The sequence below is a fragment of the Asanoa sp. WMMD1127 genome, assembly GCF_029626225.1.
Classification (GTDB): domain Bacteria; phylum Actinomycetota; class Actinomycetes; order Mycobacteriales; family Micromonosporaceae; genus Asanoa.
Window position 1 is genome coordinate 4486378 of the sequence record NZ_JARUBP010000001.1, and the last position, 57001, is coordinate 4543378.

54 protein-coding genes and 2 pseudogenes (2 of these 56 running past the window's edge) are annotated in these 57001 nt (G+C 73.1%); 39 read left to right on the forward strand and 17 right to left on the reverse strand.

The window, feature by feature from the left end; genetic code table 11:
* The 5 genes in view from ureG to O7635_RS21445 are tightly spaced (each overlapping or abutting the next) and all read right to left on the reverse strand, a layout consistent with a single transcriptional unit that may run on beyond the window.
* Positions 1–159, reverse strand: the start of a protein-coding gene (ureG, locus tag O7635_RS21425) for an urease accessory protein UreG (RefSeq protein ID WP_278082236.1). 564 nt of this gene lie to the left of the window's left edge; 159 of the gene's 723 nt are visible here — the first part of the coding sequence; the start codon lies at positions 157–159; the stop codon falls past the left edge of the window.
* Positions 149–1198, reverse strand: coding sequence for an urease accessory UreF family protein (locus O7635_RS21430; protein WP_278082237.1), 1050 nt, complete (start codon positions 1196–1198; stop codon positions 149–151). The genes ureG and O7635_RS21430 overlap by 11 nt, the downstream gene beginning before the upstream one ends.
* Positions 1198–2892: an urease subunit alpha gene (locus O7635_RS21435; protein ID WP_278082238.1), complete on the reverse strand. Its 1695-nt coding sequence runs from the start codon at positions 2890–2892 to the stop codon at positions 1198–1200. The genes O7635_RS21430 and O7635_RS21435 overlap by 1 nt, the downstream gene beginning before the upstream one ends.
* Positions 2889–3305 carry an urease subunit beta gene (locus O7635_RS21440; RefSeq protein WP_278082239.1) on the reverse strand — a complete coding sequence of 139 codons (417 nt, stop codon included), beginning with the start codon at positions 3303–3305 and terminating at the stop codon, positions 2889–2891. Before O7635_RS21440 ends, O7635_RS21435 begins: the two co-directional genes overlap by 4 nt.
* Positions 3302–3604 carry an urease subunit gamma gene (locus O7635_RS21445; protein ID WP_278082240.1) on the reverse strand — a complete coding sequence of 101 codons (303 nt, stop codon included), beginning with the start codon at positions 3602–3604 and terminating at the stop codon, positions 3302–3304. Before O7635_RS21445 ends, O7635_RS21440 begins: the two co-directional genes overlap by 4 nt.
* Before the next feature lie 114 nt (positions 3605–3718).
* On the opposite strand from O7635_RS21445, the gene O7635_RS21450 reads away from it, so the two are divergent.
* A complete protein-coding gene (locus O7635_RS21450) occupies positions 3719–4528 on the forward strand; it encodes a hypothetical protein (protein ID WP_278082241.1) in 810 nt (269 codons plus the stop codon).
* A gap of 372 nt (positions 4529–4900) precedes the next feature.
* Here O7635_RS21450 and O7635_RS21455 read toward each other — a convergent pair whose 3' ends face one another.
* The 6 genes from O7635_RS21455 to O7635_RS21480 all read right to left on the reverse strand — a co-directional run bounded on the left by O7635_RS21455 (position 4901) and on the right by O7635_RS21480 (position 14066).
* Positions 4901–5128 (reverse strand): hypothetical protein, encoded by a 228-nt coding sequence (locus O7635_RS21455; protein ID WP_278082242.1) that lies wholly within the window; start codon positions 5126–5128, stop codon positions 4901–4903.
* Between the two features lie 89 nt (positions 5129–5217).
* Positions 5218–5985, reverse strand: a complete 768-nt coding sequence (locus O7635_RS21460) for a YbaB/EbfC family nucleoid-associated protein (RefSeq protein ID WP_278082243.1) — start codon at positions 5983–5985, stop codon at positions 5218–5220.
* A gap of 64 nt (positions 5986–6049) precedes the next feature.
* Positions 6050–7237: a VWA domain-containing protein gene (locus O7635_RS21465; RefSeq protein WP_278082244.1), complete on the reverse strand. Its 1188-nt coding sequence runs from the start codon at positions 7235–7237 to the stop codon at positions 6050–6052.
* A gap of 397 nt (positions 7238–7634) precedes the next feature.
* Positions 7635–10022, reverse strand: a complete 2388-nt coding sequence (locus tag O7635_RS21470; RefSeq protein ID WP_278082245.1) for a DUF5682 family protein — start codon at positions 10020–10022, stop codon at positions 7635–7637.
* Entirely contained in the window at positions 10015–11076 is a 1062-nt protein-coding gene (locus O7635_RS21475) for an AAA family ATPase (protein WP_278082246.1), read from the reverse strand. The genes O7635_RS21470 and O7635_RS21475 overlap by 8 nt, the downstream gene beginning before the upstream one ends.
* Positions 11073–14066, reverse strand: coding sequence for a DUF5691 domain-containing protein (locus O7635_RS21480; RefSeq protein ID WP_278082247.1), 2994 nt, complete (start codon positions 14064–14066; stop codon positions 11073–11075). The genes O7635_RS21475 and O7635_RS21480 overlap by 4 nt, the downstream gene beginning before the upstream one ends.
* Before the next feature lie 163 nt (positions 14067–14229).
* Between O7635_RS21480 and aspS the strand changes: the two genes are divergently transcribed.
* Both aspS and O7635_RS21490 read left to right on the forward strand, forming a co-directional pair.
* Positions 14230–16035: an aspartate--tRNA ligase gene (gene aspS / locus O7635_RS21485; protein ID WP_278082248.1), complete on the forward strand. Its 1806-nt coding sequence runs from the start codon at positions 14230–14232 to the stop codon at positions 16033–16035.
* On the forward strand, positions 16032–16868 hold the full coding sequence (locus O7635_RS21490; protein ID WP_278082249.1) for a sugar nucleotide-binding protein: 837 nt from the start codon (positions 16032–16034) through the stop codon (positions 16866–16868). Before aspS ends, O7635_RS21490 begins: the two co-directional genes overlap by 4 nt.
* Positions 16869–16903: 35 nt before the next feature.
* Here O7635_RS21490 and O7635_RS21495 read toward each other — a convergent pair whose 3' ends face one another.
* Positions 16904–17599 carry a GNAT family N-acetyltransferase gene (locus O7635_RS21495; protein ID WP_278082250.1) on the reverse strand — a complete coding sequence of 232 codons (696 nt, stop codon included), beginning with the start codon at positions 17597–17599 and terminating at the stop codon, positions 16904–16906.
* A 109-nt stretch (positions 17600–17708) separates the two neighbouring features.
* Here O7635_RS21495 and O7635_RS21500 point away from each other — a divergent pair, with 109 nt between their 5' ends.
* The 3 genes from O7635_RS21500 to O7635_RS21510 all read left to right on the forward strand — a co-directional run bounded on the left by O7635_RS21500 (position 17709) and on the right by O7635_RS21510 (position 20938).
* Positions 17709–17924, forward strand: a complete 216-nt coding sequence (locus tag O7635_RS21500; RefSeq protein ID WP_278082251.1) for a hypothetical protein — start codon at positions 17709–17711, stop codon at positions 17922–17924.
* A gap of 102 nt (positions 17925–18026) precedes the next feature.
* Positions 18027–19622: a replication-associated recombination protein A gene (locus O7635_RS21505; protein WP_278082252.1), complete on the forward strand. Its 1596-nt coding sequence runs from the start codon at positions 18027–18029 to the stop codon at positions 19620–19622.
* 278 nt (positions 19623–19900) lie between these two features.
* Complete coding sequence (locus tag O7635_RS21510; protein ID WP_278082253.1) at positions 19901–20938, forward strand: hypothetical protein; 1038 nt, start codon at positions 19901–19903, stop codon at positions 20936–20938.
* 160 nt (positions 20939–21098) lie between these two features.
* Here the strand turns inward: O7635_RS21510 and O7635_RS21515 are convergent, their stop codons facing one another.
* Positions 21099–21599, reverse strand: coding sequence for a hypothetical protein (locus O7635_RS21515; protein ID WP_278082254.1), 501 nt, complete (start codon positions 21597–21599; stop codon positions 21099–21101).
* Between the two features lie 1420 nt (positions 21600–23019).
* Between O7635_RS21515 and O7635_RS21520 the strand changes: the two genes are divergently transcribed.
* The 9 genes from O7635_RS21520 (at position 23020) to O7635_RS21560 (ending at position 32533) form a co-directional block, all read left to right on the forward strand.
* Positions 23020–24045, forward strand: a complete 1026-nt coding sequence (locus O7635_RS21520) for a hypothetical protein (protein WP_278082255.1) — start codon at positions 23020–23022, stop codon at positions 24043–24045.
* Between the two features lie 69 nt (positions 24046–24114).
* The gene (locus O7635_RS21525; protein WP_278082256.1) at positions 24115–24579 is read left to right on the forward strand and encodes a DUF948 domain-containing protein; all 465 of its coding nucleotides are present in this window, start codon (positions 24115–24117) and stop codon (positions 24577–24579) included.
* Between the two features lie 28 nt (positions 24580–24607).
* Positions 24608–24928, forward strand: a complete 321-nt coding sequence (locus tag O7635_RS21530; RefSeq protein ID WP_278082257.1) for a hypothetical protein — start codon at positions 24608–24610, stop codon at positions 24926–24928.
* Positions 24929–24940: 12 nt separating this feature from the next.
* A complete protein-coding gene (alaS, locus tag O7635_RS21535; RefSeq protein WP_278082258.1) occupies positions 24941–27622 on the forward strand; it encodes an alanine--tRNA ligase in 2682 nt (893 codons plus the stop codon).
* Positions 27623–27626: 4 nt separating this feature from the next.
* The gene (ruvX, locus tag O7635_RS21540) at positions 27627–28085 is read left to right on the forward strand and encodes a Holliday junction resolvase RuvX (RefSeq protein ID WP_278085544.1); all 459 of its coding nucleotides are present in this window, start codon (positions 27627–27629) and stop codon (positions 28083–28085) included.
* A complete protein-coding gene (gene mltG, locus O7635_RS21545; protein WP_278082259.1) occupies positions 28082–29290 on the forward strand; it encodes an endolytic transglycosylase MltG in 1209 nt (402 codons plus the stop codon). Before ruvX ends, mltG begins: the two co-directional genes overlap by 4 nt.
* On the forward strand, positions 29287–30096 hold the full coding sequence (locus O7635_RS21550) for a shikimate dehydrogenase (RefSeq protein WP_278082260.1): 810 nt from the start codon (positions 29287–29289) through the stop codon (positions 30094–30096). Before mltG ends, O7635_RS21550 begins: the two co-directional genes overlap by 4 nt.
* Positions 30097–30848: 752 nt before the next feature.
* On the forward strand, positions 30849–32027 hold the full coding sequence (gene aroC, locus O7635_RS21555; protein ID WP_278082261.1) for a chorismate synthase: 1179 nt from the start codon (positions 30849–30851) through the stop codon (positions 32025–32027).
* Positions 32024–32533, forward strand: a complete 510-nt coding sequence (locus O7635_RS21560; protein WP_278082262.1) for a shikimate kinase — start codon at positions 32024–32026, stop codon at positions 32531–32533. Before aroC ends, O7635_RS21560 begins: the two co-directional genes overlap by 4 nt.
* Here the strand turns inward: O7635_RS21560 and O7635_RS21565 are convergent.
* Positions 32523–33200, reverse strand: a complete 678-nt coding sequence (locus O7635_RS21565; RefSeq protein ID WP_278082263.1) for an alpha/beta hydrolase — start codon at positions 33198–33200, stop codon at positions 32523–32525. The two genes, O7635_RS21560 and O7635_RS21565, sit on opposite strands and share 11 nt — an antisense overlap.
* Positions 33201–33256: 56 nt before the next feature.
* Between O7635_RS21565 and O7635_RS21570 the strand changes: the two genes are divergently transcribed.
* From O7635_RS21570 to aroB, 4 genes are all read left to right on the forward strand, one after another.
* Positions 33257–34213 (forward strand): YafY family protein, encoded by a 957-nt coding sequence (locus O7635_RS21570; RefSeq protein ID WP_278082264.1) that lies wholly within the window; start codon positions 33257–33259, stop codon positions 34211–34213.
* A gap of 147 nt (positions 34214–34360) precedes the next feature.
* Entirely contained in the window at positions 34361–35311 is a 951-nt protein-coding gene (locus O7635_RS21575) for an AAA family ATPase (RefSeq protein WP_278082265.1), read from the forward strand.
* 10 nt (positions 35312–35321) lie between these two features.
* Positions 35322–35804, forward strand: a complete 483-nt coding sequence (locus O7635_RS21580) for a DinB family protein (protein WP_278082266.1) — start codon at positions 35322–35324, stop codon at positions 35802–35804.
* A gap of 18 nt (positions 35805–35822) precedes the next feature.
* Complete coding sequence (aroB, locus tag O7635_RS21585) at positions 35823–36899, forward strand: 3-dehydroquinate synthase (RefSeq protein WP_278082267.1); 1077 nt, start codon at positions 35823–35825, stop codon at positions 36897–36899.
* 239 nt (positions 36900–37138) lie between these two features.
* On the opposite strand, the pseudogene O7635_RS21590 reads toward aroB, so the two are convergent.
* Positions 37139–37960: pseudogene (locus O7635_RS21590) on the reverse strand (glycosyltransferase 87 family protein); the annotation flags it as partial.
* Positions 37957–39399, reverse strand: a complete 1443-nt coding sequence (mptB, locus tag O7635_RS21595) for a polyprenol phosphomannose-dependent alpha 1,6 mannosyltransferase MptB (RefSeq protein WP_278082268.1) — start codon at positions 39397–39399, stop codon at positions 37957–37959. The pseudogene O7635_RS21590 and the gene mptB, both read right to left, overlap by 4 nt.
* 74 nt (positions 39400–39473) lie before the next feature.
* Here mptB and efp point away from each other — a divergent pair, with 74 nt between their 5' ends.
* Both efp and nusB read left to right on the forward strand, forming a co-directional pair.
* Positions 39474–40031 carry an elongation factor P gene (efp, locus tag O7635_RS21600; protein WP_278082269.1) on the forward strand — a complete coding sequence of 186 codons (558 nt, stop codon included), beginning with the start codon at positions 39474–39476 and terminating at the stop codon, positions 40029–40031.
* Between the two features lie 23 nt (positions 40032–40054).
* Positions 40055–40465 carry a transcription antitermination factor NusB gene (nusB, locus tag O7635_RS21605; RefSeq protein WP_278085545.1) on the forward strand — a complete coding sequence of 137 codons (411 nt, stop codon included), beginning with the start codon at positions 40055–40057 and terminating at the stop codon, positions 40463–40465.
* Positions 40466–40546: 81 nt separating this feature from the next.
* Here nusB and O7635_RS21610 read toward each other — a convergent pair whose 3' ends face one another.
* On the reverse strand, positions 40547–41035 hold the full coding sequence (locus O7635_RS21610; protein ID WP_203703049.1) for a transcriptional regulator: 489 nt from the start codon (positions 41033–41035) through the stop codon (positions 40547–40549).
* A gap of 282 nt (positions 41036–41317) precedes the next feature.
* Between O7635_RS21610 and pyrR the strand changes: the two genes are divergently transcribed.
* The 18 genes and pseudogenes from pyrR to O7635_RS21700 form a co-directional block, all read left to right on the forward strand.
* Positions 41318–41908, forward strand: a complete 591-nt coding sequence (pyrR, locus tag O7635_RS21615) for a bifunctional pyr operon transcriptional regulator/uracil phosphoribosyltransferase PyrR (RefSeq protein WP_278082270.1) — start codon at positions 41318–41320, stop codon at positions 41906–41908.
* Positions 41905–42825 (forward strand): aspartate carbamoyltransferase catalytic subunit, encoded by a 921-nt coding sequence (locus tag O7635_RS21620; protein ID WP_278082271.1) that lies wholly within the window; start codon positions 41905–41907, stop codon positions 42823–42825. Before pyrR ends, O7635_RS21620 begins: the two co-directional genes overlap by 4 nt.
* Positions 42822–44090 (forward strand): dihydroorotase, encoded by a 1269-nt coding sequence (locus tag O7635_RS21625; RefSeq protein WP_278082272.1) that lies wholly within the window; start codon positions 42822–42824, stop codon positions 44088–44090. The genes O7635_RS21620 and O7635_RS21625 overlap by 4 nt, the downstream gene beginning before the upstream one ends.
* Positions 44087–45205: a glutamine-hydrolyzing carbamoyl-phosphate synthase small subunit gene (gene carA / locus O7635_RS21630; protein ID WP_278082273.1), complete on the forward strand. Its 1119-nt coding sequence runs from the start codon at positions 44087–44089 to the stop codon at positions 45203–45205. The genes O7635_RS21625 and carA overlap by 4 nt, the downstream gene beginning before the upstream one ends.
* The gene (gene carB / locus O7635_RS21635; protein WP_278082274.1) at positions 45198–48521 is read left to right on the forward strand and encodes a carbamoyl-phosphate synthase large subunit; all 3324 of its coding nucleotides are present in this window, start codon (positions 45198–45200) and stop codon (positions 48519–48521) included. Before carA ends, carB begins: the two co-directional genes overlap by 8 nt.
* Positions 48518–49645 (forward strand): annotated as a pseudogene (gene pyrD, locus O7635_RS21640) (dihydroorotate dehydrogenase (quinone)); the annotation flags it as partial. The gene carB and the pseudogene pyrD, both read left to right, overlap by 4 nt.
* A gap of 29 nt (positions 49646–49674) precedes the next feature.
* A complete protein-coding gene (pyrF, locus tag O7635_RS21645; protein WP_278082276.1) occupies positions 49675–50520 on the forward strand; it encodes an orotidine-5'-phosphate decarboxylase in 846 nt (281 codons plus the stop codon).
* A gap of 168 nt (positions 50521–50688) precedes the next feature.
* A complete protein-coding gene (gene mihF, locus O7635_RS21650; RefSeq protein WP_278082277.1) occupies positions 50689–51006 on the forward strand; it encodes an integration host factor, actinobacterial type in 318 nt (105 codons plus the stop codon).
* A gap of 25 nt (positions 51007–51031) precedes the next feature.
* Positions 51032–51559: a guanylate kinase gene (locus O7635_RS21655; RefSeq protein ID WP_278082278.1), complete on the forward strand. Its 528-nt coding sequence runs from the start codon at positions 51032–51034 to the stop codon at positions 51557–51559.
* Positions 51560–51580: 21 nt separating this feature from the next.
* Positions 51581–51844 (forward strand): DNA-directed RNA polymerase subunit omega, encoded by a 264-nt coding sequence (rpoZ, locus tag O7635_RS21660; RefSeq protein WP_007075826.1) that lies wholly within the window; start codon positions 51581–51583, stop codon positions 51842–51844.
* Positions 51845–51848: 4 nt separating this feature from the next.
* Positions 51849–53063, forward strand: a complete 1215-nt coding sequence (coaBC, locus tag O7635_RS21665; protein ID WP_278082279.1) for a bifunctional phosphopantothenoylcysteine decarboxylase/phosphopantothenate--cysteine ligase CoaBC — start codon at positions 51849–51851, stop codon at positions 53061–53063.
* Positions 53064–53139: 76 nt separating this feature from the next.
* Positions 53140–54336 carry a methionine adenosyltransferase gene (gene metK / locus O7635_RS21670; RefSeq protein ID WP_278082280.1) on the forward strand — a complete coding sequence of 399 codons (1197 nt, stop codon included), beginning with the start codon at positions 53140–53142 and terminating at the stop codon, positions 54334–54336.
* Positions 54337–54420: 84 nt separating this feature from the next.
* Complete coding sequence (locus tag O7635_RS21675) at positions 54421–54645, forward strand: hypothetical protein (protein WP_278082281.1); 225 nt, start codon at positions 54421–54423, stop codon at positions 54643–54645.
* A gap of 13 nt (positions 54646–54658) precedes the next feature.
* A complete protein-coding gene (locus O7635_RS21680) occupies positions 54659–54892 on the forward strand; it encodes a hypothetical protein (RefSeq protein WP_278082282.1) in 234 nt (77 codons plus the stop codon).
* 4 nt (positions 54893–54896) lie between these two features.
* Positions 54897–55379: a hypothetical protein gene (locus O7635_RS21685; RefSeq protein WP_278082283.1), complete on the forward strand. Its 483-nt coding sequence runs from the start codon at positions 54897–54899 to the stop codon at positions 55377–55379.
* A gap of 70 nt (positions 55380–55449) precedes the next feature.
* The gene (locus tag O7635_RS21690; protein ID WP_278082284.1) at positions 55450–55650 is read left to right on the forward strand and encodes a hypothetical protein; all 201 of its coding nucleotides are present in this window, start codon (positions 55450–55452) and stop codon (positions 55648–55650) included.
* Entirely contained in the window at positions 55637–55831 is a 195-nt protein-coding gene (locus O7635_RS21695) for a hypothetical protein (protein ID WP_278082285.1), read from the forward strand. Before O7635_RS21690 ends, O7635_RS21695 begins: the two co-directional genes overlap by 14 nt.
* A gap of 96 nt (positions 55832–55927) precedes the next feature.
* Positions 55928–57001, forward strand: partial view of a primosomal protein N' gene (locus O7635_RS21700; protein WP_278085546.1) — the 5' portion only. Its footprint extends 855 nt past the window's final position; 1074 of the gene's 1929 nt are visible here — the first part of the coding sequence; it begins with the start codon at positions 55928–55930; the stop codon falls past the right edge of the window.

Genomic DNA, 57001 nt, shown 5'->3' on the forward strand with positions numbered 1-57001 from the left:
GGCGTCCTCGGTCGTGTAGATGTCGTTGGTGACCACGGCGAGCCGGAGCTCGGTCGCCAGGGTGCGGCACAGGGCGGCGACGAGCGCGGTCTTGCCGGACCCGACCGGCCCACCGATCCCGATCCGCACCGCGCGGCCGTGTTCGATCTCAGGACGCAAAGAGACGCACCTCCCAGGTGGCATGCCGCTCGGCGTCGACGTCGAGCAGGATCGCGGAACCGGCGGGCAGGTCGTCCACCGGGTCGTCTGTGCGGGTGGCCGCCTCGGCGGCGATCCGGTCGCACGTGGGGGCGAGGCGGGCGACCAGCGCGTGGACCGCGTAGGGGTCGAGGCCGAGCAGCCGCACCCCCGCGGAGGCGGCACCGGTCACTCCACCGTAGACGGCGACCACGGCCGCCTCCTGCGGGCCGAGCCCGGCCGCCGCGGCGGCGATGCCGATGGCCACGGGGTGATGCGGGCCGGCCGCGGGCGCCGTTCCCCCCGGGGCGGGTCTTCCCGCCATGGCGGGCGTTCTGGCCGTGGCCGTCGTTCCCGCCCTGGCGGGAGCTTCGGCCGCGGGCCAGATCCGGCTGGTGGCGCGAAGCAGGGCCCGCCCCTGTGCGCGAGACGCCGCCCGCAAGGCCGGCGACGCCGTCCGCGCGTCCAGACCGTCATCCAGCGCCGCCACCCGCTCACGCGCGCCGTCGTCCGGCGCCGCCACCCGCTCACGCGCGCCGTCGTCCGGCGCCGCCACCCGCTCACGCGCGCCGTCGTCCGGCGCCGCCACCCGCTCACGCGCGCCGTCGTCCGGCGCCGCCACCCGCTCACGCCCGTCGTCCTCCAGCACCGCCACCGGCGCACGCATGCCGTCCTCCAGCACCGCCACCGGCGCACGCGTGCCGTCGTCAAGCGCCGCCACCCGCTCACGAGTCCCGCTGTCCGGCGCCGCCACCCGCTCGCCGGCTCGGCGCAACGGGTCATCACCGCAGAGCTGGCTCGGGCGGCGGGCGGGCGTCGCGGTCAGGGCGTGGCAGGTGGCGGCCGCGAAGGTGGCCGCGACCACGCCGGCGGTCGCCGTCCGGCCGACCAGGAAGGACTCGAGCGTGGCGAGGTCGCGGATCCGTCCCGCGGCCACGGCCGCCTCGACGCCGCCGGAGTGGGCGTGGCCGCCGGCGGGGAGCCGGCCGTCGGCCAGGACAAGGAGTGTGGACAGCGACATCAGAACAGGAAGTAGCGCTGGGCCATCGGCAGCTCCAGCGCCGGCTGGGGCGGGACCACCTCGCCGTCGATGCGGACCGTGAACGTGTCGGGGTCGACCTCGATGCGGGGGAGCGCGTCGTTGAGCGGCAGGTCGGCCTTGGTCAGCGAGCGGGTGTCGGCGACGGGCACCATCCGCCGGCTCACCGGCAGCCGGTCGCTGAGCAGCGCGTCGATGGCGGCCGGGGCGACGAAGGCGACGCTGGTCTGGGCGGGCACGACGCCGTACGCGCCGAACATGGGTCTGGGCAGCACCGGCTGCGGCGTGGGGATCGACGCGTTCGCGTCACCCATTTGCGCCCACGCGATCATGCCGCCCTTGATGACGAGCTGCGGGCGTACGCCGAAGAAGGCCGGATCCCACAGCACCAGGTCGGCGAGCTTGCCGGGCTCGACCGAGCCGACCTCGTCGCTGATGCCGTGGGCGACCGCCGGGCAGATGGTGTATTTCGCGACGTAGCGTCGGGCCCGCAGGTTGTCGTCCGGCCCGCCGCGGCGCTCCTTCATCACGTGCGCGGTCTGCCAGGTGCGCAGCACGACCTCGCCGGCCCGGCCCATCGCCTGCGAGTCGGAGCCGATGATCGAGATGGCGCCGATGTCGTGCAGGACGTCTTCGGCCGCCATCGTGCTCGGCCGGATGCGGCTCTCCGCGAACGCCAGGTCCTCGGGCACCGCCGGGTTGAGGTGGTGGCAGACCATCAGCATGTCGAGGTGCTCGTCGAGCGTGTTCCGCGAGTAGGGCCGAGTCGGATTGGTCGAGCTCGGCAGCACGTTGGGCTGTCCGGCCACCGTGATGATGTCGGGCGCGTGGCCGCCGCCGGCCCCCTCGGTGTGGTAGGCGTGGATCGACCGCCCGCCGATCGCGCGCAGGGTGTCCTCGACGAACCCGGCCTCGTTCAACGTGTCGGTGTGGATGGCGACCTGCACGCCACTCGCGTCCGCGACGCGCAGGCAGGCGTCGATGGCGGCGGGCGTCGTACCCCAGTCCTCGTGCAGTTTGAACCCGCCCGCGCCGCCGCGCAGCTGCTCCCACATCGCTTCCTGGCTGGTGGTGTTGCCCTTGCCGAGCAGCAGCACGTTGACCGGCCAGGGGTCGACGGCCTCGAGCAAGCGTGCGAGGTACCAGGCGTTCGGCGTCACCGTCGTCGCCTTCGTGCCCTCGGCCGGGCCGGTCCCGCCGCCGATCACCGTCGTCACGCCGCTGGCCAGCGCGGTCGAGAGCACCTGCGGACAGATCAGGTGTACGTGGCTGTCGACCGCCCCGGCCGTCAGGATCCTCCCGTTGCCGGCGATCACCTCCGTGCCCGGGCCGATCACCAGGTCCGGATGCACCCCGTCCATCGTGTCCGGGTTGCCGGCCTTGCCGAGCGCGACGATCCGCCCGTCCCGAATCCCGACGTCGGCCTTGACGATGCCCCAGTGGTCGAGCACGACGGCGCCCGTGATGACGGTGTCGACGGTGCCGTTGCCGCGGCTGACCGCCGACTGGCCCATCGACTCGCGGATCACCTTGCCCCCGCCGAAGACGGCCTCGTCGCCGTGGGAGCAGCGGTCCTCCTCGACCTCGATGAGGAGGTTTGTGTCGGCGAGCCGGATCCGGTCGCCGGTGGTGGGGCCGTAGAGGGCGGCGTAGCGCGGGCGGTCGAGGTGGCTCATCCGCGGCCGTCGCCGTCGAGCGGGTCGGCGGCTCGGCCGCCGGGCGGGGCGGTCCCCGTGGGCGAGCCGGCTCCGGTGAGCCGGTCGCCGGGCCGGGTGGGTTCGCCGTCGAGGGGGCCGGCGCATTCGCCGCGTAGGCCCGGGACGATGCGCCTGCCGCCGAGGGGGACGAGGTCGACGTCGCGGTCGATGCCGGGTTCGAAGCGGATCGCGGTGCCGGCGGGGACGGCCAGCCGGTGGCCCCACGCGGCGCGGCGGTCGAAGTCGAGCGCCGGGTTGGCCTCGGCGAAGTGGTAGTGCGAGCCCACCTGCACCGGCCGGTCGCCGGTGTTGTTGACGGTCACCGTGCGCACCGGCCGGCCCGCGTTGATCTCGATCGGGCCGGCGCCGAAGACGATCTCGCCCGGGATCATGGGATCGGTTCGTGCACGGTGACGAGCTTCGTGCCGTCGGGGAAGGTCGCCTCGACCTGGACCTCGGCCAGCATCTCCGGCACGCCGGCCATGACGTCGTCGCGGCCGAGCACCTCGCGCCCCGCCGACATCAGCTCGGCGACCGTGCGCCCGTCGCGGGCGCCTTCGAGCAGGAAGGCGGTGATGACGGCCGTCGCCTCCGGATAGTTGAGCCGCAACCCGCGCTCGCGCCGCTTGCGGGCCACGTCGGCGGCGACGTGGACGAGCAGGCGTTCCTGCTCGTGCTGGCTGAGGAACAAGGCTCACCTCCGGGGTGCTCGTCACTGCGGGCCGCGATCCTTTCACCAGCACGTTACGCATCCATTACGCCCCTTGTTGGTAGGGCACGCGGCGATGGTCGTACGCTTCGAGAAATGGACCGCCACCACCCCATCTGCCGCACCTGCGGCGTTCAGCGCGCCCGCGACGCCGACCGCACCATCTGCCCGATCTGCGCCGACGAGCGGCAGTATGTCGGCTGGGGCGGCCAGCGGTGGGTGTCGATCACCGAGCTGCACGCCGACGGCCATCGTGGCGTCGTCCGCGAGGAGGTGCCGGGCCTGTGGGGCGTCGGCGTCGAGCCCGCCATCGGCATCGGCCAGCGCGCGCTGGTGGTCCCCGGCCCCGGCGGCAACGTGCTGTTCGACTGTGTGCCCTATGTGGACGACCAAACCGTCGAGGCGGTCGAGGCCGTCGGTGGCCTGGCCGCGATCGCCCTGTCCCATCCCCATTTCTACGGGTCCATGGTGGAGTGGAGCAGGGCGTTCGGCGACATCCCGATCTACGTGCACGCCGCCGACGCGGCCTGGGTGCCGCGCTCGGGCAACGTCGTGCTCTGGGAGGGTGACCGCGAGGAGATCCTGCCCGGCCGCACGCTGGTCAACTGCGGCATCCACTTCCCGGGCGGCACGGTCCTGCACTGGCCGGGCCTCGACGGCAAGGGCGCCCTCTGCACCGGCGACATCTTCACGGTCGTCATGGACCGGCGATGGGTGAGCTTCATGCACAGCTACCCCAACCTGATCCCGGAGCACCCGGACACCATCGTCCGCGCGGTGTCGCTTGTGGACTCGATGCCCTACGACACGGTGTACGGCGGTTGGTGGGGCCGCGTCGTCTCCGGCGGAGCGAAGGAGCGCGTCCGCCGCTCGGCCGACCGGTATCTCGCCCACATCGGCCGCTAGCCTGCCGCCGGCCGGATGCGCCGCCGCCGTAGGGTCGCGTCGATCGGCCGGTGGCGGCGCCGATCGGCCGGTGGCGGCGCCGATCGGCCGGTGGCGGCGTCGATCGGCTGGTGGTCGCGTCGATCGGCCGGTGGCGGCGTCGATCGGCTGGTGGTCGCGTCGATCGGCCGGTGGCGGCGTCGATCGGCTGGTGGTCGCGTCGATCGGCCGGTGGCGGCGTCGATCGGCCGGTGGCGGCGTCGATCGGCCGGTGGTCGCGTCGATCGGCTGGTGGTCGCGCCGCGCACGCCGTCGCCGCGCGCTCCGCCATGGCCGCGGCTCGGTGAGCCGCACTCCTGGGCCCGCTCCCGCGTGCGTTCGTCTGCGGTGCGGTCAGCGCGATCGGCGGCGGCGTTTCAGGTCGCGGAGCCGCCACACGACGAAGAAGCCCGCGCCGGCGGTTACGCCGAGCAGGGCGCCGACGACGAGGACCCACGGCTCGAAGATCTCGGCCGCCCCGAACGCGATGATGAAGACCAGGAACATCGCGGTCGCGATGGCGATCGAGGCGACCACCGCGGCGAGGGTGGGCAGTCGGGTGCGGACGCGGCGGGCGGCCATGCGGTCCGGCTCGGGCCCGCGCTCATCGGCTGAGCCGCAGCAAGTCTTGATCTCGTCTACGTCGGCGTGGAAGCCGTCCTGCGCCGGGGTCAGCTCCGCCGCTCGTCGTCGGGGTTCGGCGGCGGGTTCTCGTAGCTCTCGACCAGCGAGCGGATGTCGAGGCGCGGGCCGGTCAGCCGCTGCACCCGGTCGGCCATGAGCATGGCGGCCTGCGCGGTCGCGGTCATCACGGTCGTGTGCACGATCCCGGCCAGGGTTGCCGGCTCGTGCCGGAACTGGTCGGCGCCGATGTGCACGGCCAGCAGTTCCCCGCCGGCCCGGACCTGCGCTTTCACGCCGCCGTCGGCGGAGCGGGCGGTCGCCGTCAGCTCGGCCAGTGCGGCGCGCAGCTTCGCGTAGCCGGCCAGCTGCCGTCGCGACTCGTCGCTGAGGCGGCGCAGCACCTCGTCGGCCTGCTGCCCCTCGCCGTCGACCGGACCGTCGGCCCCCAGGTCGTCGTGTCTCGGCGGCGCCGGGCGCGGCACCTCGGGCAGCTCGCCGCCGAGCATGCCGGGCAGCTCGGTGCGGCCGCGGCCGACGCTGCGGACGGTCTCGGTGACCGCGCCGATCGCCTCCACCGTGGCCTGCCGGACCGTCTCGACCACCAGCACGCCGAGCCGCTCCGGGCTGTAGCGGTAGGCGGCCCGCCCGAAGCCCAGCCCGACGATCGCGTTGCCGGGACCCGCGGTGACCTCGACGGCGCCGTCCGGTGTGGAGACCGTGGCCGTCGCCGCGGTCACGGCGTGCCGGAGAGCGTCGACGGTCTCCTTGAGCTCCGCCGGTGGCATGGGCTGCGGTATCGCGTCGAAGGCGCTCATCAGACCCCCAATTCCGAGCGCGCCGGTCGGGCGGGCAAACCCTAGCATCGATCGCGACGCCTGTTCATGTTCCGTGTGCCCGCTGTGCCCCCTCCCGTTCCGCGAAAGCCCGCAGGTCGTGCCGCTGGATCGCGGCGGCCATCAGATCCGGGAAAACGTCGGGAGTGCACGCGAACGCCGGCACGCCGAGCGCCCCGAGCGCGGCCGCGTTGTCGTGGTCGTAGCTGGGCGCCCCGTCGTCGGAGAGCGCCAGCAGCGCCACGACCTGCACGCCGGCCCCCACCAGATCGGCGACCCGGCGCAACATCTCGTCACGTACGCCGCCTTCGTAAAGGTCGCTGACCAGCACGAAGATGGTGTCGCGGGGCCGCGTGACCAATCGCTGGCTGTAGGCGATCGCCCGGTTGATGTCGGTGCCCCCGCCGAGTTGGGTGCCGAACAGCACCTCGACCGGGTCGCTGAGGTGGTCGGTCAGGTCGACCACGGAGGTGTCGAAGACGACCAACGAGGTGCGCAGCGTACGCAGTGAGGCCAGCACCGACGCGAACACTCCCGAGTAGACGACCGACGAGGCCATCGACCCGGACTGGTCGACACAGAGGATCACGTCACGCTGCACGGCGTTCCCGCGGCGGCCGTAGCCGATCAGCCGCTCCGGCACGACGGTGCGATATTCGGCCTGGTAATGCCGCAGGTTCGCGTGAATCGTGCGGTTCCAGTCGATGTCGCCGTGCCGGGGACGCTCGATCCGGCTGGCCCGGTTGAGCGCGCCGGTGACGGCCGCGCGTGCCTTCTGCGCGATCCGTTTCTCCAGGTCGTCGACCACCTTGCGGACCACCTGGCGAGCCAGGTCGCGGGTCTTGTCGGGCATGACCGAGTTGAGCGACAGCAACGTGCCGACGAGGTGCACGTCCGGCTCGACGGCGGACAGCATCTCGGGTTCGAGCAGCAGCCGGGTGAGGTTGAGCCGCTCGATGGCGTCGGTCTGCATGACCCGGACAACGCTCTGCGGGAAGTACTCGCGGATGTCGCCCAGCCAGCGCGCCACCCGCGGGGCGGACGCGCCCAGCCCGCCGGTGCGGCGTTTGCCCTCGGCCTCGCCCTGGCCCTCGCCGTTGGGGCCGCGGTCGTAGAGGGCAGCCATCGCCGCATCCATCGCGGCGTCACGCCCGCCGGGTTGCCCGAGCGACTCGTCGGCGGGTTCGCCGAGCGCCAACCGCCACCGCCGGCGCCGTTCCTCCTCAGCGCTCATCGCCTCTCCCGTCCACCGTGTGCGCCGCGGCGTCGCCCCACGGACCGCGGCGCCGCAGCCGCCGTGCGCGCCGCGCTGACCGCGTCCTGTTCGCTGTGCCCGGCACAACGTGGCCCCGCGAGTCGCGGCACCGCAGCCACCGGGCGCGCCGCGCTCTCCGCCTCCTGTTCGCTGTGCCCGGCACAGCGACGCCCCGCGAGTCGCGGCGTCGCGGCCACCGGGCGCGCGGCGTTCATCGCCTTCTTGCCCGCGGCGCGTGGCGTCGCGGACACCGGATGCGCTGCGTTCATGGCCTTTCCCGTCCGCGGTGGGCGGCGAAGCGGCGCCCCGTGAGCGGGCGCCTCGCGGCATCCGCGCGCGCGACGGTCGCGGCTCCGGTCGTGGCGCACCAGCGTCGTCATTCGATCCTCCTGCCCAAGAGAGTGCTCAGCGTGGGTAGGGCGAGTGCTGCCGTGTCGTGGTCGAGGACCGCGGTGGTGGTGCGGGCGTTGGCGCCGCCGCCGGCTACGCGTTCGCCGATGCCGCGGCGTTCGCCGGTTGCGAAGGTGCCGAAGGTGCGGCGGAGCAGGGGGAGCACCTCGGCGAAGGCGTCCGCCGGGATGGCGGCCAGCCACTCGTCGACGAGGGCGAGCAGGTCGTCGTCGTGCATCAGGAGCAGGCCGCCGCCGGCCAGGAAGCCCTCGACCCAGGCGGCGCCGGTGGCGGCGGGCACGCCGGCGGTCAGCGCGCGGCTCAGGCGCAGGCCCGCGTCCTTCGTGGACAGTCGGCCGGCGTCGTGGAGGAGCCGGGTGAGCCGGCCCGCGAGCAGGCCGTGCAGGTCGTCGCGGGTGGTCATGGCGGTGAGGGTGTCGAGCCACCGGGTGCGTTCGGCTTCGTCGCCGAGCAGGGACACCGCCGAGTGCACCGCGTCGATCCGGTCGCGTAGCTCGGCCGCCGCCTCGTCCGACAGGCTCGATGCGGCCGGCGGCAGCGCGGCGTAGATGCGGGCCAGCAGGCCACGGACGACCGCGGCCACGGACGCGACGTCGGAGCGGCGTACGTCGCCGTAGCGGACCGTGCGGGCCAGCGCGGGGATCGCGGCCATCAGGTGGGTCACGTCGGCGTCTTCGGCGGCGCGGGCGTCGAGGGCGCGGAGCACCGCGGGCCGCGCCCCGGGCAGGTCGGCGAGCAGGCAGGTCTCCAGCAACGCCGTGACCTCGGCCAGGGTGGTCGCCTTCGCGGCCGCGGTGGTGACCTGGGCGGTCGCCGCGCCGACCACGGTCGTGCCGTAGCCGCTCGCCTCCACCAGCCGGATCGAGAACTCGGGCTGCCAGCGCAGGGCCCACTCCTCGCGGAACGTACCGGTGCTGCCGCGCCGCTCTTCCGGCTCGCCCCACGGCACGTCGAGGCAGCGAAGCTGGTGCAGCAGGTGGCTGCGGGCGAGGTCGGTGTCCTTGCGCAGGTCGAGGTCGAGCGCCCGATCGAGGGCCGACGGCTTCAGGCGCGCGGCGCGCTGGCGGGCTTCGAGGTCGCGGGCGAGCGGCACGGTGGGTACGCCCTCCGGCACCTCGCCCAGCCGTTCGCCGACGACCAGCCGGCGGCCGATCAGCTGGAGCCGCAGGTCGTCGCCCTCGCAGAGCACGGCGCCGGCGGCGTCGGTGACCTCGGCCAGCCCGGCGAGCGGCCGGCCGCGCATCGTGGCCAGCGCCTCCGCGAGCCGCGTCGCCTCGATCACGTGGGCCGGCGACGTGTCGACACCCTCCTCGCGGAGCACCCCGGCGGCGCCGACGAGCCAGCGGGGCACCACCTCGTCGCTGGTCGTGAACAGGTGGTGGTACCACCCCGGCGAGTCGACCCCCGCTCCGTAGCCCTGCCACGACGCCAGCCGCCCATAGGTCCACGGCACCCAGGTGAACCGCACCTTCCCGCGCCGCCGGCCCCCCTTGAGCAACGCCGCGTCGTGGGCGGCGGTGACCTTGGCGCTCAACGCCGGCACGTGCCACGCGCCGCAGACCACCGCGATCTGGTCGTGCTCCTTGCGCACCTGGCGCAGCACGGTCCGCATGTGCGCCTCGCGCACGAGGTCGTACGGGTCCTCCAGCGCACCGGACCGGACCGCGGTCATGGCCTCTTCGATCGCCTCGAACGCCGGCGCCTGCCGGTGCTCGACGACGTCCTCCCACCAGCGCTCCGGGTCGTCATAGCCCGCGGCCGCCGCCAACTCACCGATGGGATCCACCGGCCGCAGCTCCGGCGCCGGCGGTCCCGGCATGGGCCCGTCGTCCTCTTCCGACTCGTCAGAGTCGCCCACCGCACCCTCTCCGGGACCGCCGCCCGCATCCGTGTCAGCCGCGTTCGCGATCGCCGCGCCCGCAACCGGCCCACCCGGCGTGTCCGATGTGGAGTCAGCTGGTTCGCCGTTCGACGGCGGCTCGTCAGTTGCCTGGTCGTCGGGATCGGGCTCGGGCCGGGCGGCTTTCGGGCGCGGGGTGGTGAGGCGGTGGGCGAAGGGCAGGTCGAAGAAGCGGACCGGGACGCCGTTGGTGACCGCCCATCGGATCGCCTGCCATTCCGGCGAGAAGACGGCGAACGGCCAGAAGGCCGCGCGGCGGGGGTTGTCGGCCGCGTAGCCGAGGAGGGCGACCGGTGGGCGCAGGCGGTCGTCGGCGACCCACTGGATCAGGTCGTCGGCCTCGGGCGGGCCCTCGACGAGCAGGATGTCGGGTCGTTGTTCTTCGAGGGCGCGTACGACCGCACGGGCCGAGCCTGGCCCGTGGTGGCGGATGCCGTAGTAGCGCTCAGGCATCGCGGGCGGCTCGGTAGAAGTCGGCCCAGCCGGGGCGTTCGCGGACGACGGTCTCCAGGTATTCGCGCCACACGACGCGGTCGGAGACCGGGTCCTTGACGACGGCGCCGACGATGCCCGAGGCGACGTCGCCGGCGCGCAGCACGCCGTCGCCGAAGTGGGCGGCCAGCGCGATGCCGTTGGTGACCACCGAGATGGCCTCGGCGGTCGACATCGTGCCGGTCGGCGACTTGAGCTTGGTGCGGCCGTCGTCGGTCTGCCCGTCGCGTAGCTCGCGGAACACCGTGACGACCCGGCGGATCTCGTCGAGCGCCGTCGTCGTCTCCGGCAGGTCGAGGGAACGCCCGAGTTGGGCCACCCGCCGGGTGACGATGTCGATCTCCTCGTCGACGGTGGCCGGGACCGGCAGGACGACGGTGTTGAACCGTCGCCGGAGCGCGCTCGACAGCTCGTTGACCCCGCGGTCGCGGTCGTTGGCGGTGGCGATCACGTTGAAGCCGCGTTGGGCCTGGACCTCGGTGTTGAGCTCCGGGATCGGCAGGGTCTTCTCGGACAGGATGGTGATCAGGGCGTCCTGGACGTCGGAGGGCACCCGGGTCAGCTCCTCGACCCGGGCGATCGTGCCGCCCTCCATCGCGCGCAGCACCGGGCTCGGCACCAGGGCGGCCTCGGACGGGCCTTCGGACAGGAGGCGCGCGTAGTTCCAGCCGTAGCGGATCGCCTCTTCGGGCGTGCCGGCGGTGCCTTGGACGAGCAATGTGGAGTCGCCCGAGATCGCTGCCGCCAGATGCTCGGAGACCCAGGTCTTGGCCGTGCCGGGCACGCCGAGCAGGAGCAGCGCCCGGTCGGTGGCGAGGGTGGCCACGGCCACCTCCATCAAGCGGCGCGAGCCGACGTATTTCGGTGTGATCTTGCCGCCGTCGCCCAGCAGGTAGGTGACCACCGCCTGCGGCGACAACCGCCAGCCCGGCGGGCGCGAGCGGTCGTCGTCGGCGGCCAGCGCGGCCAGCTCTTCGGCGTAGAACTGTTCCGCGTGCGGACGCAGGGCGGTCATGCGAACTCCTCGATCATGTCGTTGCGGAAGCCGAGCACGGCGGCGAGCTGGGCGAGGTAGCGGGCGGAACGGCGGCCTTCGGGCAGACCGTCCAGCGAGCGGACGAGCGCCTCGACCCGGCCGACGAACGAGGTGGGCATGGCCGGCATCGCCAGCCGGCACAGCTCGGACAGCTGCCAGGCGTTGTCGGGCGCCAGCACGGCCATGGCCCGCAGCGCGGCCGACGCGAGCTCGTCGGACCAGTCGTCGGCGCAGAAGTGCAGCAGCCGGATGCCGGCGGCGGTGTCGCGCCGCAGGGCCGCGGCGACCCGCCGCCCGCGGTCGGCGGCCGGGAGCACCTCGAGCAGCGGCCAGGTCAGCCGGTCGCCCAGGCCGTCGCCGTTGGGCGACGGGGGCGCCGTGTCGGCGAGGTCGAGCAGCGCGGCCGCCCAGCCGGCATCGCGCTGGGCCGCCGTGGCTCGGGCGAGCCCCCGCAACAGGACCGGCTGCCAGCCGTCGGCGACCGGCAGGGCCAGCACCTCGCGCGGGCCACGACCGGTCAATGTGGACCAGAACGACAGCGGCGTCGCCGAGACGACCTCTTCCAGCAGCCAGGCGCCGAGGCCGACGCCGCGCGGCGGTGACGGGTCGACGTCGTCGCGGAGCATCGGGCCGTCGATGGTGGTCGGCGCGGTGACGGTGAGCGAGCCGTCGGCGAAGTGGACGCTGGCCGCCGTGCGCGCCGCCATCCGCTCCCCGAGGGCGGAACCGGGCAGCTTGCGCAGCAGCTCCGCGGCCACCTGACGGATCTCGCGGCGCCGGTCGTCGAGCGCGTGCTCGATCAGCGCCTCGTCGCGGCGGTCCAGACCGGTCTCGAGCGCGCCGAGCAGCAGCACGCGGTCGTGCGGCGGTTCGGCGTCGAAGGTCTCGGCCAGCAGGTCGAGGCCCTTGGCCGGGTCGGTCGCGCGCAGCGCCACCAGGTAGGCCAGCCGTTCGCCGGGCGTGCCGGTCAACCAGTCCTGCGGGTCGGCGGTCTCCGCTTCGCCCCCCACGTCACGGAAGTAGCGCCACTCGCTCTGCCGCTGGGCGAGCCACGGCCCGCGCCGCCCGGCGACGACACCGAGCGCGGGCCGCAGCGCCGTGTCGCGCCGGCCGAGATCGAGCAGCAGCGGCAGCGTCTCCGGCGGCACGAGCAGCTGGCGCCTGCCGGCCTCCAGCAGCCACTGCCCGAGCACCGCCCGTTGCGCCGGACCGCCCCAGCCCGTCGCGCCGTCGGTGAGCAGGACGTCGAGCCGCTCGGCTGCGGCCGGCGGGACGATCGGTCGCGCCTCGTCGGGTGCGGGCGCGATCGTCGGGCGGCCCGCCAACGGTGTCTCGCCGGCCCGCCGGTAGGTCAGCGCCACCGCGGACGCCTCCAGCAGGGCGCGCGCCGAACCGCCCGAGCCGACCCAGGAACGATCGGCATCGTCGGGCACCAGATCCGTGGCGGGCGGCGCTACGCCGGCGGGCTCGTCGCCGCCGCCGAACGGCACCGGAGAGTGCAGGCCGCGGGGCACGGAGAGGGCCAGCCGATGGCCGCCGCCGACGTCGATGCGCTCCGCCGACCACGGGCGGCGGGCCGTGCCCACCAGCGCCGCCGACAGCAGGTCGGACGGCAGCTCGGGCGGCCCGCCCGGCGCGACCCGCGGCTCACCGGGCAGCGCGGGCACATGCCGCCCCTGCGGCCAGGCGGCGAGCGGCCGGAAGCCGCCGTGCCCGTATTCGCCGGCCACCACCACCGGCCGGGCTCCGGCGGCGGCGATCAGCCAGAACGGTCGCTCGTCGTCGGGATGCAGGGCCACCGCGTCACCGGCCGGATCGACCAGGCGGCCCTCGTCGGTCGGGACCACGTCGGCGAGCAGCATCGGGGTCGACTCGCGCCAGGGCTCGGCCGCCACCGCGCGGGCATGGTCGGCCACCGCGGCCCGCACGGGAACCGCTCCGACGGGCGCCAGGGCCGGCTCGGGCGGGCCGTAGCGCGCCTTGACCAACGCCCGCCGTGGAACGGCAGCGGGATAGAAGCAGAGGCCGGCGTCGACCACCGTGCCGGGCTCGAGGTCGGCGGGCAGCGTGCCGCCGGTCGGCGCGAACGCCAGGACCAGCGCGAACTGACCCGTCTGCCGGCCGCGTAGCCACGTGCGGCGGCTGGTCAGTCGGTCGTCGGCCGCGTCGAACCGGCCCAGCACCTCCCAGTGGTCGCGCACCTCGGGCTCGGCCAGCACGTCGTCGGTTGCGACCGGGTAGCCGACGCGGGTGCGGACGGTCGCCGCGAGGCCCGGCGGCAGCGACGGGAGCCGGCCGTGCGCGACGATCAACAGCCTGAGCAGCGCGAACTCGCCCAGCAGCCGGTCGGCCCAGTTGGCGCCGACGCCGACCACCCAACCGAGCCGGCGGACCGCCCCGGCGATGCCCGGGGCCTGCGCGTCGACCAGGCGGGCGGCCATGGTCTGGAACGGGCGGTAACCCGACTGCTCGGTGGCGGCCAGCCCCTGCTCGATCTGGTCGGCCAGCCAGCGGTCGAGCTCGGTCAGACCCGCCTCGACCCGCTCAGCCCGCTGCTGGACGCGGCGCGCCGCGGCGGCGGGGTCGGCCAGACCTTCGCCCGGCGCCCGCGGCGAGCGTGCCGGCCGCGTGGCCCGCGCCGCCCGGTCGGCCTGCCACTCGGTCGCCCAGTCGGGTGCCTCGGGATCGTCGGGAACACCGCCGTTGGCCCAGCGCAGCAGCAACCCGAGGGTGTGTTTGCAGGGGATCTTGCGGCTCGGGCAGGTGCACCGGTAGGCGGGGCCGGTCAGGTCGACGCTCACCTGGTAGGGCCGCGAACCGGACCCCCGGCACAAGCCCCACAACATGTCGTCGAACCGGCCCTGTCCCGCCCAGTGCGCGGCGGTGATCAGGCCGCGAGCGCTCTTGGCCGCGCCCTGGTCGGGCGCGAGCGAGAGCACCTTGTCGGGAGACCAGCGTTCGACGGACACGCGCAAACCTTAGAACTCATGTACGACGAAAATATGCGGCCTGTGGATAACTCGAGACACCAAACCTTATCCACAGGCCGGGGGTGCGGGCTTCCGCGGCGAACCAGCCCTGCGAGAATCGAGCACGCAACGCCGTACCCCATCGTCGAGGAGAGCGACCGCCGTGATCCGTACCCATGATGCCGGAAGCCTGCGTGCCACGGACGCCGGCAGCGCGGTGACCCTGGCCGGTTGGGTGGCCCGCCGCCGTGATCATGGTGGCGTCATCTTCGTCGACCTCCGCGACGGCTCGGGCCTGGTGCAGGTGGTGTTCCGTGAGGAAGACGCCCACCACCTCCGCAACGAATACTGCGTCAAGGTCGAGGGCCAGGTCGCGCCGCGGCCCGCCGGCAACGAGAACCCGGAGCTGCCGACCGGCGAGATCGAGGTCAACGCGACCGCGCTCGAGGTGTTGTCCGAGGCCGCGCCGCTGCCGCTGCCGGTCGACGACAACATCGACGCGGGTGACGACATCCGCCTGCGCCACCGCTACCTCGACCTGCGCCGCAGCGGGCCGTCCAACGCGCTCAAGCTGCGCAGCAAGGCCAACCAGATCGCCCGTCGGGTGCTGCACGCGCGCGACTTCAACGAGATCGAGACGCCGACCCTGACCCGGTCGACGCCCGAGGGCGCCCGCGACTTCCTGGTTCCGGTGCGGTTGCAACCCGGCAGTTGGTACGCGCTGCCGCAGTCGCCGCAGCTGTTCAAGCAACTGCTGATGGTGGCGGGCATGGAGCGCTACTACCAGATCGCTCGCTGCTACCGCGACGAGGACTTCCGCGCCGACCGGCAGCCCGAGTTCACGCAGCTCGACATCGAGATGTCGTTCATCACCCAGGACGACGTGATCGACCTCGGCGAGGAGATCGTCTCCGCGCTGTGGGAGGAGCTGGCCGGTCACCGCATCGAGCGGCCGATCCCGCGGATCACCTGGCACGACGCGATGGCGCGCTACGGCTCCGACAAGCCCGACCTGCGCTACGGGGTCGAGCTGACCGAGCTGACCGACTACCTGCGGGGCACCGAGTTCCGGGTGTTCGCGGGCGCGATCGCGGCCGGTGGCTACGTCGGCGCGGTCGTGATGCCCGGCGGCGCCGCCCAGAGCCGCAAGGAGCTCGACGGCTGGCAGGATTGGGCCAAGGCGCGCGGCGCCCGCGGCCTGGCCTACGTGGTGCTCGACGCCGAGACGGGCGAGGCCCGCGGCCCGGTCGCCAAGAACCTGAGCGAGGCCCACCTCGACGGGCTCGCCGACGCGGTCGGCGCCAAGCCCGGCGATGCCATCTTCTTCGCGGCGGCCAACGAGCGGCGCGAGGCGCAGGAGCTGCTCGGCGCCGCGCGTGTCGAGATCGCGCGGCGGGCCGGCCTGGCTGACCCCGACGCGTGGGCGTTCTGCTGGGTCACCGACGCGCCGATGTTCGAGAAGGACGACGAGGGCGGCTGGACGGCCGTCCACCACCCGTTCACCTCGCCCAACGCCGAGTGGATGGACAGCTTCGAGGAGGCGCCGGACCGGGCGCTGGCCTACGCCTACGACATCGTCTGCAACGGCAACGAGATCGGCGGCGGCTCCGTCCGTATCCACCGGGCCGACGTGCAGCGCCGCGTGTTCACGCTGCTCGGCATCAGCGACGAGGAGGCGGCCGACAAGTTCGGCTTCCTGCTGGAGGCGTTCAAATACGGCCCGCCCCCGCACGGCGGCATCGCGCTGGGCTGGGACCGGGTCTGCATGCTGCTCGCCGGCGCCGACTCGATCCGCGAGGTCATCGCGTTCCCCAAGACGCGCGGTGGCTACGACCCGCTGACCGGTGCGCCGACGCCGATCACGGGGCAGCAGCGGCAGGAGGCCGGGATCGACGCCAAGCCGAAGCCGTCACCGGCGGCGCACGTCGGCACGGCCGGTGTGGCGGCGCCGGTGGAGCACACGCCTTGACGCTGCTCGTCTTCGGCGGCAGCGGCTACCTCGGCGGTGAAACGTGCCGGCAGGCGCTGGCGGCGGGACAGACGGTCGTGGCGACCTACCATCGCGCGCCCGGCGATGTGCCGGGCGCCCGATGGCACCGGGTCGACCTGCGTGACCGGGCCGCGGTCGAGCGGCTGGTCGACGAGGTGCGGCCGCGCACGGTGGTCAACGCGGCCTACGCGCACGCCGACTGGGCGGTCACCGCGACCGGCGCCGCGCACGTGGCGGCCGCGGCCGCCCGGGTCGGGGCGCGGCTCGTGCACGTGTCCAGCGACGCCGTCCACGGTGGACGGCCGGAGCCCTACGGGGAGGACGCGGATCCGACGCCCGTCTACGCCTACGGCGCGGCCAAGGCGGCTGCCGAGACCGCGGTGGCACTGGTCGCGCCCGCGGCGGCGGTCGTGCGCTGCTCGCTGATCATCGGTCCCGACGCTCGGTCGAAACAGGTGGCGCTCTGCCTGGAGGCGCTGGCGCCGGGGTCGAGCGTGCGGCTGTTCCGCGACGAGATCCGCACGCCGGTGGCGCACGACGACCTGGCGGCCGCGGTGCTGGAACTGGCGGAGGACGACTACGCGGGCGTGCTCAACATCGGCGGGCCGGAGCCGATGAACCGGGTCGAACTTGGCGAGATCGTCGCCCGGGCCCACGGTCTCGACCCCGGCGCCCTGCGCAGCGCGACGATCGCCGAGTCGGGACTGCTCCGCCCCGCGACCGTCATCCTCGACTCCACCCGCGCCCGCGAGGTCCTGAAGACAAGGATCCGCCCGGTCGCGGACGTGCTCGCGGCAGGCTCGCGGACCTGAGCGCCCCACCCCGCGTCCATCGTGGACGAGGTCGGCTACGGCAGTCCGATCGTGGTCCGGGGAATGGAGGCGGTGTAGCCGAGGGCCGCGTACATCCCGTTGGCGACGGTGTTGTCGCTCATGACGCCGAGCGCCGCGATGCCGAACTCGGCCAGCAGTTGCCGGGTCAACGCCGCCGTCAGTGCGGCGCCGAGGCCGAGCCCACGGGCCCTCGGGTGCACCGCGATCGCGGAAAGGAACCCGACGCCGCCCCGGCTGCGGTCGGCCGCGCAGGCGACCACGTCGGAACCGTCGCGGATCGCCCACCAGGCGCGTACCCGGGCGTCGCCGGGGCGGGTCGTCGTGCTCGGGAAGGCGACCTCCAGCAGCGCCGAGATGCCGGCGTCGTCGTCGACCGGCGTGGCGCGATCCTCGCCCGGCCGCGTCGGGGGAGGCGACGACGTCCACCGGAAGTCCCACTCGTCGCGCACCCGCGGCGCGACCGGCAGCGGCGCCCGGGACAGGCGGGGCAGGTGCCACCAACGGGCGTCGGTCACCCGGCGCGCGGCCGCGGCGGCCACCGCGCCGTCACCGAGCGCGCAGACGGTCGTACCCGCTCGGGTGATCCAGACCACAGTGGACCCGTCGCGTACGCCGGTGATGTCGGTGTCCTCGCCCGTGGTGAGGCGGGCGTAGGGGTGGGCGCCCGTCGCCGCCACCACGGCGTCCCGGCCGACGAGGGGTTCAGCCATGCCGGCAAGTTAACCGATCGATCGTGGAGATTGCCCGCTGACCCGATTGGGTATTGAGCCGGCCACCCCGCTCGAACCCCTCGGGCGGAACCCTTTCAGGAGGATAGAGATGCTCGCCATCGCTGCGGCCATCGTCTTCGGTTTCGCCCTGCTGCTCGACCTCTTCGACACGAACCTGGGCGCGCCGGACCTGTTCCACCCGATCACCATGCTGCTGGCCGGCCTGTTGCTGCTCTCGCTCTACCTGGCCGGCATCGGCAGCGGCCCGCGCAACGGCACCGGCGCCGGTCGCCGCTTCTACGGCCGCCGCCCGGGGCGCGGCTGACGCCCGTCCGGCTGACCACGAAAGGCCCGCTTCGGCGGGCCTTTCGCGCGGCCGTACCTTCGCATTTCCGGCACCTGTCACCCGGCCGGTAGTGTCTTCCTGATGGAGCCCGACGCCCTTTTCTCGGTCGCCGACGGTGGCGGGGTGCGCACCGCACCCCAGCACGCCGCCGGCACCGACGGCTTCGCGGCGCCGGGTGAGGACGCGCCGCTGCCGGTGCGGATGCGGCCCCGGACGATCGACGAGCTGGTCGGCCAGGACCACCTGCTGGCGCCCGGCGCGCCGCTGCGCCAGCTGGTGACCAGCGCGACGCCGCTTTCGGTGATCCTGTGGGGGCCGCCGGGCACCGGGAAGACCACGATCGCGCACCTTGTCGCCCAGGCGAGTGACCGCCGGTTCGTGGCGATGTCGGCCCTCAACGCCGGCGTCAAGGACGTCCGCGCCGTGATCGAGACCGCCCGGCGGCAGCGGCGGGCCGGTGGGCCGCCGACGGTGCTGTTCATCGACGAGGTGCACCGCTTCTCCAAGACCCAACAGGATTCGCTGCTCGCGGCCGTCGAGGACCGCACTGTGACGCTGCTGGCGGCGACCACCGAAAACCCGTACTTCTCGGTGATTTCGCCGCTTCTGTCCCGCTGTGTGCTGTTGACCCTGCAGCCGCTCGACGAGGCGGCCGTGCGTGGCCTGGTCCGGCGCGCGGTCACCGACGAGCGCGGGCTCGGCGGGCAGGTCACGCTCAGTTCAGAGGCAGAGGACCATCTGGTACGCCTCGCGTCAGGTGACGTCCGCAAGGCGCTGACCGCGCTCGAGGCGGCCGCGGGGTCGGCGCTGGCCCGCGGCGCGAGCGAGATCGACCTCGAGACCGCCGAGCAGGCCGTCGACGTCGCGGCGGTGCGCTACGACCGGGACGGCGACGAGCACTACGACGTGATCAGCGCCTTCATCAAGAGCATGCGGGGCTCCGATGTGGACGCGTCGTTGCACTACCTGGCCCGGATGCTGGTCGCCGGCGAGGACGCGCGGTTCATCGCCCGGCGCATTGTGATCTTCGCCAGCGAGGACATCGGCATGGCCGACCCGACGGCGCTCTCGGTGGCGACCGCGACGGCGCACGCCGTGGAATACGTGGGGCTGCCCGAGGTGCAGCTCAACCTCGCCCAGGCCGTGATCCACATGGCCACCGCCCCGAAGTCCAACAGCGCGACGACCGCGATCTCGGCGGCCCTGACGGACGTACGCGCCGGCAAGGGCGGTGGTGTGCCCCGGCACCTGCGGGACGCGCACTACCAGGGTGCCAAGGGGCTCGGGCACGGCAAGGGCTACCGATATCCGCACGACGACCCGCGTGGGGTGGTCACCCAGCAGTACCCGCCGGACGGGCTGGTCGGGGTCGACTACTACCAGCCGGGCGATCACGGCGACGAGCGCGCCATCGGGATGCGGCTGCCGACCATCCGGCGGATCGTCCGCGGCGAACGGAGCAGGCGGAGCGAGGCTGCCGCCGCCAATTCTGCTTCTGGCTCGCCGGCGGCCGCCGGCGGCGGTGCGGATGGTGCGGATTCGGTTGGGCGGGCGAAGGCGCGTTCTGGCCACACAGGGGTCGCGGACGAGCGGCCGGTGGGTGACGCTGTTGCGACCGGACGCGATGGGGCTGTCCGCGATGGGGTTGTCCGCGACGAGGAAGGCGAGGTTGGGTGAACCGGGATTGCGGGCATGGTTGTCGCGATCTCGAAGCATCCACACCGCCGATGTCCCATTGGCGAGGAATGTGGCCAGGAATCGCGCCGTCCCCCGGCGCGACGACCAGTGAGGTGAGTGCGTGAGCGACGATCGGCGCGATCCGCCGGCGCGGGGCCGGCGATGGGGCCGGGGTCGCGACGACGGCGACGAGGCCGACGCCACGAGCGGCGAGGACCTCGGCTGGCTTGCTGACCTGCGTACGGCCAAGGAAGAGCGGGCCGACATCGGTCCCGGAGGTGAGGCGGGCGCGCCGCCGCCCGTGGCGCCCGGCCCCCCTGGTGGGCGGCCTGTCGACGGGCCGCCCGGCGCTGACGGGCCTGGCCGGGGGGCTCCGCCGCCCGGGGGCGGCGGTCGTGGCCGACCCGGCGGTGACGGTGGCCGCGGACCGGCCGGTGGTCCGCCGTCGGTGGACGAGCAGCAGCGTTTCGGTGGTGCGCCCGCAGGTGGGCCTGGCGGGCCCGGGAACGGGGCGCGGGGCGCTGGTGCGCCGCCGCCGGTGGGTCGGCCGCCGCGTGGGTCCGCGGGTTCGCGGCCCGAGGACGGCACGGGGCAGTTCGGGCCTGGCGGTCGGCCGGCGGGCGCTGAAGCCGGGCCGCATGGCCCGGCGGGGCGGGCTGGTGGGCCGCGGGGGCAGGAGCCGCCTGGTGCGGTGGGTCCGGCTGGGCGGGCTGGTGGGCCGCGGGGGCAGGAGTCGCCTGGTGCGGTGGGTCCGGCTGGGCGGGCTGGTGGGCCGCGGGGGCAGGAGTCGCCTGGTGCGGTGGGTCCGGCTGGGCGGGCTGGTGGGCCGCGGGGGCAGGAGTCGCCTGGTGCGGTGGGTCCGGCTGGGCGGGCTGGTGGGCCGCGGGGGCAGGAGCCGCCTGGTGCGGTGGGTCCGGCTGGGCGGGCTGGTGGGCCGCGGGGGCAGGAGCCGCCTGGTGCGGTCGGCCCGGCCGGGCGACCGGGCGGGCGCGATGCCTCGCAGTTCGGCCCGGGCGGCCGGCCTGGGGCGCCTCCGGCGCCGGAGGCCGGGCCGTTTCCGCCCGGTGGTCGGCCTGGTGGGCCGGCGGGTCCGGACACCGGGCGGCTTCGTGCCGGTGGTCGCGCCGGTGGGGCCGCGGGTCCGGAAGCTGGGCAGTTCGGCGCTGGAGGCCGGCCCGGTGGGCCGGCCGGTGGTGACGGTGGGCAGTTCGGTCCGGCCGGTCGGCCGGGTCGGCCGCGCGGGCCCGAGGGTGGCGCCGCTGGGCGTCCGGGTCCCGCGCACGGTCCCGATGCGAGGCCCGCTGGTGGGCCGGTAGGGCCCGAGACCGGGCAGGTCGGTCGGACCGGCGGTCCGGCCGGCCAGGACACCGGGCAGTGGGGTGCGCGCGAGGCGACCGGCGGCATGCCGGCGGCGCCCGTGTCCGGTCCGCGTGGTCGCGGTGGTTCGGCGCGCAGCCGGTTCTCGGCGCCGCCGGATCAGGCGCCCAACGTGCCGATGTCCGGCAACGCGCCGCCGGTGCCGCCGCAGGTGGCGGGCGAGCCCGCCGCCGAGCGTGGTTGGCGCGGTGGGCGGCCGGGTGCGCCGACGGGGGAGACCCCGGGGCGCCGGGCCGCCGGCTCCGACGACGCCGGCACCGGAGCGGTGCAGCCCCCGGCCGGCGGCGGCCGGCGGCGGGCGCCCGAGCCGGACGAGCCGCGCGGCGGCCAACCGCCCGGCGGGCAGGCATCCGACTGGGCGGCTCGTCGTGAGCAGCCTGGGCGACCCTCGATGCCCGGGGCGCCGACCTCGGGCGGCGGGGCGGCCAGGAGCCGCTTCGCGGGCGGCGCGGGTGCGCCGCCACAGGGCGAACGCGGCGACACCACCGGCGGCTGGAACGCGGCCGGGGCCGCGCCGGCCGGTCGCGGTGGGCCGGGTGGACCGGCGACCGGTGGCATGCCGCCGGTGATCGCGCCTCCGGTCGTGCCCGGTCGCGACACCGGGCCGATTCGCACCGGGCGCCGGGCTGCGCCGGATACGCCGGCTGAGCCCGGCGGTCGTCCCGGCGGTGCGGTGCACGAAGAGGGGCCGGCCGGGCGTCCGGACGGACTCGGTGGCCGCGGACGGCCGGGCCGCGGCCCAGCGGCGCCGGGCGTTGCCGGGCAGCCGTTCGGTGGCCGTGCGGTTCCCCCGGGCGCGGACCGTGGTGGCCCGAGCGCCGACGCGCCGAACGTTCCCGTCGACCCGCCCCGTGGCGGCGCGCGCAGCCGCTTCCGGGGCGATGGTGGCGCCGAAGGGCGGCGCGCCGCGCCCGACGACGCACCCGGGTCCGGTGGCGGTTCGGCGGGTCGGCACGCTACCGGTGACATAACCGGTGCCGCCTCGGGCGGTCTGCCGGGTGACGCCGGCGGACGCCATGGCGCTGCCGCAGACGGCTCGCTTACCGGCGACGTGAGTGGCGGCGGACGGCGCCGCCGGGCCAGTGACACCGACACCGGCGCGCTCGGCGGTCCGCGCGGCCGCTTCGGCGACGACGGTGAACCCACGGGCGCGCGCGGACGGTTCGGGGATCAGAGCGGCGCCGGCGCGCGTGGCCGCTTCGGCGACGCCGACCGCGGCGCCGACGGGCCGCGCGGGCGGCGAGCCGCGCCGGACGCGCCGCCGGATGCCGCGCCAGGACCGGCCGGCCCGGTTCGCCCGGGCCGGGCCGAGCGCCCCCCGATGCCACCGACCGGGCCTGGCTCGGCCGGCGGAACCGGCGTGCCCGGTGGCCGGAGACCCGACCGGCCGGCCGGCGGACGCGCGACCGGCGCGGTCCGACCGCCGGTCGGCCCCGACGGAACGGGCGCCATTCGCCCGCCGCTCGGCCCCGACGGAACCGGCGCGGTGCGGCCGCCCCAACGACCTGACGGAACAGGTGCCGTGCGGGCGCCGCTCGGCCCCGAGGGAACGGGTGCGGTTCGGCCGCCGCAACGGCCTGACGGAACGGGCGCCGTGCGGGCGCCGCTCGGCCCGGACGGAACGGGTGCGGTTCGGCCGCCCCAACGGCCCGACGGGACCGGTGCGGTGCGGCCGCCGCTGCGACCCGACGGCACGGGTGCGGTACGGCCGCCGCTACGACCCGACGGCACCGGCGCTGTTCGCCCGCCCATCGGCCCTGACCAGCCCAACCGCCCGGGCGGCCCCGACGCGACCGGCGTGGCACGCCCACCGGCCGCCGGCCCCGGCATGGCCGCCGGACCCGGCGTAGCCCCACCGCCGGGCGCCCCAGCCCGAGGCGCGAGCCGCCCCGGCGCCGTCGGCGCCGCGCGCCCACCCGGCGGCCCACCGGCTCAACCCGGCCCAGGCAGCCCGGCCGGCCCGCCGCCCGGCCCCCCGCTCGGCCCGGCCGGCCCGCCGTCCGGCCCGGCCGGACCCGGCATGCCCACGGGACCGAACGGCGCCCGGGCCCGCGCCGGCGTACCCGTCCCGACCGACGCACCGGGCCAGGACGGCCCGCCCCGCCCGCCGGCCGCCGCGGCCGCCGCGGTCCCACCGGTCCGGGCGGCCGCCGCCGCGCCGGCGCCGGCCCCACCCGGCGCCCGCCCACAAACCGGCCCGGCCACCGGCGCGGCCCGGCCACCGACGGGCCCGGCCACCGGCGCCGCCCGCCCACCGACCGGCCCGGCCACCGGTGCCGCCCGCCCACCGGGCGCACCTCCGGACCAGCCCGATCCGGCCGTCCGCCGCTCGGCGTCCGTCCCTGGCATCCCGTCGGAGACCAGCCAGCCGATCCCGCAACGCCCGAACGCGGCGGCCCGCAGAATGAGCGTGTCGCCCGCCCAGCTGCGCGAGCAGATCCGCGACCCGCGCAACGTCCGGCTCGGCGTACTCGTGCTCGGGATCCTGCTCGTGCTCGTGGCTCTTCCGGTCTATTCGTGGGCCCAGGCGGAGTCGCGCGACCCGGTGTTCGCCTCGCTCGACAGCCTCGGCGTGCCGGATTGGGCGAACACGAAGCCGCAGGACCAGATCGACGGCAACCGGTGGTGCCTGGAGGAGTGCCGGTTCCGGGAGCGGACCACCCACTCGACGCAAGGGCCAGAGGAGACGGCGAAGGCCTACCAGGACGCGCTCGTCGCCAACGGCTGGCAGAGCTGGAAGCCGGCCAAGTGTCCGGAGACCAAGGTCGACGGCAGCTACACGTGCTGGACGCGGGACGAGCTGACCATGGACCTGTGGGTACGGGCGCCCGCCTGCGGCAACGTCCCCATCGGTGTCGAGCCGGAGGGTGGCGCCTCGCAGGGACCGCCGGTCGGCCTGAACCCCGAGGACTGCAAGGGTTCCGACGTGTCCATCAAGGTCCGCAACGCGATCGCCGACGAGCGCACCGGGCCGCTGCCCGACGTCAACCCGGGAGAAGTGGGCGAGACGCCGTACGGGCTCGTGCCCACGGCCGCACCGTCGTGAGGCCGTGTGGCGTTACGGACGGTAGGGTCTGCACGTTGGCGCACCGGGTACGTCGTGGAGGAGGTTCGGGTGGACGGTGGAGAAGTCGCGTGGCTCGTCGTGGCCGGCGCGTTCCTGATGCTGGTGCTGGTGCTCGCGGTGCCGATCCTGCGGCTCCGTAAGACGATCGACGCGGCCACCAACGCGATCAACGATCTCAACGACCGCACCGGCCCGATCCTGGCCAACGCGAACACGACAATCGAGGGTGTCAACGTGGCGCTGAGCCAGGTGCACACCTCGCTCGACGGCGTCAACGTGCAGCTCGCCAAGATCGACACGATGACCGGGCACGCCCAGAACGTGACGGCCAACGTCGCCAACCTCGCCACGGTGGTCTCGGCCGCCGCGGCCAACCCGCTGGTCAAGGTCGCCGCCTTCGGTTACGGCGTGCGCCGGGCCACCTCCGCCCGCCGCCACGCGGAGGAGGAGCGCGAGGTCCGCACCACCCTCAAGCAGCAGCGCCGCGCCGCCAAGCGGGCCACCCAGCGCTGACCGGCTGTCCGCGAGGAAGGATGGAAGCATGAAGCGGTTGCTCTGGCTCGGCGTCGGCCTCGCGGTCGGTGCCCTGGTCGTGCGCAAGCTGACCCAGAAGGCCAACGAGTTCACCCCGAGCGGCATCGCCGGCTCCCTGAGCCACCAGGCCGGCGGCCTCGTCGAGTCGGTCCGCGCCTTCGTCGACGACGTGCGCGTCAACATGGCCGAGCGCGAGCAGCAGATCCACGAGGCGTTCGCGAACGGTGTCACCTTCGAGGACCAGTTCGAAGACCTGCGGGGTGACGACCTCGAGGTCGAGTTCGACGAGCCGATCAACGGTTCGCACCCACGGCAGCGCCATCACTGAGGAAGGCAACTGATGAAGACGGCGGAGATCAAGCGGCGGTTTCTCGCGCACTTCGAGGCCAACGGCCATGCCGTGGTCCCGAGCGCCCCGCTGCCCGCCATCGACGACCCGAACCTGCTGTTCATCAACGCCGGCATGGTGCAGTTCGTGCCCTACTTCCTGGGCCAGCGCACCCCGCCGTGGGAGCGGGCGACCAGCGTGCAGAAGTGCATCCGCACGCCCGACATCGACGAGGTCGGCAAGACCAGCCGGCACGGCACGTTCTTCCAGATGAACGGCAACTTCTCGTTCGGCGACTACTTCAAGGCCGGCGCGATCCCGCTGGCCTTCGACCTGGTCACCAAGCCGGTCAACGAGGGTGGGTTCGGGCTCGACCCGGAGCGCATCTGGGCGACGGTCTACCTCGACGACGACGAAGCGATCGAGATCTGGAAGCGGACCGGCATCCCGGCCGAGCGCCTGGTTCGCCGGGGCAAGAAGGACAACTACTGGTCGATGGGCATTCCGGGCCCGGCCGGCCCGTGCTCGGAGCTCTACTACGACCGCGGCCCGGCGTACGGCCCCGACGGCGGCCCCGAGGTCGACGAGGACCGGTTCCTGGAGTTCTGGAACCTCGTCTTCATGCAGTACGAGATCACCAACGTGAAGAGCAAAGAGGTCTTCGACACCGTCGGTGAGCTGCCCGCCAAGAACATCGACACCGGCATGGGCCTCGAGCGGATGGCCTCGTTGCTGCAGGGCGTCGACAACCTCTACGAGATCGACGAGGTCAAGCCGATCCTCGACCGCGCGGCCGAGCTGACCGGCAAGCGCTACGGCGCCGGCCACAGCCAGGTCGCCGCCGAGTCGCACCCCGACGACGTGCGCCTGCGGGTCATCGCCGACCACGTGCGCACCTCGCTGATGCTCATCGGCGACGGCGTGACCCCCTCCAACGAGGGCCGGGGCTACGTGCTGCGGCGGATCATGCGTCGCGCGATCCGGGCGATGCGGCTGCTCGGCTGGCAGGAGCGCTCGCTGCCCGAGCTGCTGCCGGTCGCCCGGGACTGCATGGCGCCGTCCTACCCCGAGTTGGCCGACGACTTCGGCCGGATCGCCGACTACGCGTACGCCGAGGAGGAGGCCTTCCTCTCCACCCTGCGCGCGGGCACGACGATCCTCGACACCGCGGTCACCGAGACCAAGCAGGCGGGCGGCACGACGCTCTCCGGCGACAAGGCGTTCCAGCTGCACGACACGTACGGCTTCCCGATCGACCTGACCCTGGAGATCGCGGCCGAGCAGGGGCTGCAGGTCGACGCCGAGGGCTTCCGCCGGCTGATGGCCGAGCAGCGCTCGCGGGCCAAGGCCGACGCCCAGGCCCGCAAGACCGGCCACGTCGACCTGTCGGCCTACCGGGCGGTGCTCGACGCGGGCGGGCCGGTCGAGTTCACCGGCTACGCCGAGGTGAGCCGCGAGTCGCGGGTCCGCGCGGTGCTCGACGGCGGCGGCACGGCGCTCGAGGTGGCCGGCGAGGGCGACACCATCGAGCTGGTCCTCGACGCGACGCCGTTCTACGCCGAGGGCGGTGGCCAGCAGCCCGACATGGGCCTGATCACCGTGGGCAGCGGGCAGGTCGAGGTCTTCGACGTGCAGTCGCCCGTGCCCGGCCTGGTCATCCACCGCGCCAAGGTCGTCCGCGGCGAGCTGCGGGTCGGTGAGGCCGGCTTCGCCGAGATCGACATCACGCGGCGCAAGGCGATCTCCCGCTCCCACACCGCGACGCACCTGGTGCACCAGACGATGCGCAACTTCCTCGGCGAGTCGGCGACCCAGGCGGGTTCGCTCAACGCGCCGGGCCGGCTGCGGTTCGACTTCAACACCCCGGCGGCCGTTCCGCCGAGCGTGCTCAACGACGTCGAGCAGCAGATCAACGAGGTGCTGCTGGGCGACCTCGAGGTGCACGCGTTCATCACGTCGCAGGCGGAGGCCCGGCGGCTCGGCGCGATGGCGCTGTTCGGCGAGAAGTACGGCGACGAGGTGCGGGTCGTCGAGGTCGGCGACTACGCCCGCGAGCTGTGCGGTGGCACCCACGTGGCCCGCTCCGGCCAGCTCGGCCTCGTGAAGATCCTTTCCGAGGCGTCGATCGGTTCCGGTGTACGCCGCGTCGAGGCGCTGGTCGGCATCGACGCGTTCCAGCACCTCGCCCGCGAGCACCTGCTCGTGGCCCGGCTCGCCGAGCTCTACCGGGTGCCGGGGGAGCAGGTCGCCGAGCGCGTCGCGCAGACGATCAGCCAGCTCCGCGACGCGGAGAAGGAGCTCGAGAAGCTCCGCGGCCAGCTGGTCCTGGGCGGGGCCGCGGCGCTGGCGGCCGGCGCCGTCGACATCCGCGGCGTCGCGTTCGTCGGCACCGAGGCGCCCGAGGGCGCGGCGGGCAACGACGTGCGTACCCTCGCGCAGGAAATCCGCGGCAAGATCGACGCCGCGCGGCCCGCCGTGGTCGCGGTGGCCGGCCGATCGGGCGGCAAGGCTTCGCTCGTGGTGGCGACCAACGCGGCCGCCAAGGGACGCGGGCTGTCGGCGGCCGATCTGGTCAAGGGCGCGCTCTCGGGTCGCGGCGGCGGCAACGCCGACCTCGCCCAGGGTGGCGGCGTACCGGCGGCCGAGGCGGCCAACCTTCTGGCCGCTGTGGAAAAGGCTATTGACGGAGCGTGACGGTCTGAGCGCTTTTCACCGGGGTGTACGTCTCGGTGTGGATGTAGGTAACGTGCGTGTCGGGGTCGCGATGTGCGACCCCGACGGCATTCTCGCCACGCCGTTGGTCACTTTGCGTCGTGACACGGATGCCGGGGAAGACGCTATACCTGCAGATATCGCCGAACTTGCGCGACTTGTCGAGGAGCACGCGATCATCGAAGTGGTGGTCGGTCTGCCAGTGACGCTGGGTGGCAAGGACGGACCTGCGGCGACCGGAGCGAGGGCCTATGCTCACCGGTTGGCGACGGTCATCGATCCGGTGCCCGTGCGGCTGGCAGACGAGCGGCTATCGACGGTCGTCGCAACCCGTAGGCTGGCCGAGCGCGGCGTCCGGGGACGGCGCCAACGCGCGGTGGTCGACCAGGCGGCCGCGGTGGAGATACTGCAGGGCTGGCTGGACGCGCAGCGGAGGCGAACGTGACGATCGACGACCTTGACCTCGCGTTCGAGGACCGGGCCGACAAGGGCCGACATCGACGCGGGTACCGCAAGGCGGCGGCGACCGGCAAGAAGAAGCGCAAAGGCGGCGGCGGGAAGACCGCCATAGCGTTCTTCATGGCATTGATCCTGCTGGGCGGCCTCGGCGCCGGCGCCTGGTACGGGTTCGACCGGATCCAGGGTTACTTCACCACCCCCGACTACGACGGCGCCGGCACCGGCGAAAAGGTCAACGTCGAGGTCAAGCAGCTGGAGACCGCGACCGACATCGCCAACACCCTCTTCCGGGCCGATGTCGTGAAGAGCGCGAAGGCATTCGTCGACGCCGCCGACGCGGACAGCCGCAGCAAGAACATCCAGCCCGGTGTCTACGGGCTCCAGAAGCAGATGAGTGGCAAGGCCGCGCTGGCCGTCCTGGTCGACCCGAAGAACAAGATCGTAAACGGCGTCACCGTGCCCGAGGGCCTGACGATGCTGGGCACGTTCAAGAAGCTCTCGGAACAGACCAAGATCCCGGTCAAGGACTTCCAGAACGCCGCCAAGAACGTCGACTCGTTCAAGATCCCGGACTACTGGTTCACGCGCAAGGACGGCAAGAAGGTCACCAAGTCACTCGAGGGCTTCCTCTTCCCGGACACCTACGAGATGCCGCCGAAGCCCAACGCCAAACAGGTCCTCGACATCATGGTCAATCGTTTCCTGACCGTGGTCGGCGAGATGAAGTTCACCGACAACGTGGAGAAGAACCGCGGCGGGATCGCGCCGTACGAGGCGTTGATCGTGGCGTCGCTGGCCCAGGCGGAGGCCGGCAACAAGGACGACCTGGGCAAGATCGCACGGGTCGCGTACAACCGGGTCTATGTCAAGGACATGCTGCTGCAGTTCGACGTGACCCTGAACTACGGGCTCGAGGTCGCCGGCAAGAAGACCAAGGCGTCCAAGGACATGGACCAGTCGGACTACGCCGACGAGACGAACAAGTACAACACCCACCTCTACAAGGGCCTGACCCCGACGCCGATCGACAACCCGGGCAAGCAGGCGCTGGAGGGCGCGATGAACCCGCCGGCCGGCAACTGGCTGTTCTTCGTCGCGATCGACAAGGAGGGCCACTCGGCCTTCGCGGAGACCGACGCGGAGCACGAGGCCAACAAGGTCAAGGCACGCGAGGCCGGGATCATCAATTGACCCGTGCGGCCGTCCTGGGCAAGCCGATCGCCCACTCGCTCTCCCCGGTGATCCACAACGCCGGCTACGCGGCGCTCGGCCTGACGGACTGGTCCTACACGGCGATCGAATGCGACGAGGCCGGCCTGCCCGGCTTCGTCGCCGGCCTGGGCCCGGAGTGGGCCGGCCTGTCGCTGACGATGCCGCTGAAGGAAGTCGCGCTGAAGGTCGCGACGGAGGTCGCGCCGCTGGCGGCCACGGTCGGCGCGGCCAACACCCTGGTCCGCCGTGATGCCGGTTGGTACGCCACCAACACCGACGTCGAAGGCATGGTCACCCTGCTGACCGAGGCGGGCGTGACGGGCGGCGCCCGCTTCACCGTCCTCGGCGCCGGCGGCACGGCCCGCGCGGCCGTGGCCGCCGCCGCCCACCTGGCCGCCGAGTCGGTCACGGTGGTCGCCCGCCGCCAGCTGGCGATCGAGGAACTGGCGGCCGCCGCCGCGGACCTCAACGTGCCGCTCCGCCCGGCCCTGTGGCCGGAGGCCCAACCGGCCCTGGCAGCGGACGTGGTCATCTCCACGGTTCCCAAAGGCGTAGCCGACCCGATCGCCATCAACGCCACCTGGCACCCGTCGACGATCGTCTTCGACGCCATCTACGACCCGTGGCCAACCCCCCTGGCCGACTCGGCCGCGAGCGCCGGCTGCCACATCCTCTCGGGCCTGGACCTCCTCCTGGCCCAAGCCCTGGGCCAGTTCCGCCTCTTCACGGGCGCCGAGCCACCCACCGCCGCGATGCGCGAAGCCTTGTTCCGCGCCCGCTCCTGAACACCCGACCAGCTCAACGGCGCCGGCGCAGCCGGCTTCCGTGACCACCGGCGCCACGCCCGAACGCACCTGAGCCCGCCAGAGGTCCATCCCCACCGGTCCCGGCATGCCGCGCCTTGCCGTGTGCCGCGCCTTGTCGTGCTGCCTCGTGCGGCGCTGCGGTGCGCGTTCGTGGGTCCTGGCCCGCTCGTTCCAGGCGTGTCGCTTGTCGGGCCGGGGTGTCTCCTGGGGCATACATGCCAAACCATGTGCGCACACGTTTTGGCATGTATGCCCAGGGAGACATGGCCCCCGCCGCCGCGACACGCCGAGGACGCGACGTGGCGAGAGGCGCGCCGGCGCAGCCTGGCGCAGCAGGCCTCGGCGCCGGTGGCGGCCGACTCGACGGCCATCATGCTGGCCATCGAACGCGTCGGCGGAGCGCACGGCAGAGGTGGCGGCATTCGTGCGAGCAGCGGTCGGGATGACGACGCGTGGGGTCTGTTCGACTCGATAGCCGTGGGCGCTCGGCTCACGCAAGCGGCGAGGTAGGGGAACGGGCGGGTCTCCGGCGCCGGCGGAGAAACGGTGTGGCGGGATGAGGCGCGGCAATCATGCGTGGGCCGCATCTGTGGGCGGCTGTGCCGACGATGCCTGGGCGTGTTTCGACGCGCTGGGGCCGGTCCGCGGCACCCGGGATTGAAGGTTGTCCGGGGAGTGGGATGGGGTGGCCGGATGGTGGGCGGCGGGTGGCGTCATGTCAAACTTGGGCCGTGTTGCGCTGGTTGACCGCAGGGGAATCGCATGGGCCCGCGTTGGTGGCTGTGCTCGAAGGGGTGCCGGCCGGCGTCGAGGTGACCAGCGCCGAAATCGGCCGGCAGCTCGCGCGGCGGCGGCTCGGCTACGGGCGGGGCGCTCGGATGTCGTTCGAGCAGGATGTCGTCGAGATCCTCGGTGGCGTGCGGCACGGGGTGACGCTCGGCAGCCCCGTCGCGGTGCGGGTGGGCAACTCCGAGTGGCCCAAGTGGGAGACCGTGATGGCGGCCGATCCCGTGGATCCCGACGTGCTCGCCAAGCAGGCCCGCAACGCGCCGCTGACCCGGCCGCGGCCGGGGCACGCTGATCTCGCGGGCATGCAGAAGTACGGGCACACCGACGCCCGGCCGATTCTGGAGCGGGCCAGTGCCCGGGAGACCGCCGCGCGGGTCGCGGTCGGCACCGTGGCGCGGGAGATGGTGCGGCAGGCGCTCGGGATCGAGATCGTGTCGCACGTCGTCGAGCTCGGGAGCGTCTCCGCCAAGCCCGGGCTGCACCCGCGGCCCGAGGACGCCGAGCGCGTCGACGCCGACCCGCTCCGCTGCCTCGACCCGGAGGCCAGCGCGCGGATGGTGGCCGAGGTCGACGCGGCCAAGCGCGACGCCGACACGTTGGGTGGCATCGTCGAGGTCCTGGCGTACGGCGTGCCGCCCGGCCTGGGCAGCCACGTCCAGTGGGACCGCAAGCTCGACGCACGGCTGGCCACCGCGCTCATGTCGATCCAGGCCATCAAGGGCGTGGAGATCGGCGACGCCTGGACGCAGGCCCGCTCCCGCGGCTCGCAGGCGCACGACGAGATCATCCCGACGGCCAACGGGGTCAAGCGGGTCACCGACCGGGCCGGCGGCCTGGAGGGCGGCATCACCACCGGCGAGCCGTTGCGGGTCAAGGCCGCGATGAAGCCGATCTCCTCCCTCAACCGGGCACTGTCCACCGTGGACGTGAGCACCGGCGAGCCGGCCACCGCGATCAACCAGCGGTCCGACGTGGCCGCCGTGCCGGCCGCCGCGATCGTCGCCGAGTCCATGGTGGCGCTCGTGCTGGCCGAGGCGGCCACGGAGAAGTTCGGTGGCGACTCGGTGGCCGAGATCCGCCGCAACCTGGCCGGCTACCTCGAGAACCTGGTGATCCGATGAGCCGCCGGCCGCGGGCGATCCTCGTCGGCGCGCCCGGCGCCGGTAAGACCAGCACCGGGCGGGCCCTGGCCAGCCGGCTCGGCGTCGAGTTCCGCGACACCGACACCGACATCGAGGCCGCCGCCGGCAAGCCGATCCCCGAGATCTTCCTCGACGACGGCGAGGAGCACTTCCGGGCCCTCGAACGCGCCGCCGTGGCCGGCGCGGTCAGCGACTTCGACGGTGTGCTCGCCCTCGGCGGCGGCGCCATCCTGGCCGAGGAGACCCGCGCCGCGCTGGCCCACCACCAGGTCGTGCACCTGGTGGTGAGCCTGGGCGAGGCGGTCAAGCGGGTCGGCCTCAACTCCGGCCGGCCGCTCCTCGAGATCAACCCGCGGGCCACCTTGAAATTCCTGCTGGACCAGCGCCTCCCGCTCTACGAGTCGGTCGCGACGATCACAGTCGAGACCGACGGGCGTACGCCGGACGAGGTGGCCGAGGAGATCCAGGCGTTGCTCAAGCCCTGAGCAGCGACGCCAGCCGCGACGGCTCCGACAGCATCGGCCAGTGGCCGGTCGGCAGCGCGCGGATCACCACGTCGTCACCCATGGCCGCGAAGAACGGGTGGCCGGCCGCCCGCATCTGCGCGATCTGCTCCAGGGAGAACGTGCTCGCGATCAGCGAGGCCGGCGGGTTCAATGCGCCCCCGCGGCGCAGGGGTTGCGCCACCGACGCGTACGGATGCGTGGTGGATCGCTTGCGCAGCAGTGAAAGCGCGTCGTCGTCGAGACCCGCCAGCAGCACCGGGTCGTCGGCCGGCTCCCACGGCCGCGGCGGCACCGGCCCCGTGGACTCCGGCGGCGGACCCATGTCGAGCTGGCGGGTGCCGTCCGGCAACGGCCCACTGTCCACATAGACCACACGCGACACCGGGATCCGCGCCGCCGCGGCCGTCACCGGCAGTCCGCCGTAGCTGTGTCCGACGAGGACCACGTTCGACGAGCCCTCGGCCGCCGCTACGATGTCCGCGACGTGCTGCTCCAGGTCGGCGTCACCCTCGTCGACCCGCTCGCCGACCCCGGCCAGCGTGACCGGGATCGCCCGGTCACCGGCCGCCCGCAGCCGCTGCGCCACGGCGTCCCACACCCAACCGCCGAGCCACATGCCCGGCACCAGAACGAACGTCTCAGTCATGCCGTGAGCGTAGGATGGCATCCGGACAGTTTCGGTCCGGATAAGGAGAGTGACGGGTGTCACATCCGGCCTCCCGCGTGCTGGGGATGCTCGAACTGCTGCAGTCGCACCACCACCTGACCGGCGCCGACCTCGGCGCCCGGCTCGGCGTCGACGAACGCACCGTCCGCCGCTACGCCGGCACGCTCGCCGACCTCGGCATCCCGGTCGCCGCCGCCCGCGGCCGCTACGGCGGCTACCGGCTGAGCCCCGGCTACAAGCTCCCGCCGCTGATGCTCACCGACGACGAGGCGGCCGCCGTCGTGCTCGGGCTGATCGCCGCCGAGCACCTCGGGCTCACCACCGAGGCGCCGGCGACCGGCCCGGCTCTGGCGAAGATCCGCCGGGTGCTGCCGAAGAACCTGTCCGAGCGGCTCGCGGGCGTCCAGGAGAGTCTCGGGTTCACCGTCGACCGCAGCGCGCCCGCCGCGCGGCCGGCGACCACGACGTTGCTGGCGCTCGGCGCCGCCGCCCGGGCCACCCGGCGGGTCAGCATCACCTACCGCTCCTGGAAGGGCGCGGTCACCCTGCGCGAGGTGGACCCCTACGGGCTGGTCTTCCACGCCGGCCGCTGGTACCTCACCGGCTTCGACCACCGGCGCGGCGAGATCCGCACCTTCCGGCTCGACCGGATCAACGCGGTCGACACCGGCGAAGCCACGTTCACCGTCCCGGACGGCTTCGACGCGGTCGCGCACGTCACCCGCTCGCTGGCCGGCGTCCCGTACACCTGGGAGGTGGACGTGCTCTTCGAGGCGGAGCTGGCCCAGGTGCGGCGGCGCGTGCCGGCCAGTGTCGCGGAGATCACCGAGACCGAGGACGGCGTGCTCATGAAGACCCGGGCCCAGAGCCTGCCCGGAATGGCGCAAATGTTGGCCGGACTGGGCTGGCCGTTCCGGATCGTGGGTCCGCCGGAGCTGCGCGATGCCGTGCGCGAGCACGCGGAGCGACTGGCCGAGCACGCCGCGCGCTGAGCCTCCACTGAGGACACCCTTGAGTGGCTTGGGATAGAGCAAACGGGCGATCGGCGGCGCAGAAAGCTGGTGTTAGGATCGACGAGAGATTGGCGTAAAGCGGGTGGGTCCGACAAATCGGGCCAGCTACTTCGAGGATCGAGGCGCATGGGCAACCAGCGGTCCATCACCGTCAACGGTGACCTGGGCAGTGGCAAGAGCACCGTGTCGGTAGGGCTGTCGGAGCGGCTGCACGTGCGCCGGATCAGCGTCGGCGACCTCTATCGCGAGATGGCCCGTGAGCGGGGAATGACCGCGCTCCAGCTCAACCTCCACGCCGAGCTCGACGACGTGATCGACGGCACCGTCGACCAGATGCAGCGCGAGATCGCCGAATCCGGTCAACGGGTCATCATGGACAGCCGGCTGGCCTGGTTCTTCTTCACCGACGGCTTCAAGGTCCACCTGATCACGGACCCGACCGTGGCGGCCCGCCGGGTGCTGGGGCGGCCGGCCAACGAGGTGGAGAACTACGCCACGCTCGAAGAGGCCAAGGACCAGCTGCGCAGCCGCAGCGAGAGCGAGCGCCAGCGGTTCCTCACCCGCTACCACGCCGACAAGCACGCCCTGCGCAACTACGACCTGGTCCTCGACACGACGCGGGCCCGGCCCGACGAGGTGATCGACCTGGCGGTGGCCGCGATCGAGGGCCGCATCGGCGCGCGGATCCTCGCCGAGAGCCCGCCGCTGCTGCTGCTCGACCCGGCCCGGATCTACCCGACGGGTGACATCACGGCGCTGCGCGGGATGTCCGACGCGTCGGCCGCCGCGCTCCCCGGTCCCGAGGCGCTCGAACCGATCTCGATCGGCTACGCCGACTCGCGCTTCTTCGTGGTCGACGGCCACCGCCGGCTCAGCGCGGCGCTCCGGGCCGGTTTCCGCCTGGTCCCGGGCACCTTGCTGGCACAGGACAACGACCCGGTCGTGGGTGGACTGTCGGCCCGCGAGTTCTTCGCGTCGACGGTGACGATTAGCAAGGTGTACGACTGGCAGGAAGAGCACGGCACCGAGCTCGAGATGCCGGCGCACGCCCTCGGTGACCCGGTCCGCACCCCCTAAGCTGCGTGGCATGACTGAGCGTGCCGATCTGCTGGCTTCCCTCCAGCGTCACCGTGGGTTTCTGCTGTTCACCGTGGGCGGGCTGACCGACGAGCAGGCCCGGCTGACGCCGACCGCCAGCGCGCTCTGCCTGGGTGGCCTGCTGCGCCACGTCGCCACCATCGAGCGGAGCTGGTCCGCGTTCGCGGCCGGCGGCGCCGAGGGCATGGCGTCGGTCGAGGTCGACTGGGTGACCGGCTTCCAGATGCCGCCGGGCGCGACGCTGGCCGACCTCGTCGCCGACTTCGAGGCGGCAGCGGCCGAGACCGACGCGCTCGTCGAGAAGCTCGACCTCGACACCGCCCACCCGCTGCCCACCGCGCCGTGGTTCGAGCCGGGCGCCTCCTGGACGGTCCGGCGCGTGTTCCTGCACCTGATCGCCGAGATCTCGCAGCACTCCGGCCACGCCGACATCCTCCGCGAGACGATCGACGGCCAGAAGACGATGGGCTGACGGCTATGCTCGGCGCCGATGGATGAGATCACGCGGATTCCGGTCGGTGGCGAGCAGGCCTACGACGTGGTCGTCGGGCGTGGGCTGACCGACCAGATCGCCGCGCTGCTGCCGGGCGCCGACCGGGTCGCGGTGCTCGCCTCGGCGCCGCTGGCCGGGCGCGCCGGCGCGGTCGAGGCCGCCCTGCGCGCCGAGGGCCGGGCGGTCACCCGGATCGAGATACCGGACGCCGAGAGCGGAAAGACCATCGAGACCGCGGCCGCCTGCTGGGATCGGTTGGGCGCGGCCGGGTTCACCCGGTCCGACGCGGTGGTCGCGGTCGGCGGGGGCGCCGCGACCGACCTCGGCGGCTACGTCGCCGCCGCCTGGCTGCGCGGCGTGCGCTGGGTGCCCGTGTCGACATCGCTGCTCGGCATGGTCGACGCGGCCGTCGGCGGCAAGACCGGCGTCAACACGGCCGCCGGCAAGAACCTGGTCGGCGCGTTCCACCCGCCCGCCGGGGTGCTCTGCGACCTGGACTCGCTCGACTCGCTGCCGCCGGCCGACCTGACCGCCGGGCTGGCCGAGGTGGTCAAGTGCGGCTTCATCGCCGAGCCGGCGATCCTCGACCTCATCGAGCGTGACCCGGCCGCGGCCACCGACCCGGCGGGTCCGGCGGTCCGGCGCCTGATCGAGTACGCCGTGCGGGTGAAGGCCGACGTCGTCGGCGGCGACCTCAAGGAGTCCGGCCGGCGCGAGATCCTCAACTACGGTCACACGCTGGCCCACGCGATCGAGAAGGTCGAGCACTACACCTGGCGGCACGGCGACGCGGTCTCGGTCGGCCTGGTCTACGCCGCGCAGCTCAGCCACCTGGCCGGCCGACTCGACCGGCCGACCGCCGACCGCCACCGCGCGATCCTGACCGCGTTGGGCCTGCCCACGACCTATTCGGCGGCGGCCTGGCCGGACCTGCTGGCCGCCATGCGCGTCGACAAGAAGGCCCGCGGCTCGCGGCTGCGGTTCATCGTGCTGGACGCGCTCGCCGAGACCGACGTCCTCGACGGCCCGTCCGACGACCTGCTCGCGGAGGCGTTCGCCACCGTCAGCGACTGACCGGCCGGCTCGCGGATCGGCAGGAATGCCAGCAGTCCGAGCGCGATCCAGACGTACAGGTTGCTGCCGATCACCGCCGCGAGCGACCGCCCGCCGTCGGCCCACAGCCAGACCGCGCTGGTGCACAGCAGCACGTACGCCGCGACCACCAGCCAGCGCGCCCGTCCGCGCCGCCAGGCCAGGTAGAGGGCCGGCAGCAGCCAGACCAGGTGGTGCACCCAGGTCACGGGGCTGATCAGGCAGGTCGCCACGCCGGTCAGCGCGAAACCCGTGCGGTGGTCACCGGCCTGCGCGGCGGCCCGGCATCTGACCATCCACAGTGCACAGATCGCCAGCACGGCCATCGCCCACCAGAAGCCCGGCAGGCCCACGCGGGCCACGAGTCCCCGCAACGACTGGTTGGAGACGTAGGCCAGATCGCCGACGCGGCCGGTGTTCCAGAGCGCCTCGGTCCAGAACGTACGCGACGCGGTGGGCGCCACCGCCGCTGCGAGCAGGATCGCCCCCGCGACCGTGGCCACCGCGACGAGGAGCGCGCGCCAGCGGCGGGCCAGCGCCAGGTAGAGCACGAACAGCCCCGGCGTCAGCTTGACCGCGGTCGCCAACCCGATGCCGACACCGGCCCGGTCGCCTCGGCGCAGGTCCCACCAGACCAGCGCCAGCAGCACCAGATTGACCTGACCGAAGCTGACCGTGTCGCGGACCGGCGCCAGGAACACGCAGAGCAACGCCACCAGCAGCCAGGCCCGCATGCCCGGACCGACCAGCCAGCGGATCACCAGCCCGCCGGCCAGCACGTTGACCGCGATGCTGACCGCGATCGCGATGTGCCACGACAGCGGCGCGAGCGGCGTCATCACGAGCGCCGCGAACGGGGGATAGGTGAACCCGTAGACCGTGCCGGGCCGCAGGTAGTCGTAGAGCTCCCCGCCGCCGAGCCAGTGCCGCACCGCGCCGTAGTAGACGCCGACGTCGAAGAAGCCCCGCCGGCCGGGCACCACGATCACCCACACCACGGCGAGCACGGCCAGCGCCCACAACACGCGGCGCGACGCCGTCATCGGGCCAGTCCGGTCGCCAGGTCGTCGTCCGGCTGGGTCGCGAACGCGGCCATCACCAGCAGCGCCACCGCCAGGAAGCCACCGATGACGGCGAAGCCGAGGGTGTGCGCGGTGGGCGCGAAGCCGTCGGGCAGCACCACCAGGGCGAGCACCGCGCAGGCGGCGGCCGCGACCCGGCCCGCCCGGCCGTGCGGCGCCGCGGCGGCCAGCGGGACCACGGCCCAGAGCAGGTACCAGGGTCGCACCGCGGGCCCGAACACCACCACGCCGCCGAGCACCAGGCCGACGCCCCGCACCGGGCCGACGGTCCGGCGGCGATGCCAGACGAACAGCGCCGCGGCGACGGCCGCGCACATGCCGGCCAGCCGCCACACGGTCACCGGCGCCGTGCCCAGCGAGGCGTCCAGCGCCGCCAGCCAGGCCTCCGTGCCCCGGCCGAGCGCGCTGGTCAGCGACCAGCTGTCGGCGGTCACCGGCGTGCGCAGGGCGCCCACCCAGCCGAACCCGGTGCCGGCGACCCAGGTCACGAACACCGCCGTGCCGAGCGCGACCAACCCGGTGCCGCCGAAGGCCCGGACCCGGCGCCACCGGCCGGTGGCCCGGGCGGCCCAGATCAGCGCCACCCCGGCCAGCCCGACCGCGACCGGCACCTTGACCAGGGCGGCCAGCGTGACGGCGACCGCGCCGAGCACCGGCCGGCCGGCGAACGCCGCGGCCAGCCCGGCCGCCAGGAGGCCGACCATCAGGGCGTCGTTGTGCGCCCCGCCGACCAGGTGCAGCAGCACCAGCGGATTGAGCGCCGCGAGCCAGAGCGCGGCCGCGGGCGGGACACCGCAGCGCCGCGCCAGCGGCGGCAGCGACACGGCCAGCAGCGCCACGCCGGCCAGGGCGGCCAACCGCAGCACCAGCACGCCGACCGTGACGTGCCCGCCCACGACGGCCGCCGCCGCCGTGGCCAGGAGCAGGAAGGCCGGCCCGTACGGCGTGGGGGTGTGCTGCCAGATCGCCGGCACCTCGGCGCTGAACGGCCCGCCGAGGTCGGCCGGCCCGGAGGTGTAGACGTCGAGGCCCGCGCCGACCATGGCGCCCTGGGCGAGATAGCTGTAGACGTCGCGGCTGAACACCGGCGGCGCGATCAGCAGCGGCGCCGCCCACATGAGCAGCGTGGCGAGCATCTCCTCGACGGTGAGCGGGCGCTGCCGCACCAACCGGCCCAGCCGCCACCAGGCGACCACCAGGAGCACGAGCCCGAAGTACGCGACCGTCACGCCGGCGTTGAACAGGTCGACCGGGAGATCCGGGCGGGCCAGCGGCCCCGCTGCCGGCCCGGCGCCCGCCCCCAACCCACCCAGAGCGACGCAGAGGGTGCCGGCGACTCCCCAGGCCCGGCACCGTCCGAGCTGGCCGGCACCCTGGCTGGCGAGGACCGGCGCGGACACCCGAGGAAGATGGCATCCGTTGATGGCCGGTAGACTCGCATGGTCTGTCCGCCGAGTGAAGATCAAGGCAGGAAATGGCCACCACCAACGACCTGAAGAACGGTCTGGTTCTCAACCTCGACGGCGAGCTGTGGTCCGTCGTGGAGTTCCAGCACGTCAAGCCCGGCAAGGGTGGTGCATTCGTGCGCACCACGCTCAAGAACGTGCTGTCCGGGAAGGTCGTCGACAAGACCTTCAACGCGGGCACCAAGGTCGAAACCGCGACCGTCGACAAGCGCACCATGCAATACCTCTACGCGGACGGCGAAGACTTCGTCTTCATGGATCTCGACACCTACGACCAGATCCACGTCGCCGGCGGCACCGTCGGTGAGGCGTCCAACTACCTGCTGCCCGAGGCCGAGGCGATCGTCGCGACCCACGAGGGCGTGCCGCTCTACGTCGAGCTTCCGACCAGCGTGGTGCTGGAGGTCACCTACACCGAGCCGGGCCTGCAGGGCGACCGCTCCACGGGCGGCAACAAGCCCGCCACCGTCGAGACCGGCGCGACCGTCCAGGTCCCGCTGTTCATCACCACCGGTGAGAAGATCAAGGTCGACACCCGCGACGGCCGTTACCTCGGCCGCGCCTGATGGCCGAGGGCCCCAAGACCTCGATGCCCGCGCGCCGCAAGGCGCGCAAGAGGGCCCTCGACGTGCTGTTCGAAGCCGACCTGCGCGACCGGCCACCGGGTGACGTCCTCACGGACTACGTGGCCCGGCTGGAACGGCCGCTCCCGGGCCATCTGGACTACGCGGAGGGCCTGGTCAAGGGCGTCGCGACGCATCTCGACCGGATCGACGAGCTGATCGCGAGCTACGCCGAGGGCTGGACGATCGACCGCATGCCGGTGGTCGACCGCAACCTGGCCCGGATCGCGGTCTACGAGCTGCTCTACGTCGACGAGATCGACGACGCCGTCGCGATCACCGAGGCGGTCGAGCTCGCCCGGCAGATGTCGACGGACGACAGTCCCCGGTTCCTCAACGGCCTCATCGGTCGCATCGCGGAGTACGCACCGCGATAAAAACGACAGAAGGGCCCCCACCAACCGCTTGTGGCGGCGGTGGGGGCCCTTCGCCGTGTGGCTCGGAGCCCTGGCCAGCGCTCAGCTGGCGAAGAAGGCCCGCGGGTCGGCGACGAGAACGCCGTGCTCGTTGAGGCGCTCGATCAGGCCCGACGGCGACGAGTCGTAGACGATCGCCAGCGCGCGCAGGTCGTCGGCGCGGATCGAGAGGACCCGGCCGTTGTAGTCACCGCGCTGCTGCTGTATCGCCCGCGCGTAGCGCGCCACGTAGGCCAGCTCCTCGGACGCCTCGTCGTACAGCCGCTCGAGGTCCAGGACGATCTTGTTGGTGGGCTCGTGCCGGACACCGCTGCCGTCGGGCAGCAGCTCCGAGACGGGGACCCGGTAGAAGTCGGCGAGCTCGGCGAGGCGGGACACCGTCACGGCCCGGTCACCGCGCTCGTAGGAGCCGACGACGACCGCCTTCCAACGGCCGTTCGACTTCTCCTCCACACCTTGCAGGGAAAGGCCCTGCTGTTGGCGGATGGAGCGCAGACGCGCGCCCAACGACTTGGCGTACTCAGAAGCCATTGACGACTCTCCCAGTGCTGGTACCCGGGGTTCTCCCCAGCGATCGCTACGGAGCGTGACGGTACGGGGAATGAGAGAACTGGTCAAGTGCTCATTACCCATCACTTGGGATGACTGTGTTGTGTTGTCCGAATTTTCCTGCACCATGCATCAACGACTGGCGAGAGTGTTACGCACGGCACGCTGCGCATACCCACGCTGTCCCCGCTGGTAACGTGATCGACGGTTCGCCGAAGACATCCTTTAACGACCCGTCCCGTGAGGCGGGGAAGGAGGTCCGCCGTGGCCTATGCTCAGGCCGCCTCAAACTCGACGACGTCCGGTTCGCCACCGTCGGTGAAGGTCATCCTCACAGAGACGGATCTGCAGCGGGTCGTCGACCGCATCGCGCATCAGATCCTGGAAAAGACCGACGGCGCCGACGGCACCGTCCTGCTCGGCATCCCGACCCGCGGTGTCCCGTTGGCCCACCGCCTGGCCGCCCGCATCGCCGCCTTCGAGGGCGTCGACGTGCCCGTCGGTGTGCTGGACGTCACTCTCTACCGCGACGACCTGCGACTCAAGGCGACCCGCGCGCTCGGCCCCACCGACCTGCCGTCGGGTGGCATCGACGGCCGGCGGGTCATCCTCGTCGACGACGTGCTGTTCTCCGGCCGCACCGTGCGGGCCGCCCTCGACGCCCTGTCGGACCTCGGCCGGCCCAGCTCCGTGCAGCTCGCCGTGATCGTCGACCGCGGCCACCGGGAGCTGCCGATCCGGGCCGACTACGTCGGCAAGAACATCCCGACCGCGCGCAACGAGATCGTGAAGGTCGCGCTCGCCGAGATCGACGGCACCGACGAGGTCAAGCTCATCGGCGAGGAGACCAAATGATCAAGCATCTGCTGTCCGCCGCCGACCTCGACGCCGAGCACGCCACGCTGGTCCTGGACACCGCGGCCGAGCTGGCCAACCTGTCGAGCCGCGAGGTGAAGAAGCTGCCGACGCTGCGCGGCCGCACGGTGGTCAACCTCTTCTACGAGGACTCCACCCGCACCCGGATCTCCTTCGAGGCCGCCGCGAAGCGACTCTCCGCCGACGTCATCAACTTCTCCGCCAAGGGTTCCAGCGTCTCCAAGGGCGAGAGCCTCAAGGACACCGCGCTGACCCTGCAGGCGATGGGCGCCGACGCGGTCGTCGTCCGCCACCCGGCCTCCGGCGCGCCGCACCGGCTGGCCCAGTGGGTCGACGGCTCGGTGGTCAACGCCGGCGACGGAACCCACGAGCACCCGACCCAGGCGCTGCTCGACGCGTACACGATGCGCTCGCGCCTGGGCCGGCTGGCTGGCCTGCACGTCGCGATCGTCGGCGACGTGCTGCACAGCCGGGTCGCCCGGTCCAACGTGCTGCTGCTGACCACGCTCGGCGCGAAGGTCACGGTGGTCGGGCCGCCGACGCTGATCCCGGTCGACGTCGGCCCGGCCCTCTCGCCCGAGCTGAGCGTCTCCTACGACCTCGACGCCGTGCTGCCGCAGGTCGACGTCGTGATGATGCTGCGCGTCCAGCGCGAGCGGATGAACGATTCCTACTTCCCGTCGACCCGGGAATACAGCCGCCGCTACGGCCTCGACGCCGCCCGCATGCGCCGGCTGCCCGAGCACGCGATCGTCATGCACCCCGGCCCGATGGTCCGCGGCATGGAGATTACTCCGGAGGTGGCCGACTCGGCCCGCTCCACCATCGTCGAACAGGTCGCCAACGGCGTCTCCGTCCGGATGGCCGTCCTCTACCTGCTCCTGGGGGGCAAATGAGCAGCAGCACGTACCTGGTCAAGGGCGTCAGCGTCCTCGGCGCGGAGCCGACCGACCTGCTGGTCCGCGACGGCGTCATCGCGGAAGGGGGCGCGGCGGACCAGGTCGTCGACGCTGCCGGGCTCGTCGCGCTGCCCGGCCTGGTCGACCTGCACACCCACCTGCGCGAGCCCGGCCGCGAGGACGCCGAGACCGTCGAGTCCGGCTCGCGCGCGGCGGCGCTCGGTGGTTACACCGCGGTCTGCGCGATGGCCAACACCTCGCCGGTCGCCGACACCGCGGGCGTGGTCGAGCAGGTCTGGCGGCTCGGCCGGGAGGCCGGCCTCGTCGACGTGCAGCCGATCGGCGCCGTGACCGTCGGGTTGGCCGGCCAGCACCTCGCGGAGCTCGGCGCGATGGCCACCTCTGCCGCCAAGGTGCGGATCTTCTCCGACGACGGCCACTGCGTCTCCGATCCGCGCCTGATGCGCCGCGCCCTGGAATACGTCAAGGCGTTCGACGGCGTGATCGCGCAGCACGCCGAGGAGCCCCGGCTGACCGAGGGCGCGCAGATGCACGAGGGCGAGGTCTCCGCCCGGCTCGGGCTGACCGGCTGGCCGGCCGTGGCCGAGGAGGCGATCATCGCCCGCGACGCGCTGCTCGCCGGCCACGTCGGCGCCCGGCTGCACGTCTGCCACGTCTCCACCGCCGGCTCGGTCGACGTGATCCGGCAGGCCAAGGCGGCCGGCGTGCGGGTGACCGCCGAGGTGACGCCGCACCACCTGCTGCTCACCGACGAGCGGGCCAGCTCGTACGACCCGGTGTTCAAGGTGAACCCGCCGCTGCGCACCCAGGCCGACGTGCTCGCGCTGCGGGCCGCGCTGGCCGAGGGCCTGATCGACATCGTGGCCACCGACCACGCGCCGCACGCGGTGGAGGACAAGGAATGCGAGTGGGCGTACGCGCGCCCCGGCATGCTCGGCCTCGAGACGGCACTGTCCATCGTGCTCGACGTGCTCGGCCCCGACTGGGAGCTGATCGCGCAGCGGATGTCGCGCACGCCGGCCCGGATCGCCGGACTGGCCGAGCACGGCCACACCCCGGCCCCGGGCGCGCCGGCCACCTTCACGCTGGTGGACCCGGCGGCCCGCTGGGAGGTCGACCCGTCGGTGTCGGCGTCCCGCTCGCGCAACACCCCGTACGCGGGGATGACCCTGCCCGGCCGGATCGTCGCGACCTTCCTGCGCGGCGAACCGACGGTGCTGGACGGAAAGGCAGTGAAATGAGGCGCCCCGCGCTGCTCGTCCTGGAGGACGGGCGGACGTTCCACGGTGAGTCCTACGGCAGCGTGGGCGAGACCTTCGGCGAGGCGGTGTTCACCACCGCCATGACCGGTTACCAGGAGACGCTGACCGACCCGTCGTACCACCGGCAGGTCGTGGTGCAGACCGCGCCGCACATCGGCAACACCGGCGTCAACGACGAGGACGACGAGTCGGCGAAGATCTGGGTCGCCGGGTACGTGGTCCGCGACCCGGCCCGGCTCGCCTCCAACTGGCGGCGCACCGGCGACCTGGAGGACCGGCTCGCCGCCGAGGGCGTGGTCGGCATCTCCGGCGTCGACACCCGGGCGCTGACCCGGCACCTGCGCGATCGGGGCGCGATGCGGGTCGGCGTGTCCAGCGTGATCGAGGACCCGGCCGCGCTGCTGCGCAAGGTGCGGGAGGCGCCCGAGATGGTCGGCGCGGACCTGTCGGCCGAGGTGACCACGGCCAAGCCGTACACCGTGCAGGCGCAGGGGACGCACCGGTTCACCGTCGCGGCGGTCGACCTCGGCATCAAGCGCAACGTCGCCCGGCGCCTGGCCGCCCGCGGGGTGACCACCCACGTGATGCCGGCGTCGTCGAGCATCGACGACCTGCTGGCCACCGGCGCCGACGCGATCTTCTTCTCGCCCGGCCCCGGCGACCCGGCCACCGCCGACGGCCCGGTCGAGCTCGCCCGCGAGGTGATGCGCCGCCAGATCCCGCTGTTCGGCATCTGCTTCGGCTCGCAGATCCTGGGGCGGGCGCTCGGGTTCGGCACCTACAAGCTGGGCTTCGGGCACCGGGGCAGCAACCAGCCGGTGCTCGACCGGACGACCGGCAAGGTCGAGGTGACCGCGCACAACCACGGTTTCGCGGTCGACGCGCCGCTGGACAGCACGGTCAGCACCGACTTCGGCGACGTCGCGGTGTCGCACGTCTGCCTCAACGACAACGTGGTCGAGGGCCTGCGCGCGCACGACGTGCCGGCCTTCACCGTCCAGTACCACCCGGAAGCGGCCGCCGGCCCGCACGACGCCGACTATCTCTTCGACCGGTTCCGGGAATTGATCGCGGGGGAGAAGGCCAGTGCCTAAGCGGAGCGACCTGTCGCACGTGCTCGTCATCGGCTCCGGGCCGATCGTCATCGGGCAGGCGTGCGAGTTCGACTACTCCGGCACCCAGGCGTGCCGAGTGCTGCGGGCCGAGGGCCTGCGGGTCAGCCTGGTCAACTCGAACCCGGCGACCATCATGACCGACCCGGAGTTCGCCGACGCCACCTACGTCGAGCCGATCACCACCGAGTTCCTCGAACTGGTCATCGCCAAGGAGCGGCCGGACGCGATCCTGCCGACGCTGGGCGGCCAGACCGCGCTCAACGCCGCGGTCGCCCTGCACGAGTCCGGGATCCTCGACAAGTACGGCGTCGAGCTGATCGGCGCCGACATCGAGGCGATCCAGCGGGGCGAGGACCGGCAGAAGTTCAAGGAGATCGTGGCCAAGGCCGGCGCCGAGACGCCGCGCTCGCGGGTCTGCGACTCGATGTCCGCGGTGCGTTCGGCGGTGGCCGAGCTCGGCCTGCCGGTCGTGGTCCGGCCGTCCTTCACGATGGGTGGCCTGGGCTCCGGCATGGCGCACACCGAGGAGGACCTCGAGCGGATCGCCGGCGCGGGCCTGACCGAGTCGCCGGTGCACGAGGTGCTGATCGAGGAGAGCGTCCTCGGTTGGAAGGAGTACGAGCTCGAGCTGATGCGCGACAAGCACGACAACGTCGTGGTCGTCTGCTCGATCGAGAACCTCGACCCGATGGGCGTGCACACCGGCGACAGCGTGACCGTCGCGCCGGCGATGACGCTCACCGACCGGGAATACCAGCAGCTGCGCGACGTCGGCATCGCGGTGCTGCGCGAGGTCGGTGTGGACACCGGCGGCTGCAACATCCAGTTCGCGGTCAACCCGCGCGACGGCCGGCTCGTGGTCATCGAGATGAACCCGCGGGTGTCCCGCTCGTCGGCGCTGGCGTCCAAGGCGACCGGCTTCCCGATCGCGAAGATCGCCGCCAAGCTGGCCATCGGCTACACGCTCGACGAGATCCCCAACGACATCACGCTGGAGACGCCGGCCGCGTTCGAGCCCGCGCTCGACTACGTGGTGGTGAAGATCCCGCGGTTCGCGTTCGAGAAGTTCCCCGGCGCCGACCCCGAGCTGACCACCACGATGAAGTCGGTCGGCGAGGCGATGAGCCTGGGCCGCAACTTCACCGAGGCGCTCAACAAGGCGATGCGCTCGATGGAGACCGGCGCCGCCGGCTTCTGGACAGCGCCCGATCCCGACGGGGCGACGCTGCAGTCCACTCTGGAGGCCCTGGGCACGCCGCACGACGGCCGGCTCTACACCGTCGAGCGGGCGCTGCGGCTGGGCGCCTCGGTGGCCGAGGTGTCGGCCGCGTCCGGCGGAATCGACCCCTGGTTCCTCGACCAGATCGCCGCGCTGGTCGACCTGCGCGCCGAGATCATCGCGGCCCCGGTGCTCGACCTGCCGCTGCTGCGCCGGGCCAAGCGGGCCGGCCTGTCCGACCGCCAGCTCGCCGCCCTGCGGCCCGAGTTCGCGGGTGAGGACGGGGTGCGCCGGCTGCGGCACCGGCTCGGGCTGCGGCCGGTCTACAAGACGGTCGACACCTGCGCGGCCGAGTTCGAGGCGAAGACGCCCTACCACTACTCGTCGTACGACGAGGAGACCGAAGTGGCGCCCTCGGACCGGCCCAAGGTGCTGATCCTGGGCTCGGGTCCGAACCGGATCGGCCAGGGCATCGAGTTCGACTACTCGTGTGTGCACGCGGTGATGGCCTTGCGGGGCGCGGGCTACGAGACGGTGATGGTCAACTGCAACCCCGAGACCGTGTCCACCGACTACGACACCGCGGACCGGCTCTACTTCGAACCGTTGACGTTCGAGGACGTGCTCGAGGTGGTCAACGCCGAGGATGCGTCCGGCCGGGCGGCCGGCGGGCCCGGCGTCGTCGGCGTGGTGGTCCAGCTCGGCGGGCAGACCCCGCTCGGGCTGGCCCAGCGGCTCAAGGACGCCGGCGTGCCCATCGTCGGCACGTCGCCCGAGTCGATCAACCTGGCCGAGGACCGCGGCGCGTTCGGCGCGGTGCTGGCTCGCGCGGGACTGCGGGCGCCCGCCCACGGCACCGCGACGTCCTACGACGAAGCCAAGGCGATCGCCGACGAGATCGGCTACCCGGTGCTGGTGCGGCCGTCCTATGTGCTCGGTGGCCGCGGCATGGAGATCGTCTACGACGATCCGACGCTGTCCGCCTACATCGCCCGGGCCACCCAGATCTCGCCGGCCCACCCGGTGCTGGTCGACCGCTTCCTCGACGACGCGATCGAGATCGACGTGGACGCGCTCTGCGACGCCACCGGCGAGGTCTACCTCGGCGGCGTGATGGAGCACATCGAGGAGGCCGGCATCCACTCCGGCGACTCGGCCTGCGCGCTGCCGCCGATCACGCTGGCCGCGTCCAACCTGGCCGAGGTGCGCCGCTACACGGCGGAGATCGCCCGCGGCGTCGGGGTGCGGGGCCTGCTCAACGTGCAGTACGCACTCAAGGACGACGTGCTCTACGTGCTCGAGGCCAACCCGCGGGCGTCGCGTACGGTGCCGTTCGTCTCGAAGGCGACCGCGGTCCCGCTGGCCAAGGCGGCCGCCCGGATCATGCTCGGGGCGACCATCGCGGAGCTGCGGGCCGAGGGTCTGCTGCCGGCCACCGGCGACGGCGGCGACCTGCCGGCCGACGGTCCGACCGCGGTCAAGGAGGCGGTGCTGCCGTTCAAGCGGTTCCGCACGCCGGCCGGGCGGGGCGTCGACTCGCTGCTGGGCCCGGAGATGAAGTCGACCGGCGAGGTGATGGGCATCGACCCCGCCTTCGGCAACGCGTACGCCAAGTCGCAGGCCGCCGCGTACGGGTCGTTGCCGACGTCGGGGCGGATCTTCGTCTCGGTCGCCAACCGCGACAAGCGCAGCATGATCTTCCCGATCAAGCGGCTGGCCGACCTCGGCTTCCAGATCGTGGCGACCGTCGGCACCGGCGAGGTGCTGCGCCGGCACGGGATCTCCTGCGAGCTCATCCGCAAGCACTGGGAAGAGGAAGGCTCCGGGCCGGACGCGGTCACGCTCATCCGCAACGGCGAGGTGGCGCTGATCGTCAACACGCCGCAGGGCTCGGGCGCCTCGGCGCGGTCGGACGGCTACGAGATCCGCAGCGCGGCGGTCACCGCCGACATCCCGTGCATCACCACGGTGCCGGGCGCGGCGGCCGCGGTGATGGGGATCGAGGCGCTGATCCGCGGCGAGATGACGGTGCGCCCGCTGCAGGACCTGCACGCCGCCCTGCGGGCCGCCGAATGATCTTCGAGCGGGTCGTCCGGCCGGGTCTGTTCCGGCTCGGCGCCGGCGACGCGGAGACCGCGCACGAGTGGACGCTGTCGCGGCTGGCGGGCCTCCCGCCGGCCGTGCGGCGGCTTCTCGCCGTCCGCTATGCGGTCCGCGATCCTCGCACCGTGTTCGGGGTCGAGTTCCCGAACCCGGTCGGGTTGGCCGCGGGCGTCGACAAGAACGGCGTCGCGCTGGCGGCCTGGCCGGCGTTGGGTTTCGGGTTCGTCGAGGTGGGCACGGTGACGGCGCACCCGCAGCCCGGCAACCCGAAGCCGCGCCTGTTCCGCCTCCGCGACAGCGAGGCCATCGTCAACCGCATGGGCTTCAACAACGCCGGCGCCGCGGCCCTGGCCGCCCGCCTGACCGAGGGCCGTTCCCGGGCGATGGCCGATGGCGGACCCGGCGACGCCCCGCCGGCGGCTGGCGGCGGTGCCCGCGCGGTGGCCGGCAGCGGACCCGGCGGTCCGCGGGCCGTGCGGGACGGCGGTGGCCCGCGCACCCTGACCGAGCCGCGCGATGCGCGGCCGTTCGGCGTGCCGATCGGCATCTCGTTGGGGAAGTCGAAGGTGACCCCGCTGGACGAGGCCGTCGACGACTACCTCGCGTCCTACCGGCTGCTGAAGGACCACGGCGACTACTTTGCGGTCAACGTTTCATCGCCCAACACCCCGGGGCTGCGGTCGCTGCAGGATCGCGACTCGATCGACGCGCTGCTGGGCGCGTTGGTGGGGGAGAAGCCGATCCTCGTGAAGATCGCCCCTGATCTGACCGAGGCCGCGATCGCCGAGCTGTTGGAGGTCTGTCTGGCCCGCGGCGCGGCCGGGGTCATCGCGACCAACACCACGCTCGCCCGGGACGGTCTCGCGCCCGCCGATGTAGCGCTCGGTGACGAGGCCGGCGGGCTGTCCGGGCGGCCGCTGACCGGGCGCGCCCGGGACGTCGTGCGGTTCGTCCACGACGAGACCGGCGGCCGGCTGCCCGTGATCGGGGTCGGCGGCGTCATGTCGGCCGACGACGCGGCGCGGATGTTCGACGCCGGCGCGAGCCTGGTGCAGGTCTACACGGGGTTCATCTACCACGGGCCGGCGCTGGTCCGGCGGATCGCGTCTGTGAAGAAAGGACAATCGTGACTAAAGCCTTCGGGGCGCGGCTGCGCGCCGCTCTGGACACTCGCGGTCCGCTGTGTGTCGGCATCGATCCTCATCCAAGTCTGCTGATCGCCTGGGGGCTGTCCGACGATGCCGAGGGGCTGGCCCGATTCGCGGGAACCGTGATCGACGCCCTCGGCGACCGGGTCGCGATCTTCAAACCGCAGTCCGCGTTTTTCGAGCGACACGGCTCCCGAGGGGTCGCCGTGCTTGAGTCGGCTATCCGACAGTTGCGGGATGCCGGGGCACTCGTCCTCCTCGATGTGAAGCGCGGCGACATCGGTTCGACGGTCGCCGCGTACGCCGCCGCCTATCTCGACCCGGCGAGCCCGCTGTGTGCCGACGCGATCACGGCGAGCCCGTACCTCGGCGTCGGATCGCTGCGCCCGATGTTCGACGCGGCGCGCGCGCACGACGGCGGAGTGTTCGTGCTGGCCCTGACCTCGAACCCCGAGGGCGCCGAGGTCCAGCGGGCCGTCGGTCCCGGCGGCCGGACCGTCGCGCAGACCGTGATCGACGAGATTTCCCAGCTCAACGAGGGTGTGGCGCCACTCGGCAGCTTCGGCCTGGTGGTCGGCGCGACGATCGGCGACACGGGCCACGACCTCTCCCGCGTCAACGGCCCGATCCTCGCCCCGGGGCTGGGCGCGCAGGGCGCCAACGCTTCCGACCTGCGTACCGTCTTCGGCAATGATCTTGATTGGGTCGTTCCGTCCTACTCGCGGGAGATCCTCTCGCGCGGGCCCTCGGTGTCCGATTTGCGCAGCTCGGCGGCCGAGGCGCTGGCCCAGTGCCGGGCCGTTCTCGCCCCCCGAACGAGGTGACACGGCGGATCAAGATTTCGTGATCAAGGCGCGCCGACGTTGCCGAAAACCCATCGGGCCGCTAGTTTTCCCGGCGCTGGGAACCACATGCCCCTTTGGTTCACGGCCACCCCACGTTTCACGACCGCGGCGGAAATTCCCGATCGCGGTAGGACCTGAGGAGAACTGGTGCCGCTCCCGTCACTGAGCCCCGAACAGCGCGCGGCAGCGCTGGAAAAGGCAGCGGAGATCCGCAAAGCCCGCGCCGAGCTGAAGGAGCAGCTCAAGCAGGGCAAGACCACCCTCGCTTCCGTGCTCGACCGGGCCGAGTCCGATGACGTCGTCGGCAAGCTGAAGGTTTCGGCCGTGCTGCAGGCGATGCCGGGCATCGGCAAGATCCGGGCGACCCAGATCATGGAGAAGCTCAAGATCGCTGACAGCCGCCGGCTGCGCGGTCTCGGCGACCAGCAGCGCAAGGCGCTCCTTGGAGAGTTCGCCGGCAGCTGACCCGTCGCACGGGTAGAACAAAGCTGTGACCATGCGTGACGAGGCGCGCCCGGCGGCTCGGCTCACGGTCCTGACCGGTCCTTCGGAGGCCGGGAGGGCAGCCGTGATCCGGCTGGTCCGGGCGCGTTCGCCGTGGGTGCGGATGCCCGTCATGGTCACCACGCGCCGGCGTCGCGACCACGAGGTCGACGGCGTGCACTACACGTTCGTCGACGAGGCCGCGTTCGACCGGCTGGTCGAGGAGCGGGGCCTGCTCGAGGCCGCGGCGATCCGGCACCACCGGTACGGCACCCCCCGCCGTCCCGTGGAGGCCTGGCTCGCCGCCGGTGAGCCGGTCCTGCTCTCGATCGATCCGCGCGGCGCCGAGCTCGTCACCCTGGCCATGCCGGACGCCCGCGTGGTGCTCCTGCTGACCCCGGACGACCGGGTGTCGGCCGGCGACGGCATCAGCGGGGCGATCATCAACCACGCTGCCGGGCGGGCAGCCGACGAGCTGGTAGGATTGCTCGGTTCGTCATTCCTGACCCCGGCCCGACCGCCGCGCGGCGGTTGAGAACTTTGAGGTTTGTTTTCCGTGGGATCCATCGCCAATCCTGAAGGCATCACCAACCCGCCGATCGACGAGCTGCTCGAGAAGACCACGTCGAAGTACGCGCTGGTCATCTTCGCGGCCAAGCGCGCCCGCCAGGTCAACGCCTACTACAGCCAGCTCGGCGAGGGCCTGCTGGAATACGTGGGCCCGCTGGTGGAGACCACGCCGCAGGAGAAGCCCCTCTCCATCGCGATGCGCGAGATCAACGCCGGCCTGCTGACGGCCGAGCCGACCGACCAGCCCTGAGGTCATGACCACCCGGGTCGTCCTCGGCGTCGGTGGTGGCATCGCCGCCTACAAGGCCGCCGAGCTGCTGCGCCTCTTCACGGAGTCGGGGCACCAGGTCCGGGTGATCCCCACCGCGTCCGCGCTGCGCTTCGTCGGCGCGCCGACCTGGGCCGCGCTGTCCCGGGAACCGGTCGCCGACGACGTGTGGGCCGACGCCCACGAGGTGCCGCACGTGCGCCTCGGCAAGGAAGCTGATCTTGTCGTCGTCGCGCCGGCCACCGCCGACCTGATCGCCAAGGCGGCCCACGGGCTCGCCGACGACCTGCTCACCAACACGCTGCTGACCGCGCGCTGCCCGGTCGTCCTGGCGCCGGCGATGCACACCGAGATGTGGGAGCACCCGGCCACCCAGGCCAACGTGGCGCTGCTGCGGTCCCGCGGCGTGCTGGTCATCGAGCCGGCCAGCGGTCGCCTCACCGGCGCCGACACGGGCAAGGGCCGACTGCCGGACCCCACCGAGATCTTCGCGTACGCCCGCCGGGTGTTGGCTCGTGGCGCCCAGCCGGCCGATCTGGCCGGTCGGCACGTCGTGGTCACCGCCGGTGGCACGCGCGAGCCGCTCGACCCCGTGCGCTTCCTCGGCAACCGCTCGTCCGGCAAACAGGGCTACGCGTTCGCCCGCACCGCCGCCGCTCGCGGCGCACGGGTCACGCTGGTCAGCGCCAACCCCACGCTGCCCGCCCCGGCCGGTGTCGACGTGGTCGTCGTCGGCACCACCGAGGAGCTGCGCAAGGCGACCGTCGAGGCCGCCGCCGACGCCGACGCCGTGGTGATGGCCGCGGCGCCCGCCGACTTCCGCCCGGCGACCTACGCGGTTGACAAGATCAAGAAGCAGCCGGGCGCGGCGCCCGCGCCGATCGCGCTCGCGCTCAACCCCGACATCGCCGCTGAGCTGGGCGAGCGCAAGCCCGCCGGCCAGGTGCTGGTGGTGTTCGCGGCCGAGACCGTGGCCACCGCCGAGGCGCTGGCCAACGCCCGACAAAAACTTGTGGTTAAGAAGGCCGACCTGATCGTGGTCAACCAGGTCGGCACCGATAAAGTCTTCGGATCAGACGCCAACGCCGCGACGGTGCTGGGCGCGGACGGTTCGGAGACGGTTTTCCCGCAGCAACCCAAGGAAGACCTGGCCGACGCCGTCTGGGATCTGGTAACAACACGCTTGACGAGTACGTCTTAACCAGGGCGGGCGTCGCCGGAGGCTGGCGCGACGCGGCGCGCTCTGGGGCCGGACCCGAGAATTTGTGAGGAGCACCGTGGCACGTCGCCTGTTCACGTCCGAGTCGGTTACGGAGGGCCACCCGGACAAGATCGCTGACCAGATCAGCGATGGCATCCTCGACGCGCTGCTGGCGCAGGACCCGCGCAGCCGGGTCGCGGTCGAGACCTTGATCACGACCGGCCAGGTCCACGTCGCCGGCGAGGTGACCACGCAGGCGTACGCCGACATTGCCACGATCGTCCGCGAGACCATCCTGGGCATCGGCTACGACTCGTCGAAGAAGGGCTTCGACGGCGCGTCGTGTGGCGTCAACATCGCCATCGGCTCGCAGTCGCCCGACATCGCGCAGGGCGTCGACACCGCCATCGAGCTGCGCGACGGCGAGAGCGCCGGCGACGCCCTCGACCGCCAGGGCGCCGGCGACCAGGGCATGATGTTCGGTTTCGCCTGCTCCGAGACGCCCGAGCTCATGCCGCTGCCGATCGCGCTGGCCCACCGCCTCGCCCGCCGCCTGTCCGCGGTGCGCAAGGACGGCACGGTGCCCTACCTGCGTCCGGACGGCAAGACCCAGGTGACGATCGAATACGACGGCCTGCGCCCGATCCGCCTCGACACCGTGGTCGTCTCGTCGCAGCACGCCGCCGACATCTCGCTCGAGTCGCTGCTCACCCCCGACGTCCGCGAGCACGTGATCGCGCCCGAGCTCGAGAACCTCGGCCTCGACACCGAGGGCTACCGCCTCCTGGTCAACCCGACCGGCCGCTTCGAGATCGGCGGCCCGATGGGCGACGCGGGCCTGACCGGCCGCAAGATCATCGTCGACACCTACGGCGGCTACGCCCGCCACGGCGGCGGTGCGTTCTCCGGCAAGGACCCGTCCAAGGTGGACCGTTCGGCGGCGTACGCGATGCGCTGGGTCGCCAAGAACGTCGTCGCCGCGGGACTCGCCGAGCGCTGCGAGGCCCAGGTCGCCTACGCGATCGGCAAGGCCCACCCGGTGAGCCTGTTCGTCGAGACCTTCGGCACCGAGAACGTGCCGGTCGACCGCATCGAGAAGGCGATCGGCGAGGTCTTCGACCTGCGCCCCGCCGCCATCATCCGCGACCTCGACCTGCTCCGCCCGATCTACCAGCAGACCGCCGCCTACGGCCACTTCGGCCGCGAGCTGCCGGACCTGACCTGGGAGAACACCGACCGCGCGGCCGACCTGAAGAACGCCGCCGGCCTCTGAGGTCTCTTTCGTCGAAGCGGGCCCGTCGCTGACGGGCCCGCTTTCGCGTTTGTCGATCCGTCGCACGGGGGTATCTCCCGTGGCATGTGGCGTCAGGCAGCCGGCTATGCGCTCGTAGCGCTCGCCCTGCTGCTCGCCTACGCCGCGGTCGGCGTCGTCGTCTTCGACGACCCCTTCGGCGAGGCGCTCCTGTCCGGCTCCGGAATCGCGATCGCCGTGCTCGGCCCGCTGCTTCTCATGCGCTGGGCCGATCCCTTCGGTAAGCGGCGCCGTCGACGGACGGACCACGACCCCGCGTCCGAGCGCTGAGGCGGTGCCTCTCATGGACCCGCAGCCGAACCGGCCACGCGCCGGTACGCCGTCACCCCGGTGGGCCCGTCGCGTCTTCCTGGTTCTCGCGGTCCTGTTCACAATTGGTGCCCTCTCCGCGCTGACCCACCCGTGGTGGGCCGGCGAGGTGACGTGGTGGCGCTTCGCGCAGGGCGCCGGCTGGACGGTCATGGCGGCCGCATCCGTCTGGCACCTGCGCCGCACCCGCCGCGACGACGGTGGGTGACCGCGTGTCGGAACTGGATCGTCCGGCGGCGACGCGCGTGGTCGCCTTCGCCGCGGTTTCGCAGCTTCTCCTGGCGGCTGCGGCGGCGGTGGTCATCGGCTTCGCCGTCGAAGAACGCAGCGTCGTCGCGTTCCTGGTCTTCGGTGCGATCATCGCCGCTTCGGTCTGCCTCTTCGTAGCCGTCACCCGGCGCCTTCAACGCATCCGGTCCGAGGCGGCGGAGGGTCGCGGGCCGGTACGGGCAAATGTCGCACATGGGTTGAATGTCGAACGCTCCAGCCGCCTGATCTGGTCGTCCCGGATCTACACCGCGTCAGTCGCGGTGTTCCCGCTCGCCGCGGTCGTGCTGCTCAGCCATCCGCTCTGGCTCGGCGACTTCCGCTCGTCGCTGTTGATCTACGGCATCTTCACGGCCTACGTCGGCGCGTTCCAAGTCCTCCGCTACCGCGAGTGGCGGCGGGGCCGTGCGGCGCCGCCCGATGGCTGACCCGTCGGGGGTTTGTCGATCCGGTGACGGCGGGTATCGGGGTCCTATGCGGACAACGGGGCGGCCGGAGATGCGGCGTGACATCGCGCGCTATGTCCTCGCCGGGGTCGTGGCGTGGCTGGCGGCGACGCTTGTGGGCATGGTCCTCACCGACGACTCGTTCGGCGAGTCGCTCGGCTCGTCCCTTCCGGTGACGGTGGCGATGGTGATCGGGATGATCGCCTTGGAGCGGGCGAGGGCGCGGCGTGGGCGGTCCGATGACCCGGCGTGAGAAGTGGCGACTGGCGATCGGCCCGCTGCTGGCCTGGCCCGTCACCGCCCTCATTTGGCTCGCGGTCACCGACGACTCGGTTGTCGAGGCGGTCGCGTGGACCTTCGCGATCCTGGCGGTGACGTTCGTCCTGATGTTCTGGACAGGGAGCCGGGCGCGCGAGGACGGCGACGAAGCGTGACGGGGGTCGTGGGTCGGGCGGCCGCGGCGGCGGCGGTGGAAAGATGGTGCGGTGGCGAACCGGAGCAACCGTGCGGAGCGCGAGCCCGCGCCTGAGCTGCCGGTCGCCCGGGTCTGTGTCGACGTGCCGTTGCCGCACCTCGACCGGCTCTTCGACTACCTGGTGCCGGCCGACCTGCACGAGACCGCCCAGCCGGGCACCCGCGTCAAGGTCCGCTTCGCCGGTCAGCTGGTCGACGGCTGGCTGATCGAGCGGGCGGCGGAGTCGGCGGTGCCCAGGCTGGCGTACCTCGAGAAGGTCGTCTCGCCCGAGCCGGTGCTCACCCCCGAGATCGCCGGCCTGGCCCGGGCGGTCGCCGACCGCTACGCGGGCAGCCTCGCCGACGTCCTGCGGCTCGCGGTCCCACCCCGGCACGCCCGGGCGGAGCAGTCCGCGGCCGAGGCGGCCGTCGACGAGGAACCATCCCCGGAGCGCGCGGGCACCGGTTGGTCGGAATACCAGGCGGGGGAGGGGTTCCTGCGGGCGCTGCGCGAGCGCAAGAGCCCCCGCGCCGTCTGGTCCGCGCTGCCCGGTGCGGACTGGCCCGCCCGCCTCGCCGAGGCCGCCGCCGCGACGCTCGCCGCCGGTCAGGGTGTGGTGGCCGTCGTGCCGGACGCCCGGGACCTCGACCGGCTCGACGCGGCGCTCGTCCAGGCGCTCGGCAAAGACCGGCACGTCACCCTGGCCGCCGGGCTCGGGCCGGCCAAGCGCTACCGCGCCTTCCTCGCCGCCAGCCGCGGCCAGGTCAAGGTGGTCGCGGGGACGAGAGCGGCGGCCTTCGCCCCCGTCCACGACGTCGGCCTCGTGGTGATCTGGGACGACGGCGACGACCTGCACGCCGAGCCGCGGGCCCCGTACCCGCACGCCCGTGAGGTGCTCCTCACCCGCGCCCAGCGGGCCGGCGCCGCAGCCCTGGTCGCCGGGTACGCCCGCACCGCGGAGGCGCAGCTCCTGCTCGAGACCGGCTGGGCCCGCGAGATCGCCGCCGACCGGGCCACCACCAGACGCCACGCCCCGGCCATCACCCCGACCGGCGACGACCCGCAGCTGGCCCGCGACCCCGGCGCCGCCACCGCCCGGCTGCCGAGCCTGGCCTGGGACGCCGCCAGAGCGGCGCTGAAGGCCGACGCG

Coding starts and splice junctions, on each gene's coding strand:
- O7635_RS21450 (WP_278082241.1), top strand. CDS start 3,719: ATGGACCGCCACCACCCCATCTGCCGCACCTGCGGCGTTCAGCGCGCC.
- O7635_RS21500 (WP_278082251.1), top strand. CDS start 17,709: ATGCTCGCCATCGCTGCGGCCATCGTCTTCGGTTTCGCCCTGCTGCTC.
- O7635_RS21675 (WP_278082281.1), top strand. CDS start 54,421: ATGTGGCGTCAGGCAGCCGGCTATGCGCTCGTAGCGCTCGCCCTGCTG.
- O7635_RS21460 (WP_278082243.1), bottom strand. CDS start 5,985: ATGAGCGCCTTCGACGCGATACCGCAGCCCATGCCACCGGCGGAGCTC.
- efp (WP_278082269.1), top strand. CDS start 39,474: ATGGCCACCACCAACGACCTGAAGAACGGTCTGGTTCTCAACCTCGAC.
- O7635_RS21455 (WP_278082242.1), bottom strand. CDS start 5,128: ATGGCCGCCCGCCGCGTCCGCACCCGACTGCCCACCCTCGCCGCGGTG.
- O7635_RS21520 (WP_278082255.1), top strand. CDS start 23,020: ATGCCCACGGGACCGAACGGCGCCCGGGCCCGCGCCGGCGTACCCGTC.
- O7635_RS21470 (WP_278082245.1), bottom strand. CDS start 10,022: ATGCCTGAGCGCTACTACGGCATCCGCCACCACGGGCCAGGCTCGGCC.
- O7635_RS21495 (WP_278082250.1), bottom strand. CDS start 17,599: ATGGCTGAACCCCTCGTCGGCCGGGACGCCGTGGTGGCGGCGACGGGC.
- O7635_RS21435 (WP_278082238.1), bottom strand. CDS start 2,892: ATGAGCCACCTCGACCGCCCGCGCTACGCCGCCCTCTACGGCCCCACC.
- O7635_RS21575 (WP_278082265.1), top strand. CDS start 34,361: ATGGGCAACCAGCGGTCCATCACCGTCAACGGTGACCTGGGCAGTGGC.
- O7635_RS21610 (WP_203703049.1), bottom strand. CDS start 41,035: ATGGCTTCTGAGTACGCCAAGTCGTTGGGCGCGCGTCTGCGCTCCATC.
- O7635_RS21440 (WP_278082239.1), bottom strand. CDS start 3,305: ATGATCCCGGGCGAGATCGTCTTCGGCGCCGGCCCGATCGAGATCAAC.
- O7635_RS21430 (WP_278082237.1), bottom strand. CDS start 1,198: ATGTCGCTGTCCACACTCCTTGTCCTGGCCGACGGCCGGCTCCCCGCC.
- aroB (WP_278082267.1), top strand. CDS start 35,823: ATGGATGAGATCACGCGGATTCCGGTCGGTGGCGAGCAGGCCTACGAC.
- carA (WP_278082273.1), top strand. CDS start 44,087: ATGAGGCGCCCCGCGCTGCTCGTCCTGGAGGACGGGCGGACGTTCCAC.
- O7635_RS21680 (WP_278082282.1), top strand. CDS start 54,659: ATGGACCCGCAGCCGAACCGGCCACGCGCCGGTACGCCGTCACCCCGG.
- O7635_RS21620 (WP_278082271.1), top strand. CDS start 41,905: ATGATCAAGCATCTGCTGTCCGCCGCCGACCTCGACGCCGAGCACGCC.
- O7635_RS21475 (WP_278082246.1), bottom strand. CDS start 11,076: ATGACCGCCCTGCGTCCGCACGCGGAACAGTTCTACGCCGAAGAGCTG.
- coaBC (WP_278082279.1), top strand. CDS start 51,849: ATGACCACCCGGGTCGTCCTCGGCGTCGGTGGTGGCATCGCCGCCTAC.
- O7635_RS21530 (WP_278082257.1), top strand. CDS start 24,608: ATGAAGCGGTTGCTCTGGCTCGGCGTCGGCCTCGCGGTCGGTGCCCTG.
- O7635_RS21465 (WP_278082244.1), bottom strand. CDS start 7,237: ATGAGCGCTGAGGAGGAACGGCGCCGGCGGTGGCGGTTGGCGCTCGGC.
- alaS (WP_278082258.1), top strand. CDS start 24,941: ATGAAGACGGCGGAGATCAAGCGGCGGTTTCTCGCGCACTTCGAGGCC.
- O7635_RS21560 (WP_278082262.1), top strand. CDS start 32,024: ATGAGCCGCCGGCCGCGGGCGATCCTCGTCGGCGCGCCCGGCGCCGGT.
- O7635_RS21690 (WP_278082284.1), top strand. CDS start 55,450: ATGCGGCGTGACATCGCGCGCTATGTCCTCGCCGGGGTCGTGGCGTGG.
- nusB (WP_278085545.1), top strand. CDS start 40,055: ATGCCCGCGCGCCGCAAGGCGCGCAAGAGGGCCCTCGACGTGCTGTTC.
- O7635_RS21625 (WP_278082272.1), top strand. CDS start 42,822: ATGAGCAGCAGCACGTACCTGGTCAAGGGCGTCAGCGTCCTCGGCGCG.
- O7635_RS21505 (WP_278082252.1), top strand. CDS start 18,027: ATGGAGCCCGACGCCCTTTTCTCGGTCGCCGACGGTGGCGGGGTGCGC.
- O7635_RS21695 (WP_278082285.1), top strand. CDS start 55,637: ATGACCCGGCGTGAGAAGTGGCGACTGGCGATCGGCCCGCTGCTGGCC.
- O7635_RS21580 (WP_278082266.1), top strand. CDS start 35,322: ATGACTGAGCGTGCCGATCTGCTGGCTTCCCTCCAGCGTCACCGTGGG.
- O7635_RS21565 (WP_278082263.1), bottom strand. CDS start 33,200: ATGACTGAGACGTTCGTTCTGGTGCCGGGCATGTGGCTCGGCGGTTGG.